Below are 54,199 nucleotides of genomic sequence, written 5' to 3'. Positions count from 1 at the left end.
CGACAGTACTAGACTATCAAACGCATCACGAGAAATACCCACATCCTTCAATTCTGTCCGTTCTCTAACCGTTCTTTCAAAGCGAACATTCGGATCTGCCGTGACACCCAAAAGCTTAAAACCCGCAACTTCAGAGTACCGCTTTATCTCCTCTGGATAACGAATACCATCGACAACTATCCGCCCCAAGTGAAGATTGTCGAGGCGATACTTGGCGATAATGTCGTTACCCAGAACTTTAAAAATCGAATTACCCAACCTTCCCAAATTTGCCCGATTAGACGGTATTCCCATACCGTCTAATATTTCTCTAAGCACGTCAGAGTTGGACGCGGTAATATACCCGTATTTCTCAACCAGATATTTTGTAACCGTAGTTTTACCGGCTCTAATAGGCCCTACTAAGCCAATTATTTGAGGAAGCTCGGCGGCCATATCAACACCATCATCGAATAAATATAAACAGCAGCCAGGAAAACCATCATTACCGCCGCCTTAGTTGAAGGCGGATGGTCACGCTTTGTATTTTTGCGACTATCTTCGCCTGGAAAAAACTTGATCGCGAAGTATTCGAGTTGTTTACCCAACGCGAAAAACAAAAGAAGGGCAATTAGCGATATATCGCCCCAAAGCGCTTCGTATGGAGTACCGGCAGATGGTGCAGCTCGGCTAACCATCCAAGCAGCGAAAACACAAAGCAATGAGATAGAGCAGTATGTCAAAAGCCCTTGAATGAAAGAGTAAAACCTTTCGCGAACAAGAACAGGATGAGGCGTACGTGGACTATAGATAACATCTACAATCACATCCCAGACAAAGAAGACGGAAAACACCCACATCATTTGGAGTGCTTCAGGACGAGCAGATGCCACTCCGACATATGCAGAGATATTTTTATCCTTCATATATTCTGTAAAATTTTGCTCCATTGTTTTCGCAATAGCAAAATACAGGACAACAAGGAAGACCTCGATTAATAAAAGTACAAATTCCTTGGAAAAAATATGTGTAATCTCAGTCTTATGGCCGGCAGCTTGAGACTTAGACCACATTACCCAGCTCATCGACACCATAAGCAACGCCAGAAAAGAGTGCGTAAGCGATGCAAAAAGCATCCCATTGCCGGAGATTAAATTTTCCCACATCTTCGATGGACTAGAGGCCAAATCCCAACCACCGGTGATTACAAATAATAGCTCAGCTATTTGCTGAGCTATAGTCGCTGCGACCAGGGCAAACAACATTGCAATAAATGTTCGCCTAAGTTCATTCTGACTAGTACCATTACTCAAGTTTGCATTACCGCTTTGAGCCGAATTGCTCATGGACATTCCTTTGAGTTATCTAGGATTAAACAAATAGCTGTAGGCTTGCTACTGTATCGAGCCGCCATGCAGTGTTCTCATCGAAACTAATGCATCCAATACGGTTCCGACGGTAGGCAATGCTACTCTCACACTACCGTATACTGATCTTCTTTGCGAACGCGATTAGCCCGTAAGCCCCGTATTCACTGGTTGCCGCTCACGCACGGTGCCTGCCCTCCCATCCTGGCTACGCCTTCTAAAATAATCCTCCTTAGGATACCGGATCCCAATTCATGATCACCAGTTCTTCACTGATCTCGGTTTTTCCTTGCCGCTGATTGGTGTTGCTGTAGCGGATGTTCAGTGTCTCGAAGTGGAAGCCTTCGAATACGCGGCGGATATCAGGGTGATCGTTGATGCTGACCATCACTTTGCCTTTGCAGCGGAGCATGAAGTCAGCCATTCGCTCGTAGTTCTCGAACGGAAAGTCCACCCCATAACCAGCGGTCTGCCAATAGGGCGGGTCCATGTGGAAGGTATGGGCACGGTTGTAGCGTTCTGCGCATTCAAGCCAAGGGAGATTTTCAACGTAGGTGCCAGACAGGCGCTGCCAAGCGGTTTAGAGGTTTTCCTCGATCCGCAGCAGATTGATGGTCGGTCCGGTGGTCGCCGTACCAAACGTCTGCCCGGTGACCTTGCCGGCGAAGGCATGGTGCTGCGGTTAGAAGAATCGGGCGGCGCGCTGCATGTACGTAAGGGTTTAGGGGCGGGACATCTTCTGCCACTCGAACACCTTGCGCGAACTGAGCCCCCATTTTGAACCGGCGCACGAATCCAGGTGGTTCTGCACGACGCGGTACAGCGTGACCAGATCGCCGTTGATGTCGTTGAGGTCTTAAACAGGTGCCAGGCTCATCGCGCTTTGTGCACGATGCAAGAGCCTTAGCTGGACTGGGACGCTCTGCATGGACGGCGGCTGGGTTGGATGTTGACGCATCCACTCAGGCCGCTCTTTTTTCAATTCGGTGTTGAGACTGCTTTGGCGTAGGCCTGACAGGCGGCTAGCGCGATCAGTCCTTGGTCACCGGCATCGGTGATGCCGATAATTCGTTGAGCATGCGCTGGGTCAAGTTGGGCTCTTGTGGCTCCATGAACCACGCTGCCGGTGGTGGAGGTGGCTGGCATTGAGCAGCCACTGGCTGAATCCGAGGTGGCGAGGATGACTGACAGCCGCAGGTCAGCAGTAGCAAGACGATCACGCAAGCGTGCTTGGTCGAGTCGTGCATTCGATAGCTCCAGGATGTAGGTTTGGTCGGATTGGGCCAGGGTCTTTTCTAAAGCCAACCGCTTGGCCTGATCGGCGCTGATCTGAGCTGCAGCCGCATTACTGATAGCGGTGAGATCGGCCTGATGCTGATTCGCCTGGTCAGCCATCTGCTTGCCATAGCGCCACTCCTGCACCTGCCACACACCCACCGCAGTGCCGGCTATCACAACAACGAGTAGCGCCAACAGCCCGAGCAGCTTCTGCGGGGGCGACATCATGCCAGCACCCCACGCGCCGCTACGTACTGGGCTCGCAGGTCCTCAATTTTATGTTCGCGCTGGTTGTAACCAGCATCCGGCAGACTCGCCCAGATGTTCCGGCACTTGGACACGGCCAACACGAAGCGACCAGCCTTTACATCTTCCAAGGCCCGGCATTCCCGGATGTGCCTGATCGCCAGTCGGTCCTGGCTAAGCGGACCAAAGTCAGGAAGCTTGAGCAGGTCGCGATAGTGCGGCCAGTCCCGCAACATTTGCTGGTACCGGCCGGAGGCGTTCGAGGTGAGACCTTTGCTGTTGATGACCTTGGACGTGCGGCCACCGGCGAACGGGTGGGTCCTGTAGTCGGTAAACAGCTCAAGCTTGCCGTCGATGCCGGTCACTATGACGTTGTAGCCCTCATCCGAGCGCTTCAAGTAATCGCTTCCTAACTCGGACCAGGCGAGCATGTCGAGGAACGCCAAGACGTTTCGACCGCCCGCGGATGACTCTGAAATACGCGGCATACTTTTCTCCAGACAAAAAAATACCGCTCAAGAGCGGCGCGTGGATCTACGTGGCTGGGTTGAAAAAAACTGTGCTCAAAGCTCCAGTACTTTGACCTCCTTGGTTTTTTTCGCTTTCTTGCCAGGGGCCTTGGCCTTGCCCTTCTTGCCGGCATTGCACTCGACAGTGGTGCTCCAGCCCGATTGGGTGAAGACCTGTTCGACCGAATCCACGAGGTAGTCGCCATCAAGGCCTGGCTTGAAGTCCATCGCCATGATTTGTCGCTCGGCAAATAGATCCGTGCGACCCACCATCTCCAGCCGCACCTCAGCAGTCGAGCGGTTGAACGCCGCGAGTCGTGCCTTGGCGGCTTGTTCGGCTGCAGACTTGCTAGGGTGGATGTGACGATCGGTGTGGACAGGTGGCAAACCGCTCGGCGCGTCATCGTTGTCCAGGGTCAGGTTGACCAGCTCGCCGGTCCTCTTGTCCTGGTACCTGGCCTTCACCGCCTTTTGCGTACCGCCGTCGTCGAAGGAGAATTTCCAGCGGCTGACTTCGCTTTTGCGGATCGTGACCACGGGCAGATTTTTTCCACTGGCGCTCAGCCCACTTTGCCGAGGCAAAACCAGTAGCTTGTTGTCAGCGACTTTGGCAGTGCAGTCATAGGCCTTGGACAAGCGAGTGATGAAATTGAAGTCAGATTCACTTAACTGATCGGCACGGAGCACGACCGTTTGCACCGGACACTCAGGCTGCCAGCCGTTACGAGCGGCAATGTCGCTGACAATCCGCGCCAGTGGCACGTTCTCCCAACTGCCGCTGCGCGTGCTTTTACCGCTGCCACGCATGTCACTGGCGCGACCGCGTATCACGATGGTGTCGGGCGGGCCGGAGGCCTCTACCTGGTTAACGGTGTAGCGGCCAAGGCGAACCATGGTCGCCCCCTCGTAGCCCAGGTGAATCTCGACTCCTGCGCCACGCTTGGGCAACGCCACCGCGCTGTCTCGATCATCGATGCGCAATTCGAACTCATCCGACTCCATGCCGGGTTTATCCAAGGTGCGAAGCAGCAACAACCGGTCGTTGATCAAGGCTGTGATATCAGCCCCATCTGCCACTATCCGAAAGATTGGTTTCACAATATGAGATTCCAAAAATACCAAAGCCCTGCATGACGGGGCTTTTATGTGACATGAGTGAGCTCAGTAGGGCTCAGCAGCGAGGAAGATCAATCCCACAATTGCACCTGCTCCCCCACGTCCGCCACCATGTCCGGAAATGTTATGAGCAAGCCTTCTCTCAACGGCTGCGGCTCATCCGGCAAAAGTCGATTTGCCGCCAACACTGCTTCGACGGTTCCATTGAGGTGGCCGTAAAACTGATAGCACAGCGTATCAAGCACATCGCCGTCAGACGTTCTGCAGATCTTCGCCATAACGGCTGAACTCCAAGGTAAAGGATTGCTTGCGTGGAATACCTCCGGCGAGCAAGGCCCCATGCTCTTCATCAATTTTTCGCAAGCACCAGGAGCCCAGTACCTGGCCGTAGCCGGTGGTGAGGTTCAACGGCACGAGCTGGGCACCAATACTGCGCAGGGTGTCAGGTTGCTTGAGCCCTCCTTTGAAGGTCGGAAAAATCACTCCTTTCAAAGTTAATTTGTCCTCGCCCATTCCGACAGCCTGCTGCGCCGGCCGACGCCCCAGCCGTTCCTGCGATGCCCAGCGAAACTCCGTTTGCCGGCGAACTTCGTTGAACGCCGCTGTATCGAGGTTGAAGTAGAACGGCTGACCATTGGGTTGCAGCGGCTGCAGGATCATGAGGTGCGGATAAGGCTTCACCGCTTCGGCAACAGGCGTGGCGTTCGGCGCCAGTGCACTGGTGGGCAGGATGTTAGCCAGCTTTGGACTGACCTTTCCCGCGATCTGATTGATTGCTGTACTGGCTCGCGCCGCCTGCTCCTTGAGCGTGCCCATCCGCTCATCAATGGCAGAGACAGCTCGGCTAGCCTTGTTGTAGGTTGCCAGCACGGTGCCGACCCTGGATTGTGCGGCGTTGATGCCGCGCATGATTCGCTGCAGCTTTTCTCCAACTCCAGGAGGGAGGAATGGCAGGCTTCCCAATTCGTCGGCAGCACCACCGATATCGCCGATAGCACCGTTCACCGGCCCTATCATTTCATCAATGTTACGCCGTCCAGCCTCCCCGGCTTGCACCAGGGACTTGAAGCCGGACTGCAGTTGCTCCAGGTAGACCATGGCAGCTCCTTAAAGGTGAGGTTCATCAAACAGCGAACGCCGGGATTGTTGCCGACTGAACGCTTCAAACTGCTCGCGCATGTGCGGAAACAGTTCTTGGGCCAGTTGACGTGGATCCTTCACATCGCCCTGAACCGTCACCGGCATGCTCGGCGCGAACGTCCATTGTTGATCGACACGCGCCGGGACTGCCTTCGCTGAAGGCACGGCCGCAAGCGCTGCCAACGAAGGTGCCGGTGCTTTCGCCAACGGTGCCGATAAAGACCGCGGTACGTCACCCATCTGTCGCACCAACGGTGAAGGCGGTCCCGACAGCAGGGGGCGGTCAGGCGGATTCACAGGTAAATCCGGGCCACCGAATAGTGCTTTACCCATAACCCCGCCTAACTCACCGCCGCCCCAGCCACCCAGCGCAGCGCCAATCAACCCGCCGATAACCGTCCCGATCACGGGTACAACCGAGCCAATCGCCGCTCCAGTTGCAGCACCTGCCAAAGTGCCCGCCAATGTTCCAGCTGCATCCCCATAACCTTCGGCTTTTTCATCACGGGTTTCTGCATTCTGATAAGTGTCCAACGCTATCAAACCCGCATCGATCAACGACAAGGGGGCCGCCCCTTTGACGAATCGTGCGCCCTTGCCCGCCATTGCCAGAGGTGAAAACTTGCTCACGGCCTGGCCTACGGGAGAGGCTGAAACGGTGTTTGCTGCGCGTGCCCTGCCCTTTTTTCCACGCCGAACTTTGCCTTTGCCTCCGCCGACCGCACCCAGTCCGCTGGGCGGATTGGTCACGAACACCCTCTGAACAACATTCGGATTGCCCATCAATGAACCACGGCTGAGGTTGTACAAACCTTTTCCCATCTTTAAGGCACTGAGCGCGGTACCAAGGGCAACGATTCCCGCAGCCACAACAGCGGCACCAGCCACCACTGGTTTATAGGTCTCAGCCAGGTCAGCCAGCGCATAACCCACTTTGCCCAACCCGTCGGCGACGAGGTCAGTAAGCGGTCTTAGGCCGTCCCCTATGCTGATCATGGACGCTTGGAAGCTGGCAGTGGCCGCTGACCATTTGCGGTTGGATGTCTCCCGGGCCTGGGCTGCGTCCTGCTCGATCTTGGCCTTGCCGTCGGTGTCTTTGATCACGCCCATGTCGGCTTTGATCTTATCGCCGTACTTGATCTGCGCGAGCAGGCCGGCACTCGCGCTTTTATCGCTGACAATGTTGGCAAGACCTGCCGCTTGGGTCAGGGCGACCATCGCCTGGTCTTCCTCGGCGCTGCCGTCCGCCGATGCCTTGATCCTGGCTTTGAGGGTTTCGATTTTTTTGGCTTTGGCCGGATCCTGTTTCTTGATCAATTGCTCGCTGAGCAGGATGAAGGCGTCGACCGGGTTGGCGGCTTTGCCGCTGCTAGTGGCCGCAAGGATCGAGCCCGCGAGGTCGTAGCCCTCTTTGGCGAATCGCTCCTGGCTGGTGCTGCTGATCACGGCATTCAGCAGGTTGTCCATGTTGGTTGCAGCAGCGGCCGCGTCCTGCGTCTGTGAGTACTGCGATTGCAGGCTGGCACCGAGAAAACGGACCGCTTCCGGGCCTTCCATGCCCAGCCGCTTGATGTTGCCGAGCATGCTCGGCAGGTACTTGGCCATCTCTTTGGGCCCGAATGCACCGATATCCCCGGCCGCCGCGACCTGACCGAGCATGTCACCCATGGCTTGCTGTTTGACCCCGGCTTCTTTGAAGGAGTTGATCAGGGTTGCGATGGTTTCAGGCTCCATGCCCTGACCGTCGATGAGGTCGGCGATCTGGCCGGCGTAGTCGCTCGCTTCACGCCATTCCACGCCCTTCTCGATCAGCCCACCCACGGCACTGGCGAGCAGTTGGCGGCTCATGCCTTTGTCATCCGCGACCTTGGCGAGCTGCTCACCCAGTTTGGTCTCATCGCCGGTACCGGCGGTGTGCGCCCATAACGACATCTGACGTACTTGAGCCTGGTAGTCACCGGAAATCTTGGTGGGAATCGCGACCGTCGCCGTGAGAGCAGCAGCTTTCCCGAGACTGCTTTTCATCCCCGCCCGGCCTTCGCTGATCTGGGTATGCCCCAGGGCTTTAAGTTCCGAACTGCGAGCTACCTGGCCGAGCTGCTGGTACTCCCTTCGCAACTTGCTGACCTCAATGCCCTGCTCCTTCAGGGTCCTGAGGTTGGTTTCCAGTTTTTTGAGCAACCCGTCGGCCGATTCTGAACCGGTGTCATGGGCTTTTTTCCACTCATCGCGCAAGCGCATCGTGTCGCCGATGGTGTTCTGCAACACACGTGCCCGGGCCCCCTGTTGCCCGAGCTTCTTGATGCGGCTTTCGACATCCTTGAACGCGGTGCCGACAGTCGAGCTGACGGCACCGCCAATGACCAGGCCGAGTGCCAGATTATTGGCCATGGGTTCACTCCCGCTTTGGCAGAGCGGCTCACTCGGTGAGCCACCAGATCAACGTAGAAAAAGACATGGCCTCGATTTCAGCCGCGGGGAAGGAGAATTCCTGCGCCAGTTTTCGAGCCAGCTGCTTCTGAATCGCCGCGTTAAACCCCGTCTTCCCGCACCAGGCGAAAGTAGGCGGTTTGCACGCGTTTGTAGTCGCGCACCGAAAGGCCCTCCAGATCTTTCTGTCCGGCGTCGGATAGGCTGGCGAACAGGATCAGCTCGCGCTGTTCTTCATCATCGCCACCTGCCCTGGTTGCGGCACGGACTTCTCGGATGGTGGGCGAACGCAAGACCAGCTGATCGGTTTTCACGTCGTTGATAGCGATCGGACTGGACAAGGTGATCCGAGCCGAATCATTGGTGACGGTCAGCCACTCAGGGGTTTTCTTGGCTTCTTGTGCCATGGGGGTTCTCCTTACATTCCGAGGTCACGGCGCACGGCCGCGAGTTGGTCAACGCCATCAATGACGCGAACACAGCTGACAGGATCGATTTCGTACATCAGGCGCCCCCCCACTTCGAGCTTGTAGTAACTGACGCTGATGGCGTATTTGCATTCGGCGGCCTCACCCGCTTTCCAGTCACCGGGGTCCACCTCGGACAACATGCCGCGCAAGGTGGCAATGACGGCGACGGTCATACCTTTTTGCCCCTTGTACGAACCACGGAATACAGAGTTGAAAGCCGTCTGATCAGCGAGACCGAAGTACCTCAAAGCCTCGCGGCGGACACCTCTGGTGCTGAACGAGGCTTCCAGCTTTTCCATGCCCTGGTCCATGTCGATGGCGGCGTCCATGCCGCCGCCTCGATACTCGTCGGTCTTGATCTTGAGTTTGGGCAACGTCAGGGTGGGCACGTCGCCGGCGAAGTTGATGCCGTCGACGAACATGTTCATCAGGTACAGCGTTTGCGGAACCATAGCCATGGCGGGGTCTCCTTAAGCGTTGGTATCGAGGACTTCGGTCAGCCACTGGTTAGTGACCTCGACGCGGAAGTTGGGGTTTTCGGCTGGTGGTACATCGGTGAAGCGGATGTTCCAATACACCTTGCCCTGCTCCAGCTGACTGGCCGTGTTCAGGTCCGGGTCGGCAAACACTTCGAAGTTGATGATCGCACCCAGGTTTTTCAGGTCACGCATGAATGCCTGGAGCCCGCTGGTCACGTCGCTGACGTAGGTTTTGGTGATCGAACGGTCAACGGCCCATTTGTGCCCATAGAGAATCGCGTCCATGACCAAATCCATGGTCCGCACTCGGGTGACAAACGCCCACTTCGGGTCGCTGGAACAGGTGCGGTTGCCCCACAGGCGATAGCCGTCATCACGGATGATGGTGGTGATCTTCGCGTTGTTGAGCAGGTTAGCCCGGCAGGTTTCATCGCCATCCAGAAACTCGATGGGGCGTTTAGTATTGGTAATGCCGACGAACTCTTTGTTCGATGGCGAGGCCCAGAATCCATATTCGGCGTCGGTCCAGGCGAACAGGCCGGCGGTCCAGGCCGATGCCGGTGCATCGACGGTCTCGCTGAGCGCGGTGTCCCAGTGCTGCACACCAGGATCGACAAAGAACACACGCTTACTGCCAAAGTTTTGCTGGTAGGCGATGGCTGCTTCGTCAGTGGTATTGGGGCCATCAACGATCGCGATGGCGCGCAGCTTTCCGGCCAGGCCATCCAGCGCCGTGGCCACGGCCTGAGTCGCCGTATGCTTCGGTGCAATCAGCAATCGCGGCTGCGCGTTAAATCGGCTTTTGCCATCGAGCAGCGCCTGCATACCGGTGCGCTGACCGTTTGCCAGCACGCCGCCGATGATGGCAGAGGCTTGCTGCGCCGGATCCTCGACCTTGGCCACGCCACAGGCGACGATCACGGCCTTGGCTCGCGCATAAATGGCCTTGACCGCCTTGGTGATGGCGGCGTCTTCACCCCAGGCAGCGACGGCCTCGCTTTCTCGGGTGATCAGCAGCAGTTCGTTGGGTTTGGCACTATGGGCAGGTGAGACGGTGAAGGTGTCGCACAGCCCGATGATGGACGATGACGGCAGCGAAATGATTCGCGCACCGGCATCGACATTGGTGACGGTGACACCGTGAAAAAATCCAGTAGCACTCATACGACTATCTCCAGAAACGACAAAACCCCGCCAGGGCGAGGTCATGTAGAAAGTGATGCGGATTATTCAGAGGGCGTATTCAAGCCCTTTTGCGCTAATTGCCGCCAATGCTTTGCAGGGCTTCAATTGCCTCAGCCGTGATGCTTTTGGCCTGATCAAATGAGCCGGCCGCGATCTGCTGCCTGATCAATTCCTTCGCTTTGAGACGGCGCTCCCGGACGCAGTAAAGCATCTCCGCGTCGTGGGCCGCCTCGGTCAAAATGCCGTCTGCAGCGTCTTGTGCCGTCCGACCATTGATGGCCCAGGCGGCTACAGAACGGGGAACGGCATTGGCCGGATAACCCGCATCTTTAAAGGTCCGGGCCTCCGTTTCTGCGCGGCCGTATTCGACGGCTCGAAGCAAATCGCCCATCACCACTTGTCGTACCCTGTCCGCGACGGTATCGACCTGGTCGCACAACTCAAGAGCGGTCGGTGGCGGTTCACCGTCATGAACCCATTGCCCGATCCATTCACCCGTTGCTTTGGTCCGCTTGCCCTTAAATATCGGGTTCCAACACGGTTGTGGCAAAGGCACTGCCGTCCAGTGTTCATACCCCTCCGAGTCTTGCGTTGCGTGAAGAAACACACCGCCCTCGCTGATGACGTAAATCATGCTCCCCTCCTTACTCCACTTGAGTGCAAAAACTCAGTTGGCAGGCGTACCCGCTCGCGCCACTGGTTGAACCTGTCGAATAATCGAGAATGACATCACCATTGGTTTCTACCCGCCACGAAAGCCATCCCAAACCAAACGGGGATTGAGTGGCCCAATCGCCCACGCCACAAACCCGGAGCCTGGGTCGAAATCCCGGCGGGAGCGTGAAGATGACGATCGCCGCGACTCCGTTACTCACCCAACGGCTGATGTCCAGACTCACATAGACATTGCCATTGGCTTTCCAGTATCGGGAGCTGTTGGCGTCCGCGAAGCCATTGATCAGTGCCGGAACCTGGATATTGGGTGCCGAAAAGTTGCTCAGTGCGTTGTTCACCAGGCCTTGGGCTTGCGCTTGTGTATAGCTATCGGTGATGCCGTAGCCGCCTAGCGTGCTGGGCAACCCGCTGGCAATCTTGCCCCAATCCAGAGAGGGAATATCTTGCGCGGCTAAGCCAGCACCCTCCGTCACTCGACCGAACCGGTCGACGGTGACTTTGGGATAAGTACCGGCCACCACGCCGCTTTGTGCGAGCGCCACCTGATTGCCTACCAGCTCAATCCCATCTCCTGCGGTGACAATACCTGCGCCTGCGAATTGCATTGCCGTGACGGCAGTGGTGCCCAGCGAGCCGCCTGAATCAACGGTGAACAACCAACCGGTGTCAGCGTTCTGCTCACCCTGCTCCACAAAGACATACGCAGATACCAAAGCGCTCCAGGTTTTAGCGTCATCCGTGCGCGACCAAGCGCCGGCCGCACAGCGATAGAGGCCGTTTTGGCTACCCAGTTTCTGGTCTTTGACCAACACCCGCGCACCGACCTTGACCGCGACACCGTCAATGGTTTGAGTACCGATTAAGTCGATGTTTCCGGTGGTCGCCGCACGCACGGAATGCTTGGAGTTCTGCTTGTTCAGCTCCTCCATAACCTTTAGATCAACATAGGCTCGAGTCGCTAAGACGACGCTTGGATCAATCTTCAGCTCAATGTTGGCCGTACTGTTGATAATAATGTGCATACGCACCACCTGGTTACGACCAGAGCCTTGGCTGAGCAATGGCTTGTAGCTCGGTGCGGCGTTAGCAACCGCCGAAAACACACCATCACTGTCTTCCAACGCCAGCTCCCGGATCCACCACCCACCGACATCGGGCGGCAACACCAACTCGGCAATCAACACTTTGTCATCAGTCGGGGATACATACAGCTGATTCAACTGAGCCCGGTAGACCTGGTTGATCAGTTTCGTTTGCGCCGGATCGGGGACTGGATCCCCTCCAGCAGCATCCCCGATCAGCATGAACTTGGGCTGCCAAGGGACGCCCAAGGCATCGCAGTTAGTTTTTTTGGCGACGCCAGCCGTAGTCAGCAGGCCGCCAAAAATTGTGTTTTTATCAACCATTCGGATACACATCCATTTCGTCGAGAATGTAATGGCTAATGCCGGTGTGCCCCTGAACCACCACGTCGATATCCGGATTGGTCCAGGGGTAAACGTCAACTTCGTCACCGTCATAAACCGCGACCCCGACGTAAGACTCAACGCGGGTTTCCAAAACAATGTCCAGGCCTGTCAGGTGTCGGCTAACCGGCTTGGCGTCATCGATCAGGCGCTCCAGCTCCTCATACATTTCTTCGCTGATGCCGGTTTCAAGCACGCCAACTTGCAAGGCGAATGTGCCGGGCGCTCCCATCGGCGCGGTCTGCCACCACTCCCGTACCTCAATGATGTAACCCAGTGGTTCGACAACCCGCCGCAAAGAGCCAATCGTCCCCTTGCGCAAGTGGATGTAAAACGCCGAGCGGATCGCGGAACGCTTCACCGCCTCCGGCCAAGAACTGTCCCAACGGTCCACCGACCAGGCCCAAGCCAACCATGGCAACAGTGCGACCGGGCAGGTGTTCGGGTTGTACAAGGTACGCAAAGGTATTTCGGTGTCTTCGTCGATGGCTGCTTCAATGGCTCGTTCGAACTGGGTGCTGTTGAGAGGTAGCAAGCTGCGCATCTCAAGCCCCTTGAATGACAGTGAAACCGGTGCAGTACGCCGACTGAAACCGGTTCGGCACGATGTCGACCCAGTCGGTCAGATCGACGCGACGAACCCCGCCCAGATGAAGCTGTGCATCGATCGCAGAACGGGAGACCTCGATACCCAGCCGTCGTCGTGGGTTGATCCAGGCTTCTAGCCGGCGTTGCGCCTCCGCAACAATTGCTTCGTTCTCTGACCCCACACCCTCCATGCGCAGCACCGCATCAATCCGGTACTCCAGCACCTCGGTGCTTTGCACGAGCAGCCGATCAGCGACCGGCCGGACTTCGTCGTCGCTCAAATAGGCCATAACGATGTCGAGCAACGCTTGATCGGCCTGCCCGTTGCCGCGCAGGTCCTGGACGGTGACGACCACTTCGGCAGGTGCCGGGCTTTCTGCCGTGGCATCACCGACCAATGCCGAAGCAGTGCGGGCATGCAGGATGTAGCTACTACGGGGACCGGCTGTCGTCAGGCCTTCATAGGCCCACTGGATCCGCTCACGCAGGGCATCATCGGACTCTTTCACCTCGGGAGTCGGCGGCACCGTCAGCAGGTTTTCAGCCTGGATAATCAAGCGCTTCAGCTTGACGTTGGCCGCCAACTGATCAAGATCGGCGTCCTCGGCATATGCCAGTAGCAGCGCTTTGGCGGCGTCATTGACCCGTGCGCGATTCTGCAGCCGACGGTAAGCGCCGAGTTCCAGCAGTTTGACCACCGGATCGCTCTCCAACTCAGCCGTCCAGTTCTCGCCCATGTACAGACGGAAGGTGTTCAGCTCTTCGGCATAGAGGTCTTCGAAGTCCAGCGACTCCAGTACCTGCGGCGCAGGCAGCGCCGATAAATCCACGGTGCTCATGCGGCCACCTCCAGCAATCGGACTTCACCCTGGTATTCGCCTTTGAGCTCAAGGTCGATTCGTCCGCCGATCACCGCGACTACGCGCACCTGGTCCAGTTTGATCCTCGGCTCCCAGCGACCCAGTGCGCGAGCCACCTCGGCCTGTACGGCGCTCTTCCAACCTTCGCTGACCGGGAGGTCGACGAAGCGGCGCAGCTTGCAGCCGTACTCTGGTCGCATGCGTCGACTGCCGAGCGGCGTGCCGAGAAGGTCTTCGATGGACTGCCGGAGATGGTCGAGGCCAGACAGCGGCTGGCCGGTGCGGCGGTCCATTCCGATCATGTGTTTTTACTCCTGCATGAGTTCCAGCTCAGGGTGAGAACTGAAGTAGGCAAATTGCTTATCGCCGAACGCTGCCACCTGCCCTTTGTCCACCAACGCTGTGGTGTCATCAGGCAGGACCAGCGTGCGTGAAGTGAAAACGGTGTCACGAAACATGCGCGGAGGACCGAGGGACTCCACCGGCTCGCCGACGCTTTTTGACCTGCTCATAAGGCATGCTCCAAAAAAAACCCGCACGCGGCGGGCTGTGAAAAACGGTTGATCAGTGTTTGTGATTTGGCGTGTTACCACCCGCATCGATCACCTGGCCGGCACTGTTGATGTCTCCGGTGGTAGCCAACGTGCCGTTGATAGTTACCGGTCCATCGACTAGCACCTCGCCGACCAGGGCGATGGTGCTGGACACCACCCTGACGTGCTCCGGGGTGACCTCGAAGACTGAGGCACCGACCTTGATGGTTGCGGTACCGGCCGGTAGATCGATGGTGTAACTATTGGCCTCCCAGTCGTAGATCAGTGAGCCACCATCGTCGAAACGCCAGACTTCCACATGATCGCGGTTGTCCGGTTGGGCGCCGGCGTTGCCGTACAAGCCAGGGACAAATGTACCCACTCCCGCAACACCGCTAGGGCTCAGCAAAGCGCCCTGTTCACCCATACTCGGCGCCCGCCAATGCCGGGCCTTGCCCGCTGCCTGGCTGTGCCAGCGCACCCAGGCGCTGATCCACTCACCGGACTGAACCCGCACCATGCCGGCCGCCAGATCCACGCCGACAACCACGCAAGGAATCAGCATGGCGGCGATCATCCGGTCATGCTCCGCAAGGGCGTAGCTCATTCACAGGTCCTCCGGAGCGACGTACTCCCCCTCATGCCCCGGCCCGGTGTCCTGGTTAAAACCAAATACCAGGGTGCCCGGGGGCTCATCAGGCCACGGCCACTCCTCGGTGCCGAGGTAAACGGTTTGAGTCCACTCGACCAGCCAGACGGTATAACCATCCAGTTCCGGGCGGGTCCAGTCCTGTAACGCCTGAACGAACTCTGCTGGCTCAACCTCCAATCCCCAGGTCTGCGCATGTAGCAGCACTGCCAGTTGCGTTGCCAAGTACGCGGCCTGCCGCTGGTGATGCGCCTTGATGACGTCGACGACGATCCGAGCTTCAAATTTGCAGACCAATGCCGTTTCGCCGGTGCCGATGTCCTGACCGGGCTCTATCTCAGCCAGTTCGAGGAAAACCGCCGGTAAAGGAATGTGTTGCTCGGTGGTGAGATCAGGCCAGACGGCGACCATTTCCACACCCGGCAAATTGACCTGCAGGTGCTGTTCTACAGCCTCGAAGAGTTGCTCGAGGCTAAAGGGCTCGTCAGACACGGGCTGTCCCCTTCAAGTACTTTTGCAGTTCAAAGTTGAGCTCCTGCTTCAGAACCTCCAGCAAGCGTTCATCTGCGCGTTTGATCCAGCTGTCGAAATTCGGTCGCGCCTGCTCCAGCGAAATCTTTGCTTTAGCCAATGGGAAGCGGTCGCTGTTTTCACCGACAAAACCTGAGCTAGCCCCTCGACGAGAGGTCAGCTCCGAGTCGGGGTAGTCAGCTGCCGAGAAATGCTTGCTCGCGGTACGGATCCAGATGTCGGCTTTACTGCCGTACACCTTCTTATAGAACGCCCCCGAGTAACGTCGACCCGCTACCGAAACCCCGCTGCCTGTTTGGCGTGGCCGACCCGCTCGACTGGCCTCAATGGCATTGAGACCAAACCAGAGCTTGCCCCGCATCCTGCTGCCGCTGACCGGATACGCCCGCAGGCGTTGCCGAACCGCCGCAATAGCAATCCTCTCTTGCCTGCCCACCGCCCGCGCAATGTGCGTACGCAACCAACCCAGCGTTTTATTGATCGCCCTGCGTTGGGCCGCCGCAGCAGCTTTCGGCAGCAACTTGGCAAAGTCCTGAACAGCTCGAAGGTGTATCGCTGACGGCTGAAGAGTGAGCATCCCGCTGTAGCGCTTTTGTTCCGAATAGCTGCCGACACTCATGCGCGCCTCCTCAGAATCAAAGCGACCAGACCGTCACCACTGGGCTCCAGCTGCAACAGGTCGTAGTCACCGCCACCATCCAGATCCGGTAGATCGATGTTGACCCGCAAGCCTTTGCTGAGCCCCTGTGAATCGCAGACGCGTATCTCGAAGCGCGGTTCACGCAACCCCGTATTGAGCTTCCCGAACTTGGGTTGGAGCCAAGGCGCGGAGAACATGCCGAGGACTGCTTTGTCCCGCCCCTCGATCTGGGCTGTGTCACCCAGCGTTTCAAACACCACATTGTCGATGGCGTCGACCAGCTCTCTAAAGGCCATGCTCAGAGTTCCAGCAGGATCTGCGCGCGCGGTCGGGTACACAGGTGCAGCGGGTTGGACTGAGACTCGCCGGCCATTCCTTTGTTGAATGGCAGCGGTTCGATCTTGCTGTAGTAAGGAAGGCCCTGGGTATTGACCGTTTCCATGTAGTCGGCAGGGGCAAATGCCGAGATGTACAGGTCTGGCACTCCCTCTGGAATCAGCAAGGCCTTGTCATCGTGGATGAAAGAGACACCCGCCACTTTGCCGCGATAGCGCTCCCAGACGATGCCACCGAACTCGAAGCTTTCTCGTGCGTCACCGCGTAATGCGGCGGCCTGCATCGTATTGAGATAAGTCTTTTCAACCGAGTCGTGGCCGACCAAGGTGTTCCAAAAATTCTTGCCGCAAAAGGCGCGGGCACCCGTGCTGGTGATACTGCCCAGTGCCTCCTCTTGCAGATCCAGCGCCTGGCCACACTTGATCCGTACATTGGTACCGGGCTTGGCAAACTCCATGGACATTCTCTGTCGCTGCACGCCAAACACTTTGTAGATATCCAGCAGGACTGTTTTGCCATCGGCATCGAGTACTTGCCCGTTAAGCGCGCCCATACGCTGAAACTCATGCGTGGCGTCCAACTGGCGGCGCGACTTACCCAGGCGCGCATTCACCACATCCTGTACCGCCTGCAATTCCGAGCGCGTACCGAAGGCGCGGATGCCTTGAATCTCATCCGCCTTGATGGTGAACCGTTGCGGCAGGTGCACGGTGTTGAACGGGATCATCTGACGCTTGCTGGCTGCGACTACTACGCCAGAGGTGCCGCGCTCGCCGGCGGGTACCAATGCCAGGGTCTCGCCGTCCTTTTCGATCTGCACGGTCAGGGTAGTAATACCCTCCTCCCGGAACAGACCCAGGCTGCTGACGCGACCTGGCAAGTATTCTTGTTCGTTGATGGCGGCGGTTAGCGAAGAAACAGAAAATGCTTCGTCATCAAAAATGGCGATATCGGCCATGGGTACTCTCCAGAAATGAAAAACCCCGCACTCGGCGGGGTTGGGAAACGGTGACTGAGCGCCTTAACGGACAATCAGAAAATGGGCAGCCAGGGCTTTTTCGGCATCCGGATCGAGCCCGGTCAGGTGTACTTCGCTCACTTCAGCCAGACGCACGACAGCGCGACCACGGCGCACGATGTCAGACTCTCCCAACGGGCCGAAGAGAATCGCCACTGCAGTTTCGCTGCCATCCTCGGCCACTGGCGAATACGGCGCGAATTCGCCAGTCGCAGTGATAAGGCCAAGGATCTGGCCCGGCAACAGCGCAGGACCGGCCGCCACATCAATGGCTTCGCGCGAAATGTTGCCGGGGCCTTCAGACAGGAGAAATTCCCCGGCGTGGATCGGTTCCAAATTGATGGTCATGGTCATTTACCTTTCGCGTTGTTAGCGTTGCCAGAATGAGCGGCATGTCTTGCAGCCCAGATCGATGGCGGATCGGGTTGTTTGGCCTGCACTTTAGGCGCCGGGTCGGTGTCCAGTGGCAGACTGTTATCGATTTCAAAACCCTTGCCGCTGCCCACAATCTTGTCGAATAGCCGCGCCCTCACAGCAGGCGCGTCCAGACCGGCAGCGACATACTCGGCGCTGAACTCTGGCAACCGCGCCGCAACGCACAGGTCATTCACGGCTTTGGCGCGGGTCAGGCCGGCGAGCACGATGTCTTCGTTTTCGAGCTTGGTTGACTTGAGCAGCGGCTCTACCAGATTGCTAATTCCGCCCTCAGCGCACTGCTGAGTGATCATCAGCGCCAACGTTGCGGCGTTACCCACTGCCACTGGTGATGGATCATCAGGCTCCGTCTCCAATTCCGACCCTGGTGGCTCGTCGAACTGGGCGAGCAAGCCAGCAGGTACATGCTGGTATCGCTGCAACACACCGCCTTGCCCCAAACAAGCCTTCACAGTGACACCATCCCCAACCTCGTCCGCCAGGCCCAAGGCGACTGCTTCGTTAGCAGTGAGCCAGGTTTCAGCGGCAACCATTCGGCGCAAGTCGGCTTCATCGATGTCCGGGGCCTTCGCTTTGTAGGCTGCGATGATCGCTTCCATCGTCTGGTCAAGGACATCGGCCACTTTGCGAAAATCTTCCGCATCCCCTGCCACGTAGGTCCATGGGTTGTGGATCATCAACATGGCGTTGGCTGCGATCACCACACGGTGTGCTCCGCACAATGCAACACTGGCCGCACTTGCTGCCAAAGCGTCTACCCGTCCTGTACAGCGCTCGCCCAGACGTGTCAGGGCGTTGTGGATAGCCAGACCATCGAACAGGTCACCGCCAATGCTGTTGAACGCGACTATGACTGGCGAAACGCCGTCATCCATGGCTCGCAGGTCCTGAACGAACTGGTTGGCCGTGACACCCCAGTAACCGATCTCGCCATAGACGAAGACTTCGATAGTGCGTTGTTCGGCTTCACCGCTCGCCTGCACGGCGTACCAGCTTTTGTCTTTGACCTGGACAGGTTTGCCGGCCTTGTCATAAATGCGCGGGCGCGCTTTTTTGCTCATGATTGCTCCTTGTCTTCGAGCGACTCGATGACTTCGTGCGTGTTGTAGTTGAGGCCAAGACGAACTGCCCGCGCGTTGTCGGCTGCGTTTTCTGCATCGACTGTTTCAGCGTCATAGCCAGTGCGCAGGACCATCTCGCTGCGTGAAGCAAAACCTGCTTGGACCTCCATGCGACGGGCTTGCACGTCCTGCACTGGCTGGATGTAAGCCCAGCCTTGTGGCACCCAACGCGTGCGCAGGTATTCACGACGCCGTAACGCGTAGTCGTCCAGCACCAGGGCGCCGGACAGCACCGCCATGTCCATCCACGCGGCACGCACCGGGCGGCAAAGCTGATGCACGTAAACGCCAAATTGCAGTTGCTCCAGCCGGCGCCGAAACTCGTTAAGCACCACTCGCAGCGCCCGGTCGTTAACCTCGCGCATGTCGCCGGTGAGGATTTCGTATGGCGTCCCGGTGCCCGCAGCGGCAGCCATCAATTGCTGTCGCATGAAGTCCGGGTAGTTGTTGCCCGCGTCCGGAGGTTTCGAGAACTCGACCTCTTCACCGGGCGCCAGCTCCTGCATGGTCCCTGGTTCGAGCGCGACCATTGGCGTGAAGCCGTCACCATCGGTGACCAGCAATTGGCCGGTGACTGGATCGCGAGGCGCTTGTCCCGAGTCCGGCGCGGGCCGGCTGATGAACCCTGCAAACAGGTTTGCCACCTCTTGCCGGAACAACACCGCATCGTCGTAATTGTCGAGACTGCGCAGCCGCTTCAGCACGGGCGACAATCGCGGCACACCACGTAACTGGCCGGGCTCGACAGGTTCGAAAATATGCAGCACCTGTGAAGCGGGTACCCGCACCAACTGGTTATAGCCGGCGTTCTGCGACGAAGCATCACGCGGATGCGACAGGTACATCCAGTACGCTTCCCGTTTGCCGCCCGGTGTGAACTCGATACCGGCCCGTATGATGTTCCCGCTCTTGGTGGTCTCAAATTTGTCGTGCGGCACAAATTCAGGCGCCAGTGCCTGGAGCTGTAACGGGACTGCTAGGCCATCGTCCTGACTCCGCGGGCGCAACCGGACAAAGCATTCTCCGGACGTTTCGACCGTACGAGCGATCAATGCCTGCTGACCGTAGAAGTCGGTGAGTTCATCAGCGTCCGACTCATCGACCCAATCGTCCCACAGCTCCTGCAGCAATTTGCGCAGGGCTTCGTCGTCGGTTTTCGGCCTCGGCGTAATGCCCGTGCCGATCAAGTTGCTGACGCGTTTGTCGATCACGTTGAAGGCATACGGGTCATTGCGAACCGCTGCCCGCGAACGGGAACGCAAGTTGCGCAACGCCGGAGTGTTGATGCTGTTGATCCCGTTGTCGGGTGCATCCCAGCCAGTGGAGCGACGGCCCTCCCCGGCGCCTTCGTAACTGGCCTTGATGTTCGACGGCAACAAAAACCCGTTGCGGGATAGCGTCGGATAATGTCGGGCCATTAGGTGCCTTTGCCTCCGTGGTACAGCCGGACCACGCGGGCGCGCAGCCCGGCTGAGTTGATCAGTGAGGTGCGGATCTCGTCGCGGGCCTTGAGCAACTCGTCGATGGATCGGTATTCAACGGTGCGGTCGCCGTAGCGGACGGTTTTTTCACCGCGAGCGATGGCCCCCTCAACGGCATCGAGGTGCTTTTGGGTAAAGGACATATCAGCGTCTCTTCAGATAACCGCTGGTGGAGCTGCGGCGTTGAGGTGGCGGTGCTGCCGGTCGCGATGGCACGATCGGAGCAGTAGATTGTGGAGCCGATTGCGGTACAGCAACGGGTGTTGCTGGTCCGGTGACACGTTCGCCTTGAACTGGCTTGATGCCCAATGCGTCGTCAAACAGACCAGACTGCGCCAGGGACTGACGCACTCGCTCCCAGTCGTGCTCCTTGTAACGGTTGAGCCCCAAGTAATGCGCCATGGCCAGGCAATACACCATCAAGTCGAGTGCTTCATTACGCTCGGCCTTACCCTTGACCCATTCAATACGCTTGTGTCCGCGGATGTAGCGCGCAACCTTGCGCTCCGCGACGCACTGGTCGAAGAAATCGTCTGGTAAGTCATTGGCGAAGTGCAACGCACCTGGCCCGGAAGGGAACGAATAACGGTTGTAGATCCAATCCTTGGCCGTGTCAGTACCGACGAACCACAGCTCGGCGCCGTTGCGTTCGGTCTGCCCTTTCCAGGTCACGTCCACCATCGACGGCCGCTGAGCAATGACCGGTTTGCCGGGTTTGCTCGCGCCCTTTATCGCAAATACGTTTCGCCAGCGACGAACGCGGCAGAACTGGTAGACCTCATCGGTGTGGTGCCCGCCGGAGTCGACGGCCACTGCGAGAATGCCGAGGCCCACCCCGCACGGATGGCGGTATTTGGCCTTGAGCAATTCGTCGAGTGCCGCCCAGGTGCGTTCGTCTGCGGGGTCGCCCGCGACCACCTGAAAGTCGATGACCCAGCGTTCCATGCCGACGCCCCAGCCCATGGCCATGAACTCCAGGCGGTTGGCCTGAACGTCGACGGCCCCGGTGATCATCAGCACCGCTGCTGGCATTGAGCCGAGGCCGAAGCCTTCCAACCGCGCCCGGTTACGCAGGGTATCGGCCTTGGTTTGCTCTTGTGCGCTGTCCCAAACCTTTGCCAGACGGGTGTTGTAGAACACCTGCATGGGCTCCAGATCGCCTTTGGCCTGGGCCTTTTTGGCTTTCTCGAATTGCTTGGCCAGCGACTTCCAGTCCATCCAGCCCAGTGGCGAATACAGGGCGTTGAGGTGGAATCCCACCGTCTCGCCGTCACCCTCGGCATGGGCTCGCCATTCGCCTTTGGCGAGCATCTCGCCCTTGTGGTACTCCTCGATCAGCACGTCACACTCTGGCCCGGCGCACTGGTAGTGCACTACGCTGTAGTCTTTCGAGTAGTGAAGGCGCTCCCATTCCAGTGTCTGCATGTGCCCGCAGGTCGGGCATGGCACGTAGTAGTAACGCTGGTCACTGCCTTCGAACAGATCGGAGATCCGCGAGGCGCCCTTGATCGTCGGCGAGCTGGAGAAGTAGAACTTGGCGTTACGGCCGAAGGTACTGCCCCGGGTTTCCGCCAACTCGATGGGGTCGCCCTCCTCACCGATGTCCACTTCCCAGCGGTCGATTTCATCGCCGTACACGTAGCGTGCCGACAGCTCTGACAGGTTGGCCGCAGAGCCGGCGGTTGTGACGTACAGCGAACCGCCCTCGAACTCTTTGGTGTCCATGGTGTTGCGGGCATCCCGCGAGCGGCTGGACGCGACACGCTCACGCAACACTGGCGTGGCCTTGATGGTCTTGCCTATACGAGATGACACCCGCTTGGCCAGGCCAAGGCTTGGCAGCAGGGTCAGGATGTTGGAAGGCGCCATGTGGATCAGGCCGCCGATCCAGTTCAAGGCAATCTGGGTTTTCATCAACTGCGAAGCCACCATGGTGACTACGCGTTTGCAGGGGTGAGCCGGTGACAGGCAGCGCATCGGCTCGCGGGCATACGGCGTACGCGAGGTGCGGTATTGGCCTGGCTCAGCGGCGCCTGTGTCACGCGGGATGCGCATGTACTCGTCGGCCCACTCATCGACCCAGACGTCAGGGTCAGGATGCAGCCCTCGGAAATACGCCTCGCGGTACACCTCTGCACCGTCAGGGATTTCCGTAGGCATGGGTTTAACTCGTGGTCATGGCGTGTTCAAGATCCGCCGAGGACAAGCGTTCTGCATCCTCAAGCGAGCGACGGATAGCCGCCGTCAGGTGCTTTTCGATTTGCCAGGGGTCGGTCATGACGGCCAGTTCCGGCGCCAGTTGCGGGGGCATGCCTAGCAGTTGATCTCGCAGCAGACGGCCTGCGTTATAGGCGCCGGTTTCCACCGCGATGCGCTCGACCAGGGTGCCTTGCTGCTTGTGAAAGTTGTCGCGCTCTTGCAGCGCCAAGTAGTGCTCTCGAAGCGCGCGAGACTTCTGGAAGTCCGCCACCTCTGCGATTTGCGGCACCGCAGGTTCTTCGGCGGCTATTTGGGCCTCGCGCTCCAACCGAATCCGCTCATGCCGCTCGGCAACACCTGCTTTGCTTGGGTCCGCCGTCTTGGCGAGCAGCGCCTCGGTCGCCTCCAATTCAATCTTTTTTCCATCCTCAGTCAGGACCAACCGGTCCTGATTGGCCAACTTGGAAACGTACGATTTGGCCCAGCCACGCCGTGCTGCAAACTCCGTTCTGCTGATTACAGTCATGATGGAATGTCCTGTTCACCTAATGAATACGGGGGGTTCACCTGTTCACCCCAGTTCACTAAGCTGGTGAACTGTCCGCTAACACTTTCCCGCGGGTTCCTTGCCCCGTATCCCCCGAAAAACCCCAGGGTCCCCCCGACGATAGGAAGCGCAACGGCAAGCGCGGCTCCGAAATGCTAGCATCACAAGGCCCTTCTTCAGAAGAGGGAACGACTGGGAAGGACTACCCAAAAACAAACGAAAGGGAAGACCATGGCTAACAAATTTCCATTTGCACACATTCGCCAACAAGGGCAAGACATGATCATTGTCCCTGTAGACGCCGCATTCGCTAACAAAACCAGCAAATCCCAGCAGGAATTCGTTGCAGCTTTTGAGTCTGCCGTGAATCGTGCGGGACTCGCTGGTCATGCAGTAGCGATCTGGAATACAGGGCGACAAATTGGTTTTGTCGCACCAACAAGATGGCATGGGTTCTTCAAGTCACCTGGCATCTGGGAGCTTGTTCACGCCAACATCAACAAGGAGATTGCTCTGTAGCAGTTCATCGATAGCTTCGGAACTGACCACAGCAGGGCATAAACCAAAATCAGGCTGAGCTGCCTCTGCCCGCGCGTGTTCAAGAGCATTTTCAAGCGACGCAATGATCGTTTCGATCGTTCCATCCCGGCGGAAAGACAGGCTTGTCAATCCGCCGGTCTCTGTCCTGGTCCAGAGTACTTCTAGTTCATCATTCAACACTCGAACTTGCATTTTTCTAACCTCTCTATGGGAGTGAGCTGGAATCTTTGCGGGAAACTTCACATACGCCCAGCCGCTTAGCGGCCCAGCGCTCGTAGAGGCCGATGGCGACATCGGCTCCCCCCATCGCGGTCAAGCAACCAATCGCACCAGCAGCCACCATCGAAACGCCCGCTGCATGCAGCAGCATCATCGTGGAGAGGCCACATACGACACATGCCCCAGACCGTAGCGCCAAACGCCGAACCAACGACCATCCCTTGACGCCCGCCTTGTCCGCTCGCCACATTTCGCCCGAGACGCCCCCCACCAAAGACAGGGTGATCACCATCCAAATGGGCATGTCTGCCAACGCCTGTTGTTCGTTTGTCATAATCGCTCCGGAGGGTTCTGGTGTGAGCGGCACTTGGTTGTTGCCACGGAATGTAAGAAGCTCTCCCCCGAACGATACCCATGGACTGGAGGAAGCTGATGAGCGTGATTGTCGATGTCGTAACCGTCGTGGGGGCGATTGGCGCCCTGATGATCGGATGGGTGCAACTCGATCCAAAAAAGAAACTGGAACTGCGAGCATGGTTCTTCAAAATCTGGATCTTTCTCTCGGTTCTTGTACTGCTGTCCAGCGCTGTTCGGGAGATCGTGCTATTCGGAGTCAGCGAAGCGCCCCTTACCAGAAAGGATGTTCTCTGGCTGTTGGTTAACGCCTGGAACGGCATGATGTATTTAGGACTAACCGTTGCATTCTTGGCTTACTGGACCAGTCCCAACCGAAAGGGCAAGGATGCTAAAACTCCAAAACTCTCAGAATCCCAGGAATAAAAAAACCGGCCATGTGGCCGGTCTATTGAACCGCTCTCTGCAGTCGCACCTATCGAAGATGACTACTTTTTACAGGCCGATTCCGGTGGCAGCAACCCTGTTTTAATGCCACCCGGTGAATAAGTGGGTAACGCAGGGTGAACGCCTAGGCAATGTAGGTGAATACACCCCTTCGGCTTAGTGCTTCTGTTGCGCAGTCCCTGATACCCCAAAGCCTTCGATCAAAATGGGACAGCTAAGAGCGCCTGAATACAAGGCTCTGCCCCAGTGTCCCAGTACTTTTACCTTTTCCTCGCCTATAGAAGTAAAAGAATAAAGCGCGTGCGCGAAGCACGCGTATGCGATCGCGCTACGCTCACATGCGCGGGGTGGCGTTTTGCTTGGGACTACGGGACAGCCCGCGCTACACATGCCCTGTAGCTGCCCCTTAGAGCAAAACTCAGCTCGGACACGCAGGGACGATGGGACAAAGCCGGTCGCAATCATGCCGCCTTCCCCATCAACAACCCGCCAATGCACACATGCGCCTCATGCAGGCGCTGGTAGTAGGTCTCTCTACTACAGCCACAGTGGGTGTACTTCTGCGACAACAGGCTCTCCCCATTGCAGTAGTGCTCACGCACCACTTTCGCCAGCTGCGCCGGCAAGTGCTTGTTCACGATCAGCTCAATATCCGCAGACTCATCCAACAGCACCCGACTGCCGCGTGTCCCGCGTATCAGCTCCCCCTTGCACGCCATCAACATGGCGATCATGTTGCCGCCTCCGGCACCACCAATGGGCGAAGGCGAATGCAGGTCCTCGGCCCACAGCTTCAAAAGCTCATCGATTCGTCTAATCAAAGCAAGGCTCCTCGAAGTGTTCCTGCTGCAGCTCCTCCGCGCTGCCCCAGCCAACTGGCTTTTTGTAGGCCCAGGGGCGCTTTCCGCTTTTGCGCAGTGCGGGCAAGCGAACGCGACGCCAACCCAATCGATGCATGATCGCGCCGACGCGAATCTGCTCTGGCTTGCCCCAATGCCCAAAGTCCAGTTTCAGCGCCTGGCTCAATACATCACTGCCCGATGTCGTTTCACCAATCTGCGACTCTTCCAGCCAGGTCAGAATCGGCCCTTCCCACTCATCCACCACAAAGCGCTGGTCCTGCGCCTCGGCAAACATAGGCGCCTCATCCGGCGTCACCCACCAGATATCGCCCGCCTCAAAGCAGAACGTCGCTTCGGCCCAGAGTTGATCGCGCATCTCCTGCAGTTTCGGCAAGTCGACCTTGCTGCACGCCACCGGCCAATAACGCCTGTTGCCCGTGGTGTCCTTCAGATACTCGTCCTGGTTGGTGGTGCCGACAAAAACACACTGGCGTGCCACGTCCGCGGTCCTGCGGCCATAGCTTTCGCGGTAGGTGTCGGTCGATGCAGAGAAGAACTGCTTGGCCTTGGTGCTCTCAGCCTTGTTGAAACTGTCGAGTTCACCCAGCTCAACAATCCACTTTCCACGGATCGCCTGAAATGCGTCCTTATCACCCAAAGTGAACGGCGTATCCATGAACCAGTCGCCGCCGAGAATGCTCATCGCCGTCGATTTACCGGCCCCTTGCGCGCCCTCCAGAATCATCACCGAGTCTGCCTTGCAACCGGGCCTCATCACTCGGGCTACCGCTGAAATCAACCAGCGTTTTCCCACCTTCGAGCTGTAGTCGCTGGCAGGAACGCCCATCACGTCCGTCAACCAGGTCTCCAGCCGTGGCACTCGGTCCCATTCCAGCTTTCCCAGGTAATCCCGCACCGGATGAAACGCATGATCATGGGCAACCACGCTCACCGCTTCCATCACATGCCCAACCTTCACACGCAAGTTGTACTGCTGCGCGATCCACTTCATCACGCGCATATCATCGATGTCCGCCCAGTCTTCCGTACCGCTGCCGTAGGGTGCCGAGCGTGACTTGACGATCTTCGAACTGAAGGCGCTGTAAGTAATTACTCCGCCCCAACGCTCATCATTGCCCAGGATCAACTCAACGTTTTGCATGTGAGCAATCAGCGCCCCGCTCTCAGTGCGTGCCAACTGATTCTTCCAGCCGCCGGCAGCCGGCGGCTTGACCACCGCTAGCACCTGACGGCGGACCGCATCAAGCCCTTCGGCGACATGCAGATCGTTAAAGTCGGTCCACTTGTCCTCCCGCTCGCCAGCGAACATCGGTGCGACCACCTGCCCACCCACGATCAACGCCGCGTTGTTTGCCTTCTCTTCACCCGGGTTCCAGGCATCACCGTTGGGCCGCTTCGTCTTCCAGTCATCGTCCCGACAAACAATCAGCGGGCATCCGGGGAAGCGCTCGCGCATAGCCTTGCAGACCACCAGCAGGTTGCCCGCATCAAACGCGATGGCCACCGTTAGCGAAGTCGCCATGTGCAGGCTGGCGCCAGTCGCGTATCCCTCACACGCCAGCACCGGCTCGCCCGGCTCCGGGTGCGGCCCGATCAGGTGAAAGGCGCCCTCCTTCGACATGCCGTAAGGCCAGTAGGATTTATCCCGACCGGTGTCTGCCTGTTTGCTGGGAAATATCACCTGGAGGCCGACGATCTGATCACGCACATTGCACATCGGCACAAGAAGTGCGCCGGTACGCGGTGCGTAGCGAACGCCGATGCCAACGATCTGCTTTCGGTCCAGATACTCGCTGCGGCCCTTCTCAGGCATGCGCTCGAACAGCCCCGCCGCCCGGTTCGAGGCACGTCGTGCCGCGTTGACCTTGATATCGGCGGCGCGTCGTTTGGCGTCTTCCTGCCGAGCACGCATCACCTCTCGCTCGTCAGGCGACATCCGCCCGGCCTTCACCTTGATCTTATGCGTGTCGCCCGAACGCCAATCACCGAAACTGCCGAAGATGAGCGTTTCGCCCTTCTCAGTGAGGTGCTCGTGAACGACATACCAGCCGTTCTTTTCCTTACCCTTGTCTTGCACAGTCTTGCAGCGAGTCAGCTTGCCAAAAATCAACGGCTGCTCAGGTTCCAGACCGTGGTCAGCGAATTGACCCAGCACTTCATCTAACATGGCGAGCCTCCCGCTGTTCATCGATGGCCTGACAAAGCACGCACTGCGTGCAACCCGGTTGGGCCAGTCGACGAGCCTCCGGAATCCGATCGTCACACCCCTCGCAGAACAGGAAGGAATGGACCACCAATTCAGATTGGGCGACCCGGCGAGCGGCCAGTGCCTGATCGATTCGCTCCTGAACCAGGTCATTAGCAAAATCAGCGATATCAGCCAAAGTCACCACCCCGCGTCGTGTGATTGACGTACGTGGCGCGGTTGAACATCTCCAGCAGCCCTTGAATGCCGCGAAACACCTGCAAGCGAATGGCGGCCAGCTCCTGGTCAGTCACCACACCATCGCCAATGCTCTTGGCCCACGTCTCCGCCAGATTTGCCACCTGCCGGAAATACTCGGCGATACCAGTGGTCAACGTCTCGGGCATATCGTTGGTGTAGGCCTCAGCCAACTCCTGCCAGATCGTGTCCCCCACCAATGCATGCACCGCATCAAGAATGCGACGGTCCTTGGTCAACTCCAGGATCTCGCCAAATTCTTGAATGTTGACGCTGTGGCTGGGGTGCGTGGGTGAGAGCTTATGCTGCAGCGTGGTAGCGTTTCTGCCGGTGGTGGCGGCGATGGCAGCGGCGCCGCCGGGGTAATCCCGGGCAGCATGGTAAAGCGCCAAATCGAGCGGCAGCAGTTCCCGCTGTGCTCGTTCGACACAACTCAAAGCAATTCGGCTCATGGCATTAATCCCGTAAGTTGCCAGTGCCGCGCGACATGCAGTGGTGATACATTTGCCGCGTGGCTTGAAAGGGCCCAAACGCCGGCTAGATCTTCAGGATCGACACCGGCACCGTGCCGAGGCGAACAATCCGTTGCTCACCTCTGGCGCAACAGCTGCCCAATCTGTGGTGGAAAAGGCAGCAACACCAAGGCATCCGTGCCTTGGAAAGCGCGGTAAAGATCGACGGTTAGCATGTGGTGTGCCCGCCTATCTTTATCGCGACCCGACAGCGCTGTGGTGGTGCGTGCAGGGAGGAACTGGGCGGCCTTTTGGCCGCCTTTTTTCTAAGCGGCGTTCGACGATTTCACTACGTCGATAAGTTTGAAATGCTCAAGCACCTCCCTCATGGACACAAAGCCTTCACTTTCCCTCACCAACGCCCTGATTAAAGCGATGCTGGGATCCTTGCTAGCGTACTTCACATGCATTCGCAGATAGCTAATAGCGATTCCGCATCGCTGTGCATAAGCAACCTGCTCCGCTGCGTTCAAACCTGAAATGTAGCTACGTAATTTCATACCTTTCTCCTTCAATGGACGAAAATATAACCATATAGGTTAATTTTTTCAATACCCAAAAGGACATTCACCTGGTGGGTTAATCGGCTCAAAATCTGCTCATGAAAATTACAGATACTCGACTCCAGAATTTCCGCATGGCCATGGCTGACAAAAAGCTGCGCCTCACAGATATCGCGGACTTGTTGAGCAAGGCCCCAGCGCAAGTCAGTGCATTTGGAGGTAAGAACCCCACCAAAGGTATTGGCGATCAGATCGCTCGCGAAATTGAAAAAGCACTCAGCCTTCCTATTGGCTATCTCGACATTCCACATCATCTTGGCGACTTCAACAACGCTACCGTACTAAGTCACACCGGACGAAAACTGCCAGTAATCGGCTCTATTGCAGCAGGGGCGTGGTGTGAACCCCAAGGCAGTTTTGATCCCCAAGAAGCGGAGGAATGGATAGATGCTCCTGGTCCCGTCGGTCCACATGCGTTCATATTACGAATCGAAGGGATCAGCATGGAACCAAAATTCCAAGAGGGAGATAAAATTGTTATCGACCCTTCTCTTGACTTTGCTCCTGGGCATTTTGTAGCGGCAAAAAGGTCAAGCGATCAGGCAGCGACTCTCAAGCAATTAAAACAAGAAGGGGGGGAATTGTACCTTTTTGCTCTCAATCCAGACTGGCCGGATAGAATTATTAGAATGACAGAAGAGTGGAGCATCTGCGGACGTGCTCGCTGGAAAATCTCCGACTTATAGTCACAATACAGGTTAAAATTACATGGAATTTCAAGTCCTCCCTCCTAGAACAGCTCCCGACTACAACAAAAAAGAAAAATTCGCGCTGATACAAAACAGCTGGAACGACTTCAGTTTTGAAACACAATACAGCCTCGTATATTTAGGCCCACCAAACAAGAGGGCACACAATCTAATAGGCACGGTAAAAATACTTAAAAAAGGCCAAACCGAGAACGATCCGCTGCAACTACACAATGACTTCAACTATCTAGATGAAAATTTTATATCAGTTGGGCAGTCACTAGATTACTACGAAAGAATATCATCACTAGATGAAAACTTAAAAATTCAACTTCTTGAATCTCTTAACGACTTCGTTTACAACCCCAACCTAGGATCAGAGTTTCGAAATGAGGCCGGTTGGAAAACTTCATTATTTCGATACTTCGAAGAGAATGATAGCTTCTTAATTACAGCAAGCTCCCTACTAAAAAAGAACTTTGACAACCTTCAATCCAAGGATTTGATTTTTTCATTTTATGTGCCAGGCTGGGAGAATGAAATCAAGTTTGACTACTCACTCCCTGACTACGTAAACATCGTTGGTGGAATTTCACACCCGCTCCCAAGTCGAATAATTTCAATAATAGGTAGAAACGGATCAGGCAAAAGCACACTCTTAGCAAAAATTGCAAGAGTAGCCTACGGCAGCCTAAAAGACCGACAAAGCGGAACATTTGACTCAGTTGGAAGAATCAAACCAGAAAACATCAGCTTTCCAAGAATCATCACCGTCTCTTACAGTGCCTTTGATAGCTTCAGACTACCCGGATTAAAACCGACTATTGATGGCGAAGCAGATGAACGAGTCCAGATAGTTAAAGACATAAAAGAGGGGGTTGGTAGATTTGTATTCTGTGGTCTTAGGGATGTAGCAGCAGAACTGGACTCCGCACTGCAAACTGAGAATTTTATAGGACCATCAGTCCAGTTGCCCGATCGGGTTAGAACAACTCTCCTCAAGCCCGTAGAACGTTTAGCGGATGAATTCCACAACACACTTCTTTTAATTAGAGAAAACGATGCAAGTCACATATTAGATAGAGCTCTCCTCTGCATCTCAAGCGACCCTTCATTTTCATCCCATAATCATATTCTAACCACTGAACTGCTGCTATCCAACAACCCTCAAGAATTGTTTATGGAGTGGAGCACTGGACACAAAATAGTAATCCACATAATCGCAAAACTAGCGGCACACACGACTCAATCATCACTAGTATTGCTAGATGAACCAGAAACACATTTGCATCCGCCTTTACTAGCAGCAATGATGCATGCCATACGCATAATACTTGCGACGAAAAAAGCCTTTGCCATTGTCGCCACTCACTCACCTGTTGTGCTTCAAGAAACTATCGCTGCCCACACATATATTATAAGAAGAGAGGGTAACATCACAAGAACATCCCCACCAACAAAAGAAACTTTTGGCGAAAACATTGGAACCCTTACCGGTGAAACTTTTGGCCTAAACACAAGAGCTACGGACTTTCACGCGATACTTGATCAGCTTATATCTCGGTACCAAAATCTTGAGATAATTGAATACTTCTTCCAACCTCACGGACTTAGCATGCAAGCAAGAGCTTATGTAATGAGTCAGTTGGCTAGTAAAGGAAAACTGTGATGTGGCGCTTGGAGACCCCCACCAGCGATGACTCCTCTACTAACATTACTACAGCGTTAACTTACGTCAACGGCGCCGTGGTGCATCCGATATCAGAAAGCCAAAAAGCTCGAATATTAGAGCTTTATGAAGAGTATGATTCAAAGTCGGGAAACCCCCACAACGACCTTAAGGGCAATGATGTATGCCCCAACCTACTAAACGCCATTCAAAACGCATACAACCAAGTACAAAAGGGTGGTCGCCTCGAAGACTTTAGAAATAGAATCAAACTTAGCGCTGACAGCTGTCCTTATTGTGGATTCGGCCCTATTACCGATCTTGACCACCACCTACCAAACTCTTTATATAAAGCACACGCAATATATTCTAAGAACCTGATACCTAGCTGTCACGCCTGCAACAACATGAAGAGAGCTAAGGCTGGAGATGCAGCAACCGAACAATTCTCTCACGTTTACTTTGGTCAACGGCCGACAGAACCTTTCCTTACCGCTGACATTACTGTGAGCGAGAAAGGCATCGTGGTCAGGTACTCCATAAATAAAACCGCAGAGCTAGAACAAGAAGAGTTCGAAAGACTAAACTACCAATTCAATTCATTGGAACTCAATCAGCGCTATGTATCTCAAATAAATCTATTTCTTGGTTCACAAAGAACTGCTATTGAGGACTATGCCTCCATCAGCACAGAGGCTCTCAAACAATTCTTTAGAAGAAGTTATGACAACCAAATTAAAGATTTTGGGCTCAATCACTGGCAGACCGTCCTGTTAAAAGCACTAGCCGACTCCGATGAATTTTGCAGTGGTGGATATATACATTGTTTTGGAAGAAAGAATCTTAGGATTTAATTGCCATGACCGAAGCTTTTAATTTCCTGGTCGCGCGGCAGGGGCGTGACCAAGCTCTCCGGTGTACCTTCCCCAAGAATGCCGCTGCCTAGACTGCTCTCGATCGGTCGCTTGACAAGTTAACCTTTGAGGTTAATATTTGCTTTACTCTTCACCACAGAGCGAGGCAACACCATGCACACCACAGCTACCCTGCACGTCCACCCGGCCGCTGCTGACCCCTCCCGCATCTTCGAGATTCGCCGCCTAGCCCGCCAATCCGGCTGCGTATTCCTCCCTAGAAAACCCAAGCAAAAAACCCGCAGTGCCCCTGCTCCGTCCGATCCAAACAGCGGAGGGTCTGCAGCATGAGCAAGTTCAAACTCGACAATCGCGCCCTACAACTGCTCAGCGCCCAGGTCAATCTGAGCGGTACCTTCAACCATGTAGTCAGGTCAGCGCCCAAGCGTGAAGCCCTGGCGTTTCGCCTTAAGGTTGAACGCTACGCATCAGATACCCTCTTCATCGTCGAGCCGGGCAACGAACGCCACACGCTGACCTTGCCGAATGAAAGGAAGATGCACCTCAAGCTGGCCGACTTCATTGAAGAGATCGTCAACGGCCCTTTCGATGCCAACAACACACCCGACCTTATAAATATCCCGCACGCCAGTCGCAATTACGCCCGCTTCGATATCGAGCAAAAGCAACAGGTGTTCGACCTTGTACGTAACGGTGGTGCGGTGAGTCTCGATATGGGTTTTGAACTACCCCTACACGTCGCCTTGCATCGCACTAAAGCCCGTTCCGGTGTCACCATCATCATGAGCATTGGCGAAAAAAGGCCGCGCACCAAATGCTTCACCGTGTACGGCAGTGATGTCGAGGTCTACCAGAAAGTGGCCGAGTCCATTAACCACCTGGCGGCAGCGGCAACACCCGCCGCTCACGCGGCTTGAGGGGGATGTCATGGAACGCACTCTCGCCCAAGCCGCGAAGCACCTCGGTATGACTCGGCCCAAGTTGATCGACCTTATGCGGGCAAAGGGTCTACTCAATAACCGAAACCTACCCGCCTACCCGACCCGCGATCACGAATACCTGCGCGTCAAGGACAGCAACTGGTACCACGAAACCGCCGGCATGCAGTACAGCCAGTCAACCCGCGTTAAACAACCTGGCATGCACTGGCTGGCCGATCAACTGGGGCTGGATCTACCCGCTATTTCGGCAAACCACCGTGACGTGGCCTAGGGAATACGCTCGCCAGATCGTCGCGATGCGCACCCGGGAGGAGCGTAACGCCGCACTCCTCGAAGTACCGGAGCATCTGCGGGAGCTAACCAAACGACATTGCCTGAATTCTTGGAACCACCCGGCAAGAACACAACGCAAGGAGGCTCAGCAAGCCAATGCATAACACCAGCCAAACGCCGCTACGACTGCAACCCGCGCCGGAGTCAGCCACTGTGGAACTGCTTTACCGCACCTTCGGCGACGTACTGATCCCGCTGGAAAAAGTTCGCGAGCAGTACTTCCGCAACCTCAACGAGCAATCGTTCGTGGCCGAGATCAACAGCGGCCGAATCCAGCTCCCCATCACCACGCTGGACACCAGCCGCAAAGCGCCGAAATACGCACATATCAGGCATATCGCCTCACTGATCGATATCCGAGCCTATAAGGCGGATGAAGAAATGCTGCGACCACAGGACGAACCAACCGAGTAATCCCAGTTAACCCAACGGCTGCCACCACCAGCCAAAAAAACCACCAGGAGCACACCACATGACTTCAATTCAAATCTGCGCACTGATCAGCATCGTAATCGCACTTGGGATCCTCTACTGGGTCGGCTACAAGGGCGGCTTAACGGATGGACGAGCTGAGGGCTATGACGACGGCCACGCTCAGGGGTTTATGGAAGGAATGGACGAGGGCGAGTCAGCAAAGGTTACCGAGCTTGAGCAAGTCACCGAACGATGCCGGCGCCTCCAACTTATCTTGGATCTTCAACCACAAGATCAGCTTACCCTGTTAGCCATCGCCGAAAAGCTTAAGCTTGCGGCAGATACCTTCCGAGCAGTGAAATCAGAGAGCCAGGCAACGCAAGCACTTGCCTTACGTGACCAGGCACTGAGCATGGCTGCCCTGATGGATTCATTCGAGCTGGGGGATGCAGCATGAACTTCATCCTTACCCACACCGGCAAGCGCTTCGACCTGTTCGAACCCGACGCGGACATGATCGACCCAAGGGACATCTCGCACTCGCTGGCCCACCTGTGCCGCTTCAACGGCCACACCCGCGAGTTCTACAGCGTGGCGCAACACAGCTGCATCGTCGCCGAGCTAGTGCCGGAAGAACACAAACTCGCCGCCCTGCTCCACGATGCGCCCGAGGCGTACCTGGGCGACATGACCCGGCCGCTCAAGCAACGGATGCCTGTCTACCAAGGCTTCGAGGATGTCGTTTGGCAGCGCGTTTGCGAGCGCTTTGACCTGGCCCTCGAACTCCCCGATTGCATTCACCAGGCCGACATGATCGCGCTGGCCACCGAGCGCCGCGACCTCATGCCAACCGATCCGGCTATCTGGGATTGCTTGGTCGGCATCGAACCCATGGTTGAAACCATCCGCCCATGGCCTGCAGTAGAAGCCCGCAACACTTACCACCAGCGCCTGATGGACCAACTCGCTATCGAACACCGGAGGAAAGCGGCATGAAAATGGACCAGCACACCACCCAGACATCGGCCGCTTTGCTCTGCAACGCCATAGGCGTCAACACGCTGGAAACAAACAGTCTCTGCTGCGCAGCAGCAGGCACTATTGCCTCTCCCAACGCCACTGCCGAGGCACTTATACCCCACGAAAAGCTGCGCGAGGCAGCCACACTTGATGCAACGCTAATCGCTCAAAACCGCCCGCCCGCACAGCTTGTCGAGGGGTATAAGCCACTTCTGCCTGTTCAAGAAACTCCGCAACAGCAAGCCGTCGAAGTGTTCGAAATTGACGAGCGCGCCGAGTTCGGGAAAGAGTTTCCACCCCCCGAAGGACTGCAGTATTGCCAGCAACGCGGGACCTACATCAGGCCACCAGGTGCGAGTGCGTCCGACATGTTCGCCCGTGAGCATTACGCATACAGGGCAGGTTTTGCAGCGTGGACACGTCGAGCCTGGATGCACGCTGCTCTGTTCGACCGACAGCCTGCATGCCGGAAGCGCGAAGGTAGTCCGTTTTTTCCGTGCAGTGATCGACCGTGCGCAAAGGGGGTGCCACATGCTTAAGCGCACTTTCAAACACTTTCACTTGTGCTGCGGCCTCGGTAGCGGCGCGGCCGGATTCAGCGACTCCAAACCTGTGCTTGGCCCAGTCCAAGCCGAATGGCGTTGTCTGGGGGGCGTTGATGTTGACCCGGCAGGGTTGCGAGACTTCCAGATGATGACCGGTGTGCCTGGCACGCTGATGGATCTATTTACCCGCGAGCAATACACCGCGTTCCATGGTCAGCAGCCACCCTGCGGATGGAAAGAGGTAACCGCAGAGGATCTGCGGCGGGCCGCTGGCAACGAAGATCCTGACGCAGTGTTTATCAGCAGCCCGTGCAAAGGCGCCTCGGGCCTACTATCTGAAACCATGAGCCAGACGCCGAAATACCAGGCGCTCAACGAGCTGACATTACGTTGTGTATGGCTGATGTGCGAGGCCTGGAAGCATAACCCCGTATCGTTGATCGTGTTCGAAAACGTCCCACGCCTTGCTACTCGTGGTCGGCATCTACTGGACCAAATCAACAAGCTTCTTAGCTACTACGGCTACGCCGTGGCAGAGACTACCCATGACTGCGGCGAGATCGGAGGCCTCGCCCAAAGCCGCAAGCGTTTCCTGCTGGTGGCTAGACATGTCGAAAAGGTACCGGCTTTTTTGTACGAGCCGGAAAAGCGCAGCCTGCGTGCCGTGGGCGACGTACTGAGCCGTATGCCACTGGCCGGCGATATCGATCAGGCTGGTCCGATGCACCGGGTGCCCGCGTTGCAGTGGAAAACTTGGGTACGGCTGGCCTTGGTAGAAGCCGGGAAAGATTGGCGCAGCCTGAGTCAGTTTGCGATTGAGGACGGCCACCTGCGTGACTTTGTAATCGTACCGGAATGCCGCGCCGGTTATCTCGGCGTGCATGAATGGCAGGACACCGCCGGTACCGTGACAGGCCGGTCGAGTCCAACCAGTGGCAAATTCTCAGTTGCTGACCCACGACCTACCAGCAAGTTTGAATACACCCAATATGGTGTGCTGCCCTATGACCGACATTGCGGTGTTGTCACCGGGCAGCGAAGCCCTGGCCAAGGGACATTCAGCGTTGCGGATCCTCGCATGAGCGGTGAACGCCATAACAACGTGTTCCGCGTCATGCGCAACGACCATCCCGCCGGCACTGTCACAACGGGTCACGGGCCAAGCTCCGGCGGCCAAGCCGTGGCCGACCCTCGGCAACCGTCAAAAGGCTTCGGCAAGTACCTGGTCACGGACTATAACAAGCCGGCCGGCACCGTTATCGCCGGGAGCACCACCGGACAAGGCGCTTTCGCCGTGGCAGATCCCGCCTACAAAAAATCGCTCCCCAACGCCAGCACGCAAAAGCTTCGTATCACTCCCTGGAGCGACGCCGCCAAAACCGTCACCGGCTCGCAACAGGTTGCCAGCGGTGCTTTATCTATCGCAGATCCGCGCCCGGGCATGTCGCGCACAAAGGGCGACGCCTATCTGACTGGCGGGCATTACGGTGTGGTCGATTGGAAAGACCCAGCAGGCGCCGTCTCCGCAAGTGCCTGCCACGACAATGGTCGCTGGTCGGTTGCAGATAAGCGTATGCCGGCGTCCAACGACCGATTGACTTGCATGATCACCAGCCTCGACGGCACCTGGCACCGCCCCTTCACCACCCTAGAGCTTGCCGCACTGCAATCGCTCTTTGATCCTGAGGAACATTGGTCAACAGATTCGCAGACCGCTCATGAAATTCAGGTGATGCAGCGTGTGCGCAGGATCGAGCAGGCACAGTTCTTCCTGCTGGACGGCATAAACGACGGCAATCACCGGGAGCGCATCGGAAACGCAGTACCGCGGGCTGCAGCGAAAGCTATGGCCGACGTGTTCGGCATGACGCTGCTGCTTTCTGAGGCTGGTGAGACGTTCATGCTCAGCAACGTGTCGGTCTGGGTGCAGCCAGTGGCGATTGCCTTGAGCGTGGCGAAACAGGAGGCTCACGTATGAGCGCTGAAACAGAACAATCCCCCAACGACTTCAAAGCCTACGATTCCTCTGTCATTGGATCACATGAATCACTGACCAGGCCCCAATGGACCGGGGAGAAAACACAATGAGCGCTGCTGAAAAACTCGATTTCCACATCACGCCAGGTGCGTGGTTCCGTCAGGATCTGTTGTATCCAGTGTTCGGTTTGAGCACTGAAGCGGTTCGCAAATACCGTACACGCGGACTTTGGCTCGAAGGCAAACATTGGCGCTACGACCCCGCCAACGTGATCGTCTACAACCGCGCAGCCATTGAACGCTGGATGGAAGGGAAACCATGATCGACAAGATGCCGACCGGCGTTGAAATGAACGGCAAGCAACTACGCATCTGGTTCATTTTCAATGGTCAACGGTGCAGGGAACCCCTCGAAGGGATTTCGAAAGTAAACAAGGCTGCGATCGCGTACGCCGACAACAAGCGCCGCACCATCCTCGCGGAAATCAAAGAGGGTCGCTTCGACTACGCGGCCCACTTCCCCAATTCGCCCAGGGCCTCTATGTTCACCGGAACAGGCGGTCCTTCGCTAAAGCGATCCGTGAAGGAAGGTATTGATCGCTGGCTGGAGGTGCAGCGTGCGCTCAAAGCTTCTAGTACCGTCGTCAACTACGTCAGCAAAGCCGGGCACGTCGACAAGAAGTTCGGCAAACGCAGGATCGTCGACATTAGCAAGAGTGACATCGAGCTGTTTCAAGCGCAGCTGCTAAAGCAAGGCCTGGCCCCGAAAACTGTGAACGACATTTTCACCGTCGTTCGCGGAGTGTGGGCTGATGCATTCGGCGACGGCATCCTGAAAGCCAATCCGCTCGACCGGATCAGCAACGTCGGGGCCGACGTCGACCTTGAGCATGCCGACCCTTTCAGTCGCGCAGAGATCGAGTTGATCGGCAAAGCGGATCCAGATCGACAAGCTGACGCCCGGATGATTGAGTTCAACTGCTGGGCCGGACTGTCCCTGTCTGAACTCATTGGGCTCGCCGTTGAAGACATTGACCTTGAAGCCGGCTTGTTATACGTGCGCCGGGCATTGGTTGTCGGAGAGTTCAAAGTCCCCAAAGAGCGCTCCAGAGTACGGGTGGTCGAGCTGATCGACCCTGCCCTCGTCTTGATGCGGGAGATTGTTGCCGCCGCCAAGGAAGCGCATACAGTTGAGATCAACGTCATCCAGCGCGACAACATTACCTCTAAAAAAATGAAGGTGAAGTTTCTTTTTCGCAGCTCCACCAGCGGTAAGCTGTGGAGCGGCAAGACATTGAGCAAGTGGTTTACTGCCCATTTGAAAGTGGCAGAAGTCCGCCACCGCGGTGCCAACCAATGTCGCCACACCTTTGCCAGTCAAATGCTTTCAAGCTACGTTCCGGTTGAGTGGGTCGCTCGCCAGCTCGGGCACTCGGATACCACAATGGTTAGAAAACACTACGGAAGGTGGATCCCAAGGGACACCAAAAGCATGGCAGGCATCGTTTCGAAAATGCTTGGCTTTAGAAACAAATGAAATAACAGCACCCCGTAGCTGTTCAAGGAAAGCAAATTCAAAGTTAGCACGGAATTTTATGTCCGATACAACGACGCAAAAAATAAAGAAACATACAGATGTGTCTCAGTTAGTTAACAAACAAATGGCGGTGTAAAGTCAGCGGACAGAAAGTATCTACCATACATCGGAAGCCAAAGCTTTGGTGTCCGTATCTCATCCCCCATAGTGAATTGGTCCTACAATCTAAAACAGGTCATTGGCTCTTACTTTGCCAACCCCTGGAGAATTGAAATGGACCCACCACCGATTGATGATGGAACCGACACCGATTTATCCGGTGATTGTGACGACTTTAGCGATTGTGAAGTCGACGATTTGATGTTCGGGTATGTTGCCTTGTGTGGTCATTCCGAGCATCAACCTGCTTGGACTGGCGATACACAAAAAGACTTGAACTTGGCACAAGCAGATGTGTTATCCCATAAAAATATATTTCCGTCACACCAACCATTCGCAGTCTCTTCTGAATCAGCTGAAGAGATCGTCCGCTGTTGGCAAATGCAGGATATGGAAAACGATTCACGAATCGAAATAACTGACTTTCAAATGAAGAGCCTGGTGCAACCATGAAACCTCAATTCAGAATTCAACTAATGCGAATTTTGCCCAGTCCTGACGCAATAATGGGAGAGCTATATGTAAATGGGCAGCTTGTCGCTTTCACTCTTGAACTGCCGTGGAAAGATAACAAGCCCGACATCAGTTCCATCCCGGATGGCGAATATGGATGTACGTTGCGATATGACAAGAGCAGGGACACGAATTTTACGATTCAACTAGAAGGAACGGGGCCTCGGTCGGGCGTGCAAGTTCATGTGGGCAACAGACCCGACGATTCTAGCGGCTGCATTCTGGTGGGCCTGAATGCAAAATATTCGAAGAACTTAATAGGATCGTCACGAGACGCGATCGTCAAATTGAAAAATATTTTCTACGGATCAGAAAATCCGATTGCCTGTCCTGACTTATTAATAAACATTAAGATTCAGAGCATTCCACAATCTCTTAGATACTATCCAACTTACACCGAAAAATCTTACTATTTTACGTATGGTAATGGCGCATGGAATATCGCCGGAGGAACTGCCGCCGCGAGATACGAAGACATAATAAGAGACCTGAAGTGGATCATTTCGAAATCTCCCGAGGATAGTTCAATTAAAGGTAGGTATGTGCGCTGGGGCATACTTGGTGGTACAGCAATGCAGATATCGAAAGACCTAAAATACTGGACCACTGTCGCGCCAGATGATTTATTCACAAGAGAACCCATATTGAAAGATTCTTTCTGGGAAAAATTGAAAACTCAAGGAATGGGATTAAAGTCCCTCTTGGAAAGCAGTAAATCAGCACCTCCTAATTTGATTCAGTTTGATCATGTTTCACCTGAACCAGGTCCTCCTGATCCGGTGTCAGATGCAGATGACGGAAACAATGACGGTATTATTGAGCTAGATATGACAGGTGATAACGAAGGTGCAGTCGTCGATATGGACCAGGCAGACACCTACGATGATTATTCAGATTATGACGATCGTGATGATGGTGACGATGGTGGCGGTGATAGCCGAGATGGGGATTAGTCTGAATGTATCGCTATCTAATGGCCGTAGGGTCAACACCCTCAGAAGAATCCGGAGGACACTGCACTTTGCTACCAGGCCTTAGAAACGAAATGGTGAATTTTTGCCCTAAAAATGCCCTAACAACAGCAGCAAATACGAAAAAGCCCCTGTAATCTTTAACGATTACAGGGGCTTAGTCTTTTTCAATAATGGCGGAGAGATAGGGATTCGAACCCTAGGTACCGGTGAAGGTACAACGGATTTCGAATCCGTCCCATTCGGCCACTCTGGCATCTCTCCAACGGCGCGCATCATAACAACACTTTCGCCGGATGCGAAGCCCCTAAGCGAAATATTTCTGTGGTATCAGATGCTTGCGTCGATTAAAGCGGTACGCCCAGACGGTTGGCGACTTCTTCGTAGGCTTCGATGACGTCACCGAGGCCCTGGCGGAAGCGGTCCTTGTCCATTTTCTTGCCGGTGGCCTTGTCCCACAGGCGGCAGCCGTCCGGGCTGAACTCGTCGCCCAGGACGATGGAGCCGTCGCTGAATACGCCGAATTCCAGTTTGAAGTCGACCAGCAGCAGGCCGGCGTCGTCGAACAGTTTGCTCAGGACTTCGTTGACCTTGAGCGACAGTTCTTTCATGCGAACCAGTTGCTCGGCGGTGCCCCAACCGAAAGCCACCACGTGGGATTCGTTGATGAACGGGTCGCCCTTGGCGTCGTCCTTCAGGAACAGTTCGAAGGTGTAAGGGTTGAGCTTCATGCCCTCTTCGACGCCCAGGCGCTTGACCAGGCTGCCGGCGGCGTAGTTACGCACGACGCACTCGACCGGGATCATGTCGAGTTTTTTCACCAGGCACTCGTTGTCGCCCAGCAGCTTGTCGAACTGGGTCGGCACGCCGGCGGCTTCGAGTTTTTGCATGATGAAGGCGTTGAACTTGTTGTTCACCATGCCTTTGCGGTCGAGCTGTTCGATGCGCTTGCCGTCGAACGCCGAAGTGTCGTTACGAAACAGCAGGATCAAGCGGTCAGCGTCGTCGGTCTTGAAAACCGATTTGGCTTTGCCGCGGTAGAGTTCTTCACGTTTTTCCATGATGGGCTCCGCTTGCTAAGTAGGTGGGCTAGGCGATGTGTCGCCAGTCGAGCCCTGAATCTTGATCGGCCAGTTGCAGCCAGTCCGGGTCGCACCCGAGGGTGTCGACAAAACATTGCCGGGCCAGCTGCGGCAGGTTGTTCTTGCTGCTCAGATGGGCCAGGACCAGGTGTTGCAGGCCTTGCCAGCCCAACTCGGACACCAGGAATGCCGCCTGGTGGTTATTCAAATGTCCCAGTTCGCCGCCCACCCGCTGCTTGAGAAAGTACGGGTAGTGACCGCGAGCCAGCATGTCACGGCAATGGTTGGACTCGATCATCAATGCATCGAGGTCCTTGTAGCCATCCAGCACCCTGTTGCAGTACGACCCCAGGTCGGTCAGCAGGCCGAAGCGCCGCTCACCATCGCTGAACACGTACTGCGTCGGTTCCTGTGCATCATGGGCCACGGCAATGACGCCGATGCTCAGTGCGCCGATCTGCAGTTGCTCGCCGCCGGCCAGCAGGCCAGCAGGTTCAATGGGTTTGCGCATCCCGCGCAGGGTACCGCGACTGAGGTAGACCGGCAGATTGTAGCGCCGAGACAGCAAACCCACGCCATGCACGTGGTCGGCATGTTCGTGGGTCACGAGTATCGCGCTCAGCTGCGCCGGGTTCACACCCAGGCGCAACAGGCGTTTTTCGGTTTCCCGCAGGGAGAAACCACAATCCACCAGCACATACGTATCAGCGCTGGCTATCAGCGTGCCGTTCCCTTGGCTACCGCTGCCGAGAACGGCAAAACGCATGAGATCAGCCCAGGTTGTCCTGAATCACGCTCAACACTTTGCGCGCCACATCAGCTGGCGCCACGGTGTTGATGTTCTTCTCGACGGTGACCTGGACGTTTTCACCCACCTTGCTCAGGCGAACCTGATAACGCTCGGCGCGGGCTTCAACTTCTTCCTTGTTCGGCGCGCTGCCGAACAGGCTGCTGAAGAAACCAGGCTTGTCGTCTTTCTTCTCGGCCTTTTCAGCCAGGTTGATGTAGTACAGGCCCAGGCTGCGGTTGATGTCTTCAACTCGCCATTCGCCCTGTTCCAGCGCACGACCGACACTCGACCAGGCGCGGTCCAGGTCGTTGCCGATGTTCAGGACCGGGTTGCCGCTGCCGTCTTCGCTCAGGCTGACGCGGCTTGGCGTATCGAAATCACGCGAAGCCAGCATGGAGACCGAACCGCCCTTCTCGGAGATACGGCTCATGCTCGCGAGCATGTCGTCGACCAGTGCCGCGTCCAGGCCGGTGTTGACCGAACGGTTGGTGAACTCGACATCGGCAGTGCTGCCCGCAGGACGTTCGGCGCTGACCACGTAGATTTCACTGGTATTGCGCTGCACGCCCGGCTCGATGCGCACCCGCACGCGGGTTTCGCTGTCGCTGCCGACACCGGCAGCGCTCAGGCGCTTGGCCATGGCGGCGGACAGTTCGTCGGAATGCTGCCAGGTGGTGGTGAATTCGCCGGTTTGCGGGCGCTGTTCGTCCAGGCGGAAGCCGTTGTCCTGGAAGAACTGCACGGCCACTGGCCAGGCTTCTGCCGGTGGATTCTGCGCGACGATCCAGCGAGTATCACCACTCTTCTGCAACGAGTAGGCACTGGCGTCAGCCGCCGCGGTCAGCGGTTGCGGACGAGGCACGACGTACTCGCCCTTGACGGAGTCATCGGCCACGTTGCGCGGGATCGGCAGCAACGGGTCCAGGCGCTTGGCGGTGGTGACATCCGGTGGCAGTTGCATCGGTGCAGTCTGTTGCGCTTCTAGGTAATCGCTACCACGGTCACGGAAATAACCTTCCGGGCCCCAGACCCATCCACAGCCACTGGTGCTGGAGATGATCACGGCTAGTGCGGAAAGTCCGGCCAATCGCTTCATGCGTAATACTTCCTCAATTAAACCAGGACGCCGGACTGGCGCATGGCCTGCCGCAGCGGTTCGTGACAGGCAGTGCTGAGCCAGGTGAGCGGCAGACGGATACCGTCCGGCATCAAGCCCATTTCATGCAGCGCCCATTTCACGGGAATAGGGTTGGATTCGATGAACAGGGTTTTATTGAGTGGCATCAGCTTTTCGTGAATGGCGCGGGCCGTGACGGCGTCGCCTTTCAGAGCGGCATTGCACAGGTCGGCCATGGCGCGCGGGGCCACGTTGGCGGTCACCGAAATGTTGCCCTTGCCGCCCATCAGGATCAGTTCGACGGCGGTCGGATCATCACCCGAGATCACCAGGAAGTCTTCGCTCACGCCATCGAGGATGGCCTTGGCACGGGACAGGTCGCCGGTGGCTTCCTTGATGCCGATGATGTTCTTCACAGTCGACAGGCGAATCACTGTGTCGGCCTGCATGTCGCACGCGGTGCGGCCAGGCACGTTGTAGAGGATCTGCGGGATGTCGACAGCTTCGGCGATGGCCTTGAAGTGCTGGTACAGGCCTTCCTGGGTCGGCTTGTTGTAATACGGCGTCACCAGCAGGCAGGCGTCGGCACCCGCGGTCTTCGCGTTGGTGGTCAGCTCGATGGCTTCGCGCGTCGAGTTGGCGCCCGTACCGGCGATCACCGGAATGCGCCCCGCAACCTGCTTCACCACGAAACGAATCACTTCGATGTGCTCGTTCACGTCAAGGGTGGCCGATTCACCTGTAGTGCCGACCGCCACGATGGCGTGGGTGCCGTTTTGCAGGTGAAAGTCCACCAGTTTGCTCAGGCTGTCCCAGTCGAGACGACCCTGTGCATCCATGGGTGTGACCAGTGCCACCATACTGCCCGCAATCATGCAACCGCTCCTGCCGGAAAAAGAGAGCGGTAATGGTACTGGCGCCAAGATGCTTGTACAAGCGAAGTACTGCGCTGCTGCCATTCCCCTTGGCGCCGCTTTTCGCTACCCTTCAGACTTTGATCGGTACTGATAAGCTCGTACGCCGGGTTCCAGCCTCCATTTTCGGCATCATAAGCCCCGATCCAGCGTTGCCACCCTTCGCTCTTGCCTCAATAGAGCACGTTGCAACCTGCCATCGGGTTTTCTGAATTCGCATCCGCAGGCTCGTGCACGGTAAAAAAGCCCGTTGAGGTATCGACCGCTCATCGCTTTAGGAATGCTGCATGTCCACCCCCACAGTTCGCGAACAATTCCTTGTCATCAGTGCCCTCGGCGCCAACCCTATGGAGCTGACTAACGTCCTGTGCCGCGCCAGCCATGAAAATCGCTGCGCCGTGGTCACTTCTCGCCTGACCCGTCATGGCGAGTGCAGTGCGTTGGTCCTCGAGATCTCCGGCAGCTGGGACGCCCTGGCTCGCCTCGAAGGCAGCCTGTCGGGCCTGGCCAAGAAGCACGCCTTCACCGTCAACGTAGTGCGCAGCGCAGCCCTGGAGAATCGTCCTCAGGCCCTGCCGTACGTCGCCTACGTCAGCTCCGCCTATCGCTCGGACATCATCAACGAGCTCTGCCAGTTCTTCATGGACCATAACGTCGAGCTGGAAAACCTCACCTGCGACACCTATCAGGCGCCTCAGACCGGCGGCACCATGCTCAACGCCACATTTACCGTGACCCTGCCTGCCGGCGTGCAGATCAGCTGGTTGCGCGATCAGTTCCTGGATTTCGCCGATGCGCTGAACCTGGACGCACTGATTGAACCGTGGCGCCCACAGAACCCAATGTAAGGAAGCTTTTCATGGCCGTTGCCATCGACCAACCGGTTGCCGACTTCGAAGCACCCGCCACCAGCGGGCAAACCGTCAACCTCGCCAGTCTCAAGGGCAAGCAGGTGGTGATCTACTTCTACCCCAAGGACAGCACGCCAGGCTGCACGACCCAGGGCCAGGGCTTCCGTGATCAGCTCGAGGCGTTCAAGGCGGCCAATACCGAAGTGTTCGGTGTGTCCCGCGACAGCCTCAAGTCCCATGAGAACTTCAAGGCCAAGCAGGCTTTCAACTTCGAGCTGATCAGCGACAAGGAAGAAGCGCTGTGCCAGCTGTTTGATGTGATCAAGCTGAAGAAGCTGTATGGCAAGGAGTACATGGGGGTGGATCGCAGCACTTTCCTGATTGATAAGGACGGTGTGCTGCGCCAGGAGTGGCGTGGTGTGAAGGTGCCGGGGCATGTGGATGCGGTGTTGGCGGCGGCTCAGGCCTTGAATAAAGCGTGACCCTTGAAAAGATCGCAGCCTTCGGCAGCTCCTACAGAGAAATTTGCGAGCTCCTGTAGGAGCTGCCGAAGGCTGCGATCTTTTACAGTTTAAAGCAGCGGCGCCACCACCGGCTCCTTGCGCGGCCACGCATCCAGCACGGCCTTGAACAGCGTCGCCAGGGGAATTGCAAAGAATACCCCCCAGAAGCCCCACAACCCGCCAAACAACAACACCGCGCAGATGATCGCCACCGGATGCAGGTTCACCGCTTCCGAGAACAGCAGCGGCACCAGCACGTTGCCGTCCAGCACCTGGATGATGCCGTAGACTGCCATCAGGTAGATGAACTGATCGCTCCAGCCCCACTGGAACAGCGCAATCAGCAAGACCGGCACCGTCACCACCACGGCGCCGACGTAGGGCACTACCACCGAGACGCCGACCAGCAACGCCAGTAGCGCTGCGTAGTTAAGGCCCAGCACCACGAAGCCGATGTAGGTCGCGCCGCCGCAAATGAAAATCTCGATGACCTTGCCGCGGATGTAATTGGCAATCTGCCGGTTCATTTCATGGGCCACGCGGGTGATCAGCGCCCGCTCCCGAGGGAGATAGCCGCGGACCCATTCGCCGATCATTTCCCGGTCCTTGAGGAAAAAGAACACCAGGATCGGCACCAGGACCAGGTAGATCATGATGTTCACCAGCAGCGGCAGGCTGGACAGCGAGAACGTCAGCGCCCACTGGCCGAAATTACCGATCTCGCCCCGCGCCACTTCAATTGCCCGTAACACCTGCTCGTCCGATACCAGATGCGGGTAGCGTTCCGGCAGCAGCAACAGCAACGACTGCCATTTGGCGAGCATGCCGGGCAGCTCGTTGAACAGGGTGATCAGCTGGTGCCAGAGCAACGGCACCACGACGACGATAAACACCAGTAACACACCCATGAACAGCGCGAACACCAGGCCCACCGCGACGCCACCGGGTACGCGCAGGCGTTCTAGCGTCACCACCAGGCCCTGCATCAAATAAGCCAGCACCATGCCTGCAAGCACAGGCGCGAGCATCCCGCCCAGGGTCAGGACTGCGGTAAATGCCAGGAACAGCAGCACCGCCAGCACCACGGCTTCTTCGTCGGAGAAATAGCGCTGAATCCAGTCGCGTAACACTTTGAACATCAAAAATCCTTAAGAAACGAACCCAACGCAGTTCAGGCTTTTTTCAACCAGTAGCGGTACACGCCTGCTTCATCTTCTTCGCGAAGCAGCGTATGACCGGCCAATCGGGCAAAGGTGCGAAAGTCGCGCTGCGACCCCGCATCCGTGGCGATGACCTTGAGTACTGCGCCGCTGGCCAGGCGATTGAGTTCGAGCTTGGCCTTGAGCAGCGGCAACGGGCAACTCAGGCCGCTGGCGTCCAGCTCGGCATCATGGGCTACAGCTTCAGTCATTGCATCACTCCGGGTCTGGCGGTTGAACGGCTTAGAATATCTGGTCCGAAGGCAAGTGTCCGGCTACAGTAAGGTCTTTGTCGACTAAGGCTTTGTGCATGACCTTTCTGCGCCCTACCCTGCTGACGCTCGCTTGCCTGCTCGCCTCACCGGGCTTCGCCGACGACCTGCCGTCACTCGGCGACGCCAGTTCTGCCATCGTCTCGCCGCAACAGGAATACCAGCTGGGCCGCGCCTGGCTCGCCCTGTTGCGCAGCCAGGTCTCGCAACTCAACGACCCGCAGCTCAAGGATTACGTCGAATCCAGCGTTTATCGCCTGGTGGAAACCAGCCAGGTGAATGACCGGCGCCTGGAGTTCATCCTGATCAACAGTCCGCAGCTCAACGCCTTTGCGGCGCCCGGCGGGATTATCGGGGTCAACGGTGGCCTGTTCCTCAATGCCCAGACCGAAGGCGAATACGCCTCGGTCCTCGCGCACGAATTGGCTCACTTGTCGCAGCGCCATTTCGCCCGTGGCGTTGAAGCGCAACAGCGCATGCAGGTGCCCATGATGGCCGCGCTGCTGGCCGGGATCGTGATCGCTGCAGCCGGTGCCGGCGATGCCGGGATCGCCGCAATTGCTGGCAGCCAGGCGGCGGCGATCCAGGAACAGCGCCGCTTTTCCCGCCAGAACGAACAGGAAGCCGACCGCATCGGCATTCTCAATCTGGAAAAAGCCGGTTACGACCCGCGCTCGATGCCCAGCATGTTCGAACGCCTGGGGCGCCAGTACCGCTTCGACGCCAAGCCCCCGGAATTCCTCCTGACTCACCCGGTCACCGAATCGCGCATCGCCGATACCCGTAACCGGGCCGAGCAGGCTAAAGCCGGCGGCATCGAAGATACGCTGCGCTACCAGCTGATTCGTGCCCGCGTGCAACTGGTTTACGAAGAAACCCCGGGCCTGGGTGCCAAGCGTTTTCGTGCTCAGCTGGAAGAGAATCCGAAAAGCGACGTTGCCCGTTATGGCCTGGCAATCGCCCAGATCAAGGGCGGCCAGCTGAACGAAGCGCGGGAGAACCTCAAGCTGCTGCTGGCCAAGTCGCCCAACGAGATCATCTACAACCTGGCGCAAGTGGACCTGGACATCACCAACAATCGCCTGGCGGATGCCCAGGCGCGGGTGGACCGGATGCTTACCCAGTACCCCGGCAACTACCCGCTGAACCAGGTGCGCGTTGACCTGCTGCTCAAACAGAACCGCGCAGCCGACGCCGAGAAGGCGCTGGAAGGCCTGCTCAAGTCCCGCCCTGATGATCCGGACGTGTGGTACCAGGTGGCAGAAACCCGCGGCCTGTCGGGCAACATCATCGGCCTGCACCAGGCGCGTGCCGAGTACTTTGCACTGGTGGGCGACTATCGCCAGGCCATCCAGCAACTGGATTTCGCCAAGCGCAAGGCAGGCAGCAACTTCCCGCTGTCGTCGCGCATCGATGCGCGTCAGCGTGAGCTGATGGAACAGGAACGAATGGTCAAGGACATGATGGGCTAAGCGGCCCGAGCATCAATCTGCGCACATAAAAAAACCGCCTCTCTCGAGGCGGTTTTTCATTCAGCCAACAACCGGTGTTATTCCGCCAGCTTGAAGGTGATGAAGCTGGCACGACCCTGACGCAGGACTCGCATCGACACCGAACGATTCTTCGGCAGCGCCTTGGCGATCTCGGTGAACTCCTTGGTGGAACCGATCGCCTGGTTGTTCAGGTGAGTGATCACATCATTGGGCTGCAAGCCGATCAGCGAAGCAGGACCGTCCTGGACTTCCTTGATGATCACGCCACCCTTGAGGTCGTAGGTTTTCTTCTGCTCGGCAGTCAGCTCGGCTACCGAGACACCCAGGCGATTGCTGCTGCGCTCGACGCCGGATTTAGCCAGGGTCTCCAGCTCTTTGCCTTCTTCCGGGATCGCGCCAACGATCAGTTCCACATTCTGGCGTTTGCCGTCACGGATCACTTCGAGGTTGGCCTTGGAACCTGCCTTCAGCGCGCCCACCAGGTGCGGCAGGTCCGCAGACATGACGATCGGTTGACCGTTCATGGTGAGGATCACGTCGCCGACCCGCAGGTCGCCCTTGGCAGCAGGGCCGTCATCCTGGATCTGCGCAACCAGTGCTCCGGCCGGCTTATCCAGGCCAAACGACTCGGCAAGATCCTTGTTCACTTCCTGAATGACAACGCCCAGCCAGCCGCGGCTGACCTTGCCACCGCTTTTCAGCTGGTTGGACACATCCATGGCCACATCGATCGGGATGGCGAACGAAACGCCCATGAAGCCACCGGAGCGGGTGTAGATCTGCGAGTTGATCCCCACCACTTCACCGTTCAGGTTGAACAGCGGACCACCGGAGTTACCCGGGTTGATCGGCACGTCGGTCTGGATGAATGGCACATAGTTTTCGTTCGGCAGGCTGCGACCAATGGCGCTGACGATGCCTTGGGTCACGGTGTGGTCAAAGCCGAACGGCGAACCGATGGCAACCACCCACTGGCCCGCCTTCAGGTCCTGGGACTTGCCCAGTTTCAGAACGGGCAGGTCCTTGCCTTCGATCTTCAGCAGGGCCACGTCGGAACGTGGATCGGTGCCGACCAGCTTGGCTTTCAGTTCGCTACGATCGGCAAGCCGCACGAGAATCTCGTCGGCATCGGCGATCACGTGGTTATTGGTGAGAATGTAGCCGTCAGACGAGATGATGAACCCCGAGCCCAGGGATTGCGCCTGCTGGCGATCGCCCCTTGGCGAGCGCGGCGAGCGTGGCTGCGGCATGCCGCGTTCAAAAAACTCGCGCAGCATGGGCGGCAGGCCTTCGAGGTCGGGCATGTCCTCGGCAGATACTTTGCGGTCCGGCAATTTTTGCGTGGTACTGATGTTGACCACAGCGGGCGAGGCTTGCTCGACCAGTTGGGTAAAGTCAGGCAACTCGACCGCCTGTACGGCGACGGCCTGCCCGAGCACCAGCACAGTGGCGACAATGGAAAGGTAAGACTTCAAGCGTGGTATCGACATACGGCTCCCGTTACAACGAGCATGATTAAGCGATATGGAGCAAGGAACACCGGGAAAGATACGCCGGTATTTTTGTTCCGGGAACAACAAACAAGGCCAGAGCCGAGAGGCTGTGACCTATAAAAAATTCTGGAGTGTTTTGCAAACTGAAATGCTCACGAAACATTTCGCTATCGACTCACTACTTGGCTGCAGTGGCATCAGTGCGCATGGACAGCGCGATTCGCTCAGCGGTGCCAATCGGAATCTCACCGACGACCGTTACCATGATTTCGCCCTCAGGCGTGGTCAAGCGCCGCGAAACCGCCACAGTAGGCCCCAACTGCGTGCGTGTGTCAGTCACGGTTGCACCGTTCAGAGGTTCCAGGAATACCGAAAATCGAGACAGGCCGTCGTCATACATCAGGCTGCTGACCTGAGTCTTCGTCTGGAGATCCTTGTGTGCAGAGCTGCTGACCAGTTCAAACCCAGGCGGCAACCAATCCGAACGCCAGGCTTGCGCAACGTTCGCTGCAGAAGTCTTGTCGCCATCGGCGACAATCATCTTGCAGTCGGCGCCCGCTTGCAAATCACTGTCGGAAGGTACGTCGGAAGTATTGAGCTGGGTGAACTGGAAGCGTTCCAGCAACTGCCCCTTATCATTCAACAACAATGATTTGAGTGGCAGGCCGGTTTCCTTATCAAGATGCAGCTCGAAACCGTAGCGATGCTGATCCCGCGGCGTCAGCGCAACAATCACTGCTGGACGCCCGGCCACACGCGATTTGCCGATCACGGCAATTTCATACCAGTTCTTGAGCTTTTGTGGATCAAGTGCACGAGCAGCAGACTTGGAGGATTCCCCAAGCCCTGCAATCAGGGTGCCGCTGACGCATTGAGTACGCCCATCAACACGTACGACTTCCTGAGCCGAGCCGTCGAGCTGGAGTAGACGCTCGCGGACCTTGCCATCCTGGACACGATGCCAGATGTTGTGGGTAGAAAAACTACCGTTACGCTCGTAGACAAAAGTACCGTTAAAGCTTTGCGTCTGCTCGGCATGGCCCAGCCGGGTCAACCAGTCCTGGGCTTCATCCGCGTGGGCTGGAACAATGAACCAGCCACTGAGCAGAAGCGAAAGTAGAGGTATGGCGCGCATGATCCTCCTTAACGGTTTTCCAGGCTTGCTGCACGAGCGTATGGCAGTGCGCTTTCAGTACCTTTTAACGCAGCTTCCTGAGCGTGTTGGCGCAGGTAGGTCGGCAGACGCTGGTCGTGCCAGCCTGGCTGACCTTGCAGCACGCCATTGGCCATAGGGCCATTCGCTTCAGAACTTTCACTATAGCCTGCCAATACCGCTGGGCCTTTGACCTGAGGAACGGCCAAGCCAGGCTGGTTGGACTGCTGTGCCAATTCCACACCGGCGATCTCGTCCTGGTTGTACAGGCGAACACCGGCCAGAACGGCCACGGTCACGGAGGCAGCTACTGCCAGGCGACCCAGGCTACGCCATGGACCACGGGTGGCTTTTGCCGGTACGGTTTCGTCAGCCAAGGCTGCCGAGACGGCCGCCGCAATATCCAGGCGTGGAAGCAGCAGATCCTTGTGCATGACTGCCCGAGCGATTTGATAACGAGCCCAGGTTTCACGGGTTTCAACATCGTCGAAGGCATTCAACACCCGACGCAATTCCAGTTCGTCCGCTTCGTTATCCATCACTGCGGACAGCGATTCCTGCAGGGCTTCACGACTCATGGCGTTCCTCTCTTGGCTGTCGCCGCTGTCTTTAGTTTTCCTGCAACAACGGCTGCAGGGCTTTATCGATGGCTTCCCGAGCGCGAAAAATCCGGGAGCGCACGGTACCCACCGGACATTGCATGACTGCTGCAATGTCCTCGTAACTCAGACCATCGAATTCACGTAAAGTTAAGGCCGTACGCAAATCTTCTGGCAGTTGCTGGATGGTCCGATGGACGGTGCCTTCGATCTCATCCCGCAGCAATGCGCGTTCTGGGGACTCGAGATCCTTCAGGCCATGATCGCCATCGTAGAACTCTGCATCTTCGGAACTGACATCGCTATCCGGCGGCCGGCGGCCGCGTGAAACCAGATAGTTCTTCGCCGTGTTAATGGCGATGCGGTAAAGCCACGTGTAAAACGCGCTGTCTCCGCGAAAATTACCAAGTGCACGGTACGCCTTGATAAAGGCTTCCTGTGCCACATCCTGGGCTTCATGGGTGTCGTGCACGAAACGCACGATCAACCCGAGAATTTTGTGCTGATACTTCAGCACCAGCAGATCGAAAGCTCGCTTGTCGCCACGCTGAACGCGCTCGACCAGCTGCTGATCCTCTTCCTGGGTTAGCATGAACACTCCTCGATAAGCTCGAAGGAGGCTTGCATAACTAAACGACCAGACTTGCAAACATAGACTCGGGCTTTTCGCAAAAGTTCTCCCCCTCCAAGCAAGTTTCCTGCGGGCTCTGATTTGGCACGCACGAAAAGCGCAGCGCGGGTCAACCCGGCTGCGCGAATAATCTTGTCGCCGGATTCACGTGGCAGGCCTCTGAACACAGATCCTGCACTGAAGCCGACACTGTCCCTTGAATCGGGCAACGGTCTATTGATCTTGGCACTTTGGCAAAAGTTCCAATTATTTATAGCCTTGCACCAACAGCAATGGGCGAATTCGAGCAGAAAACGACTGTTAAATCCACGATACAGTCATGCTGTCGCCGAACCGGTGAAAAAACCATCCGACGAAGCGTCCGACTTTTCCTGTCATCGTAGTTTCACAATGCCATGCCGCCTCGGCTATTGTGCCGCTCCCCCCCTCTATATACTAGTGGGCTGTGTGGCTGCCTTGACTTGCCGTTGCGGAGTCTTGCGCCAACCCCGACTCGGGTCGCTTTGTGCGGAATTCTGAAATGAGCCAACAGTTTCAACACGATGTTCTGGTAATAGGCAGCGGCGCTGCAGGCTTGAGCCTGGCGCTGACCTTGCCTGGTGATTTGCGCATCGCCGTTTTGAGCAAGGGCGACCTCGCCAACGGCTCGACATTCTGGGCCCAGGGCGGGGTCGCTGCAGTGCTGGACGATACCGATACTGTCGAATCCCACGTTGATGACACCCTCAACGCCGGCGGCGGGTTGTGCCATGAAGATGCCGTGCGTTTTACCGTCGAGCACAGCAAGGAAGCCATTCAATGGCTGATCGACCAGGGCGTGCCCTTTACCCGTGACGAGCAGTCGGGCACTGAAGATGGCGGATTTGAATTCCATTTGACCCGCGAAGGCGGTCACAGCCATCGGCGCATCATCCACGCCGCCGATGCAACCGGCGCTGCAATTTTCCGCACCCTGCTCGCCCAGGCCCGGCAAAGACCGAACATTGAACTGCTGGAACAGCGGGTGGCGGTCGACCTGATCACCGAAAAACGCCTGGGCCTGGCCGGCGATCGCTGCCTGGGTGCCTACGTGCTCAACCGCGGCACCGGGGAAGTCGACACCTACGGTGCGCGGTTTGTGATCCTCGCGTCTGGTGGTGCCGCCAAGGTCTACCTCTACACCAGCAATCCCGATGGCGCCTGCGGTGACGGGATTGCAATGGCGTGGCGCTCGGGCTGCCGGGTGGCCAACCTGGAGTTC

General features: G+C 56.9%; 64 protein-coding genes, 1 tRNA gene and 1 pseudogene (2 of these 66 only partly in view). 20 read left to right on the top strand and 46 right to left on the bottom strand.

The genetic code is table 11. The annotated features are described in order from the left end of the window. The 29 genes and pseudogenes from AAEZ05_RS23370 to AAEZ05_RS23230 form a co-directional block, all read right to left on the bottom strand. A protein-coding gene (locus AAEZ05_RS23370) for an AAA family ATPase (protein ID WP_350649096.1) crosses the window boundary here: on the bottom strand, positions 1-435 show its 5' portion. The gene continues 126 nt to the left of window position 1, outside the view; only the first 435 of its 561 coding nucleotides appear in the window; its start codon is at positions 433-435; its stop codon lies off the left edge, out of view. Beyond that, a complete protein-coding gene (locus AAEZ05_RS23365; protein ID WP_350649094.1) occupies positions 411-1,325 on the bottom strand; it encodes a hypothetical protein in 915 nt (304 codons plus the stop codon). Before AAEZ05_RS23365 ends, AAEZ05_RS23370 begins: the two co-directional genes overlap by 25 nt. Positions 1,326-1,578: 253 nt before the next feature. After that, positions 1,579-2,199, bottom strand: a pseudogene (locus AAEZ05_RS23360) (DNA adenine methylase); the annotation flags it as partial. Positions 2,200-2,324: 125 nt separating this feature from the next. Next, on the bottom strand, positions 2,325-2,849 hold the full coding sequence (locus tag AAEZ05_RS23355; protein ID WP_350649130.1) for a lysis system spanin subunit: 525 nt from the start codon (positions 2,847-2,849) through the stop codon (positions 2,325-2,327). Beyond that, complete coding sequence (locus AAEZ05_RS23350) at positions 2,849-3,358, bottom strand: glycoside hydrolase family 24 protein (RefSeq protein ID WP_350649092.1); 510 nt, start codon at positions 3,356-3,358, stop codon at positions 2,849-2,851. The genes AAEZ05_RS23355 and AAEZ05_RS23350 overlap by 1 nt, the downstream gene beginning before the upstream one ends. A gap of 75 nt (positions 3,359-3,433) precedes the next feature. Continuing rightward, positions 3,434-4,477, bottom strand: a complete 1,044-nt coding sequence (locus AAEZ05_RS23345; protein ID WP_350649090.1) for a phage late control D family protein — start codon at positions 4,475-4,477, stop codon at positions 3,434-3,436. Between the two features lie 89 nt (positions 4,478-4,566). Further along, positions 4,567-4,773, bottom strand: coding sequence for a tail protein X (locus AAEZ05_RS23340; RefSeq protein ID WP_350649088.1), 207 nt, complete (start codon positions 4,771-4,773; stop codon positions 4,567-4,569). Next, on the bottom strand, positions 4,748-5,593 hold the full coding sequence (locus tag AAEZ05_RS23335) for a phage tail protein (protein ID WP_350649086.1): 846 nt from the start codon (positions 5,591-5,593) through the stop codon (positions 4,748-4,750). Before AAEZ05_RS23335 ends, AAEZ05_RS23340 begins: the two co-directional genes overlap by 26 nt. A gap of 9 nt (positions 5,594-5,602) precedes the next feature. Then, a complete protein-coding gene (locus AAEZ05_RS23330) occupies positions 5,603-8,026 on the bottom strand; it encodes a phage tail tape measure protein (protein ID WP_350649084.1) in 2,424 nt (807 codons plus the stop codon). Between the two features lie 140 nt (positions 8,027-8,166). Next, positions 8,167-8,472 carry a phage tail assembly protein gene (locus AAEZ05_RS23325; RefSeq protein WP_350649082.1) on the bottom strand — a complete coding sequence of 102 codons (306 nt, stop codon included), beginning with the start codon at positions 8,470-8,472 and terminating at the stop codon, positions 8,167-8,169. A gap of 11 nt (positions 8,473-8,483) precedes the next feature. Further along, on the bottom strand, positions 8,484-8,987 hold the full coding sequence (locus AAEZ05_RS23320) for a phage major tail tube protein (protein ID WP_350649128.1): 504 nt from the start codon (positions 8,985-8,987) through the stop codon (positions 8,484-8,486). 18 nt (positions 8,988-9,005) lie between these two features. Next, the gene (locus AAEZ05_RS23315) at positions 9,006-10,178 is read right to left on the bottom strand and encodes a phage tail sheath subtilisin-like domain-containing protein (protein ID WP_350649080.1); all 1,173 of its coding nucleotides are present in this window, start codon (positions 10,176-10,178) and stop codon (positions 9,006-9,008) included. A 94-nt stretch (positions 10,179-10,272) separates the two neighbouring features. Beyond that, positions 10,273-10,833: a phage tail protein gene (locus AAEZ05_RS23310; protein WP_350649078.1), complete on the bottom strand. Its 561-nt coding sequence runs from the start codon at positions 10,831-10,833 to the stop codon at positions 10,273-10,275. 10 nt (positions 10,834-10,843) lie between these two features. Then, positions 10,844-12,280 (bottom strand): phage tail protein, encoded by a 1,437-nt coding sequence (locus tag AAEZ05_RS23305; RefSeq protein ID WP_350649076.1) that lies wholly within the window; start codon positions 12,278-12,280, stop codon positions 10,844-10,846. Continuing rightward, a complete protein-coding gene (locus tag AAEZ05_RS23300; protein ID WP_350649074.1) occupies positions 12,273-12,884 on the bottom strand; it encodes a phage tail protein I in 612 nt (203 codons plus the stop codon). Before AAEZ05_RS23300 ends, AAEZ05_RS23305 begins: the two co-directional genes overlap by 8 nt. 1 nt (position 12,885) lies before the next feature. Continuing rightward, positions 12,886-13,767, bottom strand: a complete 882-nt coding sequence (locus AAEZ05_RS23295) for a baseplate assembly protein (protein ID WP_350649072.1) — start codon at positions 13,765-13,767, stop codon at positions 12,886-12,888. Beyond that, a complete protein-coding gene (locus tag AAEZ05_RS23290; RefSeq protein ID WP_350649070.1) occupies positions 13,764-14,090 on the bottom strand; it encodes a GPW/gp25 family protein in 327 nt (108 codons plus the stop codon). The genes AAEZ05_RS23295 and AAEZ05_RS23290 overlap by 4 nt, the downstream gene beginning before the upstream one ends. Before the next feature lie 6 nt (positions 14,091-14,096). Beyond that, positions 14,097-14,300: a hypothetical protein gene (locus AAEZ05_RS23285; RefSeq protein ID WP_350649068.1), complete on the bottom strand. Its 204-nt coding sequence runs from the start codon at positions 14,298-14,300 to the stop codon at positions 14,097-14,099. Positions 14,301-14,352: 52 nt separating this feature from the next. Continuing rightward, a complete protein-coding gene (locus AAEZ05_RS23280; RefSeq protein WP_350649066.1) occupies positions 14,353-14,928 on the bottom strand; it encodes a phage baseplate assembly protein V in 576 nt (191 codons plus the stop codon). Continuing rightward, on the bottom strand, positions 14,929-15,462 hold the full coding sequence (locus AAEZ05_RS23275) for a hypothetical protein (protein ID WP_350649064.1): 534 nt from the start codon (positions 15,460-15,462) through the stop codon (positions 14,929-14,931). Next, positions 15,455-16,120, bottom strand: a complete 666-nt coding sequence (locus AAEZ05_RS23270; protein ID WP_350649062.1) for a hypothetical protein — start codon at positions 16,118-16,120, stop codon at positions 15,455-15,457. Before AAEZ05_RS23270 ends, AAEZ05_RS23275 begins: the two co-directional genes overlap by 8 nt. Continuing rightward, on the bottom strand, positions 16,117-16,437 hold the full coding sequence (locus AAEZ05_RS23265; protein ID WP_350649060.1) for a head-tail joining protein: 321 nt from the start codon (positions 16,435-16,437) through the stop codon (positions 16,117-16,119). Before AAEZ05_RS23265 ends, AAEZ05_RS23270 begins: the two co-directional genes overlap by 4 nt. A gap of 2 nt (positions 16,438-16,439) precedes the next feature. Then, complete coding sequence (locus tag AAEZ05_RS23260) at positions 16,440-17,435, bottom strand: major capsid protein (protein ID WP_350649058.1); 996 nt, start codon at positions 17,433-17,435, stop codon at positions 16,440-16,442. 63 nt (positions 17,436-17,498) lie between these two features. Continuing rightward, positions 17,499-17,843 (bottom strand): head decoration protein, encoded by a 345-nt coding sequence (locus AAEZ05_RS23255; protein ID WP_350649056.1) that lies wholly within the window; start codon positions 17,841-17,843, stop codon positions 17,499-17,501. A 2-nt stretch (positions 17,844-17,845) separates the two neighbouring features. Further along, entirely contained in the window at positions 17,846-18,991 is a 1,146-nt protein-coding gene (locus AAEZ05_RS23250) for a head maturation protease, ClpP-related (protein WP_350649054.1), read from the bottom strand. Further along, entirely contained in the window at positions 18,988-20,469 is a 1,482-nt protein-coding gene (locus AAEZ05_RS23245) for a phage portal protein (RefSeq protein ID WP_350649052.1), read from the bottom strand. The genes AAEZ05_RS23250 and AAEZ05_RS23245 overlap by 4 nt, the downstream gene beginning before the upstream one ends. Continuing rightward, positions 20,469-20,675: a phage head-tail joining protein gene (locus AAEZ05_RS23240; RefSeq protein ID WP_350649050.1), complete on the bottom strand. Its 207-nt coding sequence runs from the start codon at positions 20,673-20,675 to the stop codon at positions 20,469-20,471. The genes AAEZ05_RS23245 and AAEZ05_RS23240 overlap by 1 nt, the downstream gene beginning before the upstream one ends. A 1-nt stretch (position 20,676) precedes the next feature. After that, on the bottom strand, positions 20,677-22,692 hold the full coding sequence (locus AAEZ05_RS23235) for a phage terminase large subunit family protein (RefSeq protein WP_350649048.1): 2,016 nt from the start codon (positions 22,690-22,692) through the stop codon (positions 20,677-20,679). A gap of 4 nt (positions 22,693-22,696) precedes the next feature. Next, positions 22,697-23,257, bottom strand: coding sequence for a terminase small subunit (locus AAEZ05_RS23230; RefSeq protein ID WP_350649046.1), 561 nt, complete (start codon positions 23,255-23,257; stop codon positions 22,697-22,699). 252 nt (positions 23,258-23,509) lie between these two features. On the opposite strand from AAEZ05_RS23230, the gene AAEZ05_RS23225 reads away from it, so the two are divergent. After that, positions 23,510-23,797, top strand: a complete 288-nt coding sequence (locus tag AAEZ05_RS23225) for a hypothetical protein (RefSeq protein WP_350649044.1) — start codon at positions 23,510-23,512, stop codon at positions 23,795-23,797. Positions 23,798-24,023: 226 nt separating this feature from the next. On the opposite strand, the gene AAEZ05_RS23220 is transcribed toward AAEZ05_RS23225, so the two are convergent. Continuing rightward, positions 24,024-24,371, bottom strand: a complete 348-nt coding sequence (locus AAEZ05_RS23220; protein WP_350649042.1) for a phage holin family protein — start codon at positions 24,369-24,371, stop codon at positions 24,024-24,026. Positions 24,372-24,469: 98 nt separating this feature from the next. Here AAEZ05_RS23220 and AAEZ05_RS23215 point away from each other — a divergent pair, with 98 nt between their 5' ends. Next, positions 24,470-24,817 carry a hypothetical protein gene (locus AAEZ05_RS23215; protein ID WP_350649040.1) on the top strand — a complete coding sequence of 116 codons (348 nt, stop codon included), beginning with the start codon at positions 24,470-24,472 and terminating at the stop codon, positions 24,815-24,817. Positions 24,818-25,299: 482 nt separating this feature from the next. On the opposite strand, the gene AAEZ05_RS23210 is transcribed toward AAEZ05_RS23215, so the two are convergent. The 5 genes from AAEZ05_RS23210 to AAEZ05_RS23190 form a co-directional block, all read right to left on the bottom strand. Next, positions 25,300-25,659, bottom strand: a complete 360-nt coding sequence (locus tag AAEZ05_RS23210) for a PA0613 family protein (protein WP_350649038.1) — start codon at positions 25,657-25,659, stop codon at positions 25,300-25,302. Beyond that, complete coding sequence (locus AAEZ05_RS23205; protein ID WP_350649126.1) at positions 25,652-27,868, bottom strand: VapE domain-containing protein; 2,217 nt, start codon at positions 27,866-27,868, stop codon at positions 25,652-25,654. Before AAEZ05_RS23205 ends, AAEZ05_RS23210 begins: the two co-directional genes overlap by 8 nt. Beyond that, positions 27,858-28,085 carry a TraR/DksA family transcriptional regulator gene (locus tag AAEZ05_RS23200; RefSeq protein WP_350649036.1) on the bottom strand — a complete coding sequence of 76 codons (228 nt, stop codon included), beginning with the start codon at positions 28,083-28,085 and terminating at the stop codon, positions 27,858-27,860. The genes AAEZ05_RS23205 and AAEZ05_RS23200 overlap by 11 nt, the downstream gene beginning before the upstream one ends. Continuing rightward, positions 28,078-28,596, bottom strand: a complete 519-nt coding sequence (locus AAEZ05_RS23195; RefSeq protein ID WP_350649034.1) for a phage regulatory CII family protein — start codon at positions 28,594-28,596, stop codon at positions 28,078-28,080. Before AAEZ05_RS23195 ends, AAEZ05_RS23200 begins: the two co-directional genes overlap by 8 nt. A gap of 326 nt (positions 28,597-28,922) precedes the next feature. Beyond that, positions 28,923-29,156 carry a hypothetical protein gene (locus AAEZ05_RS23190; protein WP_350649032.1) on the bottom strand — a complete coding sequence of 78 codons (234 nt, stop codon included), beginning with the start codon at positions 29,154-29,156 and terminating at the stop codon, positions 28,923-28,925. A gap of 101 nt (positions 29,157-29,257) precedes the next feature. Here AAEZ05_RS23190 and AAEZ05_RS23185 point away from each other — a divergent pair, with 101 nt between their 5' ends. From AAEZ05_RS23185 to AAEZ05_RS23120, 14 genes are all read left to right on the top strand, one after another. Beyond that, positions 29,258-29,905, top strand: a complete 648-nt coding sequence (locus tag AAEZ05_RS23185) for a LexA family protein (RefSeq protein ID WP_350649030.1) — start codon at positions 29,258-29,260, stop codon at positions 29,903-29,905. 22 nt (positions 29,906-29,927) lie between these two features. Then, positions 29,928-31,577: an AAA family ATPase gene (locus AAEZ05_RS23180; RefSeq protein WP_350649028.1), complete on the top strand. Its 1,650-nt coding sequence runs from the start codon at positions 29,928-29,930 to the stop codon at positions 31,575-31,577. After that, on the top strand, positions 31,577-32,431 hold the full coding sequence (locus AAEZ05_RS23175) for an HNH endonuclease (RefSeq protein ID WP_350649026.1): 855 nt from the start codon (positions 31,577-31,579) through the stop codon (positions 32,429-32,431). The genes AAEZ05_RS23180 and AAEZ05_RS23175 overlap by 1 nt, the downstream gene beginning before the upstream one ends. Positions 32,432-32,778: 347 nt before the next feature. After that, positions 32,779-33,369: a hypothetical protein gene (locus AAEZ05_RS23170; protein WP_350649024.1), complete on the top strand. Its 591-nt coding sequence runs from the start codon at positions 32,779-32,781 to the stop codon at positions 33,367-33,369. Between the two features lie 10 nt (positions 33,370-33,379). Further along, the gene (locus tag AAEZ05_RS23165) at positions 33,380-33,664 is read left to right on the top strand and encodes a phage antirepressor KilAC domain-containing protein (protein ID WP_350649022.1); all 285 of its coding nucleotides are present in this window, start codon (positions 33,380-33,382) and stop codon (positions 33,662-33,664) included. A 158-nt stretch (positions 33,665-33,822) separates the two neighbouring features. Further along, positions 33,823-34,140: a pyocin activator PrtN family protein gene (locus AAEZ05_RS23160; protein ID WP_350649020.1), complete on the top strand. Its 318-nt coding sequence runs from the start codon at positions 33,823-33,825 to the stop codon at positions 34,138-34,140. A gap of 58 nt (positions 34,141-34,198) precedes the next feature. Then, positions 34,199-34,597: a hypothetical protein gene (locus AAEZ05_RS23155; protein ID WP_350649018.1), complete on the top strand. Its 399-nt coding sequence runs from the start codon at positions 34,199-34,201 to the stop codon at positions 34,595-34,597. Next, positions 34,594-35,136, top strand: coding sequence for a phosphohydrolase (locus tag AAEZ05_RS23150; RefSeq protein WP_350649016.1), 543 nt, complete (start codon positions 34,594-34,596; stop codon positions 35,134-35,136). Before AAEZ05_RS23155 ends, AAEZ05_RS23150 begins: the two co-directional genes overlap by 4 nt. After that, positions 35,133-35,699 (top strand): hypothetical protein, encoded by a 567-nt coding sequence (locus AAEZ05_RS23145; protein ID WP_350649014.1) that lies wholly within the window; start codon positions 35,133-35,135, stop codon positions 35,697-35,699. Before AAEZ05_RS23150 ends, AAEZ05_RS23145 begins: the two co-directional genes overlap by 4 nt. Then, a complete protein-coding gene (locus tag AAEZ05_RS23140) occupies positions 35,692-37,683 on the top strand; it encodes a DNA cytosine methyltransferase (protein ID WP_350649012.1) in 1,992 nt (663 codons plus the stop codon). Before AAEZ05_RS23145 ends, AAEZ05_RS23140 begins: the two co-directional genes overlap by 8 nt. A gap of 106 nt (positions 37,684-37,789) precedes the next feature. Then, entirely contained in the window at positions 37,790-38,005 is a 216-nt protein-coding gene (xisR, locus tag AAEZ05_RS23135) for an excisionase family protein (protein ID WP_008036021.1), read from the top strand. Beyond that, positions 38,002-39,219 carry an Arm DNA-binding domain-containing protein gene (locus AAEZ05_RS23130; RefSeq protein WP_350649010.1) on the top strand — a complete coding sequence of 406 codons (1,218 nt, stop codon included), beginning with the start codon at positions 38,002-38,004 and terminating at the stop codon, positions 39,217-39,219. The genes xisR and AAEZ05_RS23130 overlap by 4 nt, the downstream gene beginning before the upstream one ends. A 273-nt stretch (positions 39,220-39,492) precedes the next feature. Then, positions 39,493-39,831 (top strand): hypothetical protein, encoded by a 339-nt coding sequence (locus AAEZ05_RS23125; RefSeq protein ID WP_350649008.1) that lies wholly within the window; start codon positions 39,493-39,495, stop codon positions 39,829-39,831. Beyond that, entirely contained in the window at positions 39,828-40,844 is a 1,017-nt protein-coding gene (locus AAEZ05_RS23120; RefSeq protein ID WP_350649006.1) for a DUF5675 family protein, read from the top strand. The genes AAEZ05_RS23125 and AAEZ05_RS23120 overlap by 4 nt, the downstream gene beginning before the upstream one ends. Before the next feature lie 192 nt (positions 40,845-41,036). Here the strand turns inward: AAEZ05_RS23120 and AAEZ05_RS23115 are convergent. The 5 genes from AAEZ05_RS23115 to dapA all read right to left on the bottom strand — a co-directional run bounded on the left by AAEZ05_RS23115 (position 41,037) and on the right by dapA (position 44,726). Then, positions 41,037-41,126: transfer RNA gene (locus AAEZ05_RS23115), tRNA-Ser, on the bottom strand. 83 nt (positions 41,127-41,209) lie between these two features. Further along, a complete protein-coding gene (gene purC, locus AAEZ05_RS23110) occupies positions 41,210-41,923 on the bottom strand; it encodes a phosphoribosylaminoimidazolesuccinocarboxamide synthase (protein WP_008034929.1) in 714 nt (237 codons plus the stop codon). Positions 41,924-41,951: 28 nt separating this feature from the next. Beyond that, positions 41,952-42,710 (bottom strand): MBL fold metallo-hydrolase, encoded by a 759-nt coding sequence (locus AAEZ05_RS23105; RefSeq protein ID WP_045058765.1) that lies wholly within the window; start codon positions 42,708-42,710, stop codon positions 41,952-41,954. 4 nt (positions 42,711-42,714) lie between these two features. Then, positions 42,715-43,830 (bottom strand): NlpB/DapX family lipoprotein, encoded by a 1,116-nt coding sequence (gene bamC / locus AAEZ05_RS23100; protein ID WP_045058766.1) that lies wholly within the window; start codon positions 43,828-43,830, stop codon positions 42,715-42,717. Positions 43,831-43,847: 17 nt separating this feature from the next. After that, complete coding sequence (gene dapA, locus AAEZ05_RS23095; protein ID WP_045058767.1) at positions 43,848-44,726, bottom strand: 4-hydroxy-tetrahydrodipicolinate synthase; 879 nt, start codon at positions 44,724-44,726, stop codon at positions 43,848-43,850. Positions 44,727-45,052: 326 nt separating this feature from the next. On the opposite strand from dapA, the gene AAEZ05_RS23090 reads away from it, so the two are divergent. Continuing rightward, positions 45,053-45,613 (top strand): glycine cleavage system transcriptional repressor, encoded by a 561-nt coding sequence (locus AAEZ05_RS23090; RefSeq protein ID WP_045058768.1) that lies wholly within the window; start codon positions 45,053-45,055, stop codon positions 45,611-45,613. A gap of 11 nt (positions 45,614-45,624) precedes the next feature. Beyond that, a complete protein-coding gene (locus AAEZ05_RS23085; RefSeq protein WP_045058769.1) occupies positions 45,625-46,098 on the top strand; it encodes a peroxiredoxin in 474 nt (157 codons plus the stop codon). A gap of 89 nt (positions 46,099-46,187) precedes the next feature. Here AAEZ05_RS23085 and AAEZ05_RS23080 read toward each other — a convergent pair whose 3' ends face one another. Further along, positions 46,188-47,258 carry an AI-2E family transporter gene (locus tag AAEZ05_RS23080; RefSeq protein WP_045058770.1) on the bottom strand — a complete coding sequence of 357 codons (1,071 nt, stop codon included), beginning with the start codon at positions 47,256-47,258 and terminating at the stop codon, positions 46,188-46,190. A gap of 32 nt (positions 47,259-47,290) precedes the next feature. After that, positions 47,291-47,530, bottom strand: coding sequence for a sulfurtransferase TusA family protein (locus tag AAEZ05_RS23075; RefSeq protein WP_045058771.1), 240 nt, complete (start codon positions 47,528-47,530; stop codon positions 47,291-47,293). 98 nt (positions 47,531-47,628) lie between these two features. On the opposite strand from AAEZ05_RS23075, the gene AAEZ05_RS23070 reads away from it, so the two are divergent. After that, the gene (locus tag AAEZ05_RS23070; protein WP_045058772.1) at positions 47,629-49,062 is read left to right on the top strand and encodes a M48 family metalloprotease; all 1,434 of its coding nucleotides are present in this window, start codon (positions 47,629-47,631) and stop codon (positions 49,060-49,062) included. Between the two features lie 77 nt (positions 49,063-49,139). Here the strand turns inward: AAEZ05_RS23070 and AAEZ05_RS23065 are convergent, their stop codons facing one another. The 4 genes from AAEZ05_RS23065 to rpoE form a co-directional block, all read right to left on the bottom strand. Beyond that, complete coding sequence (locus AAEZ05_RS23065; RefSeq protein WP_045058773.1) at positions 49,140-50,573, bottom strand: DegQ family serine endoprotease; 1,434 nt, start codon at positions 50,571-50,573, stop codon at positions 49,140-49,142. A gap of 181 nt (positions 50,574-50,754) precedes the next feature. Further along, on the bottom strand, positions 50,755-51,711 hold the full coding sequence (locus AAEZ05_RS23060; protein ID WP_045058774.1) for a MucB/RseB C-terminal domain-containing protein: 957 nt from the start codon (positions 51,709-51,711) through the stop codon (positions 50,755-50,757). Between the two features lie 8 nt (positions 51,712-51,719). Next, on the bottom strand, positions 51,720-52,307 hold the full coding sequence (locus tag AAEZ05_RS23055; RefSeq protein ID WP_045058775.1) for a sigma-E factor negative regulatory protein: 588 nt from the start codon (positions 52,305-52,307) through the stop codon (positions 51,720-51,722). Between the two features lie 31 nt (positions 52,308-52,338). Next, positions 52,339-52,920 carry an RNA polymerase sigma factor RpoE/AlgU gene (gene rpoE / locus AAEZ05_RS23050; RefSeq protein WP_007944079.1) on the bottom strand — a complete coding sequence of 194 codons (582 nt, stop codon included), beginning with the start codon at positions 52,918-52,920 and terminating at the stop codon, positions 52,339-52,341. Between the two features lie 559 nt (positions 52,921-53,479). On the opposite strand from rpoE, the gene nadB reads away from it, so the two are divergent. Next, positions 53,480-54,199, top strand: partial view of an L-aspartate oxidase gene (gene nadB / locus AAEZ05_RS23045; protein ID WP_045058776.1) — the 5' portion only. 897 nt of this gene lie beyond the right edge of the window; 720 of the gene's 1,617 nt are visible here — the first part of the coding sequence; it begins with the start codon at positions 53,480-53,482; the stop codon falls past the right edge of the window.

Origin of the sequence: Pseudomonas sp. HY13-MNA-CIBAN-0226, assembly GCF_040310305.1 — a bacterium.
Lineage (GTDB): Bacteria > Pseudomonadota > Gammaproteobacteria > Pseudomonadales > Pseudomonadaceae > Aquipseudomonas > Aquipseudomonas gregormendelii.
Note: the sequence above shows the minus strand (reverse complement) of the source record. Positions and strands in the feature narration are given on the sequence as shown.

Excerpts from the sequence above, each read along its gene's own strand:
- xisR (WP_008036021.1), top strand. The coding sequence starts at position 37,790 with ATGAGCGCTGCTGAAAAACTCGATTTCCACATCACGCCAGGTGCGTGG.
- AAEZ05_RS23130 (WP_350649010.1), top strand. The coding sequence starts at position 38,002 with ATGATCGACAAGATGCCGACCGGCGTTGAAATGAACGGCAAGCAACTA.
- AAEZ05_RS23150 (WP_350649016.1), top strand. The coding sequence starts at position 34,594 with ATGAACTTCATCCTTACCCACACCGGCAAGCGCTTCGACCTGTTCGAA.
- AAEZ05_RS23355 (WP_350649130.1), bottom strand. The coding sequence starts at position 2,849 with ATGTCGCCCCCGCAGAAGCTGCTCGGGCTGTTGGCGCTACTCGTTGTT.
- AAEZ05_RS23170 (WP_350649024.1), top strand. The coding sequence starts at position 32,779 with ATGAGCAAGTTCAAACTCGACAATCGCGCCCTACAACTGCTCAGCGCC.
- AAEZ05_RS23225 (WP_350649044.1), top strand. The coding sequence starts at position 23,510 with ATGGCTAACAAATTTCCATTTGCACACATTCGCCAACAAGGGCAAGAC.
- dapA (WP_045058767.1), bottom strand. The coding sequence starts at position 44,726 with ATGATTGCGGGCAGTATGGTGGCACTGGTCACACCCATGGATGCACAG.
- AAEZ05_RS23320 (WP_350649128.1), bottom strand. The coding sequence starts at position 8,987 with ATGGTTCCGCAAACGCTGTACCTGATGAACATGTTCGTCGACGGCATC.
- AAEZ05_RS23160 (WP_350649020.1), top strand. The coding sequence starts at position 33,823 with ATGCATAACACCAGCCAAACGCCGCTACGACTGCAACCCGCGCCGGAG.
- AAEZ05_RS23105 (WP_045058765.1), bottom strand. The coding sequence starts at position 42,710 with ATGCGTTTTGCCGTTCTCGGCAGCGGTAGCCAAGGGAACGGCACGCTG.
- AAEZ05_RS23255 (WP_350649056.1), bottom strand. The coding sequence starts at position 17,843 with ATGACCATCAATTTGGAACCGATCCACGCCGGGGAATTTCTCCTGTCT.
- AAEZ05_RS23215 (WP_350649040.1), top strand. The coding sequence starts at position 24,470 with ATGAGCGTGATTGTCGATGTCGTAACCGTCGTGGGGGCGATTGGCGCC.
- AAEZ05_RS23305 (WP_350649076.1), bottom strand. The coding sequence starts at position 12,280 with ATGGTTGATAAAAACACAATTTTTGGCGGCCTGCTGACTACGGCTGGC.
- AAEZ05_RS23350 (WP_350649092.1), bottom strand. The coding sequence starts at position 3,358 with ATGCCGCGTATTTCAGAGTCATCCGCGGGCGGTCGAAACGTCTTGGCG.
- purC (WP_008034929.1), bottom strand. The coding sequence starts at position 41,923 with ATGGAAAAACGTGAAGAACTCTACCGCGGCAAAGCCAAATCGGTTTTC.
- AAEZ05_RS23335 (WP_350649086.1), bottom strand. The coding sequence starts at position 5,593 with ATGGTCTACCTGGAGCAACTGCAGTCCGGCTTCAAGTCCCTGGTGCAA.
- AAEZ05_RS23365 (WP_350649094.1), bottom strand. The coding sequence starts at position 1,325 with ATGAGCAATTCGGCTCAAAGCGGTAATGCAAACTTGAGTAATGGTACT.
- AAEZ05_RS23235 (WP_350649048.1), bottom strand. The coding sequence starts at position 22,692 with ATGCCTACGGAAATCCCTGACGGTGCAGAGGTGTACCGCGAGGCGTAT.
- AAEZ05_RS23220 (WP_350649042.1), bottom strand. The coding sequence starts at position 24,371 with ATGACAAACGAACAACAGGCGTTGGCAGACATGCCCATTTGGATGGTG.
- AAEZ05_RS23205 (WP_350649126.1), bottom strand. The coding sequence starts at position 27,868 with ATGTTAGATGAAGTGCTGGGTCAATTCGCTGACCACGGTCTGGAACCT.
- AAEZ05_RS23195 (WP_350649034.1), bottom strand. The coding sequence starts at position 28,596 with ATGAGCCGAATTGCTTTGAGTTGTGTCGAACGAGCACAGCGGGAACTG.
- AAEZ05_RS23230 (WP_350649046.1), bottom strand. The coding sequence starts at position 23,257 with ATGACTGTAATCAGCAGAACGGAGTTTGCAGCACGGCGTGGCTGGGCC.
- AAEZ05_RS23340 (WP_350649088.1), bottom strand. The coding sequence starts at position 4,773 with ATGGCGAAGATCTGCAGAACGTCTGACGGCGATGTGCTTGATACGCTG.
- AAEZ05_RS23140 (WP_350649012.1), top strand. The coding sequence starts at position 35,692 with ATGCTTAAGCGCACTTTCAAACACTTTCACTTGTGCTGCGGCCTCGGT.
- AAEZ05_RS23315 (WP_350649080.1), bottom strand. The coding sequence starts at position 10,178 with ATGAGTGCTACTGGATTTTTTCACGGTGTCACCGTCACCAATGTCGAT.
- AAEZ05_RS23190 (WP_350649032.1), bottom strand. The coding sequence starts at position 29,156 with ATGAAATTACGTAGCTACATTTCAGGTTTGAACGCAGCGGAGCAGGTT.
- AAEZ05_RS23090 (WP_045058768.1), top strand. The coding sequence starts at position 45,053 with ATGTCCACCCCCACAGTTCGCGAACAATTCCTTGTCATCAGTGCCCTC.
- AAEZ05_RS23075 (WP_045058771.1), bottom strand. The coding sequence starts at position 47,530 with ATGACTGAAGCTGTAGCCCATGATGCCGAGCTGGACGCCAGCGGCCTG.
- rpoE (WP_007944079.1), bottom strand. The coding sequence starts at position 52,920 with ATGCTAACCCAGGAAGAGGATCAGCAGCTGGTCGAGCGCGTTCAGCGT.
- AAEZ05_RS23265 (WP_350649060.1), bottom strand. The coding sequence starts at position 16,437 with ATGGCCTTTAGAGAGCTGGTCGACGCCATCGACAATGTGGTGTTTGAA.
- AAEZ05_RS23175 (WP_350649026.1), top strand. The coding sequence starts at position 31,577 with ATGTGGCGCTTGGAGACCCCCACCAGCGATGACTCCTCTACTAACATT.
- AAEZ05_RS23245 (WP_350649052.1), bottom strand. The coding sequence starts at position 20,469 with ATGGCCCGACATTATCCGACGCTATCCCGCAACGGGTTTTTGTTGCCG.
- AAEZ05_RS23080 (WP_045058770.1), bottom strand. The coding sequence starts at position 47,258 with ATGTTCAAAGTGTTACGCGACTGGATTCAGCGCTATTTCTCCGACGAA.
- AAEZ05_RS23085 (WP_045058769.1), top strand. The coding sequence starts at position 45,625 with ATGGCCGTTGCCATCGACCAACCGGTTGCCGACTTCGAAGCACCCGCC.
- AAEZ05_RS23250 (WP_350649054.1), bottom strand. The coding sequence starts at position 18,991 with ATGAGCAAAAAAGCGCGCCCGCGCATTTATGACAAGGCCGGCAAACCT.
- AAEZ05_RS23180 (WP_350649028.1), top strand. The coding sequence starts at position 29,928 with ATGGAATTTCAAGTCCTCCCTCCTAGAACAGCTCCCGACTACAACAAA.
- AAEZ05_RS23260 (WP_350649058.1), bottom strand. The coding sequence starts at position 17,435 with ATGGCCGATATCGCCATTTTTGATGACGAAGCATTTTCTGTTTCTTCG.
- bamC (WP_045058766.1), bottom strand. The coding sequence starts at position 43,830 with ATGAAGCGATTGGCCGGACTTTCCGCACTAGCCGTGATCATCTCCAGC.
- AAEZ05_RS23185 (WP_350649030.1), top strand. The coding sequence starts at position 29,258 with ATGAAAATTACAGATACTCGACTCCAGAATTTCCGCATGGCCATGGCT.
- AAEZ05_RS23165 (WP_350649022.1), top strand. The coding sequence starts at position 33,380 with ATGGAACGCACTCTCGCCCAAGCCGCGAAGCACCTCGGTATGACTCGG.
- AAEZ05_RS23065 (WP_045058773.1), bottom strand. The coding sequence starts at position 50,573 with ATGTCGATACCACGCTTGAAGTCTTACCTTTCCATTGTCGCCACTGTG.
- AAEZ05_RS23285 (WP_350649068.1), bottom strand. The coding sequence starts at position 14,300 with ATGAGCAGGTCAAAAAGCGTCGGCGAGCCGGTGGAGTCCCTCGGTCCT.
- AAEZ05_RS23280 (WP_350649066.1), bottom strand. The coding sequence starts at position 14,928 with ATGAGCTACGCCCTTGCGGAGCATGACCGGATGATCGCCGCCATGCTG.
- AAEZ05_RS23120 (WP_350649006.1), top strand. The coding sequence starts at position 39,828 with ATGAAACCTCAATTCAGAATTCAACTAATGCGAATTTTGCCCAGTCCT.
- AAEZ05_RS23270 (WP_350649062.1), bottom strand. The coding sequence starts at position 16,120 with ATGAGTGTCGGCAGCTATTCGGAACAAAAGCGCTACAGCGGGATGCTC.
- AAEZ05_RS23310 (WP_350649078.1), bottom strand. The coding sequence starts at position 10,833 with ATGATTTACGTCATCAGCGAGGGCGGTGTGTTTCTTCACGCAACGCAA.
- AAEZ05_RS23290 (WP_350649070.1), bottom strand. The coding sequence starts at position 14,090 with ATGATCGGAATGGACCGCCGCACCGGCCAGCCGCTGTCTGGCCTCGAC.
- AAEZ05_RS23155 (WP_350649018.1), top strand. The coding sequence starts at position 34,199 with ATGACTTCAATTCAAATCTGCGCACTGATCAGCATCGTAATCGCACTT.
- AAEZ05_RS23070 (WP_045058772.1), top strand. The coding sequence starts at position 47,629 with ATGACCTTTCTGCGCCCTACCCTGCTGACGCTCGCTTGCCTGCTCGCC.
- AAEZ05_RS23300 (WP_350649074.1), bottom strand. The coding sequence starts at position 12,884 with ATGCGCAGCTTGCTACCTCTCAACAGCACCCAGTTCGAACGAGCCATT.
- AAEZ05_RS23240 (WP_350649050.1), bottom strand. The coding sequence starts at position 20,675 with ATGTCCTTTACCCAAAAGCACCTCGATGCCGTTGAGGGGGCCATCGCT.
- AAEZ05_RS23330 (WP_350649084.1), bottom strand. The coding sequence starts at position 8,026 with ATGGCCAATAATCTGGCACTCGGCCTGGTCATTGGCGGTGCCGTCAGC.
- AAEZ05_RS23295 (WP_350649072.1), bottom strand. The coding sequence starts at position 13,767 with ATGAGCACCGTGGATTTATCGGCGCTGCCTGCGCCGCAGGTACTGGAG.
- AAEZ05_RS23125 (WP_350649008.1), top strand. The coding sequence starts at position 39,493 with ATGGACCCACCACCGATTGATGATGGAACCGACACCGATTTATCCGGT.
- AAEZ05_RS23325 (WP_350649082.1), bottom strand. The coding sequence starts at position 8,472 with ATGGCACAAGAAGCCAAGAAAACCCCTGAGTGGCTGACCGTCACCAAT.
- AAEZ05_RS23060 (WP_045058774.1), bottom strand. The coding sequence starts at position 51,711 with ATGCGCGCCATACCTCTACTTTCGCTTCTGCTCAGTGGCTGGTTCATT.
- AAEZ05_RS23145 (WP_350649014.1), top strand. The coding sequence starts at position 35,133 with ATGAAAATGGACCAGCACACCACCCAGACATCGGCCGCTTTGCTCTGC.
- AAEZ05_RS23055 (WP_045058775.1), bottom strand. The coding sequence starts at position 52,307 with ATGAGTCGTGAAGCCCTGCAGGAATCGCTGTCCGCAGTGATGGATAAC.